This is a genomic window from Aeromonas sp. 25-248 (assembly GCF_053005425.1).
Genome location: NZ_JBRKTB010000004.1, coordinates 113,313 through 166,057, shown reverse-complemented (window position 1 = coordinate 166,057; position 52,745 = coordinate 113,313). Strand labels below are relative to the sequence as shown.

Sequence of the window (52,745 nt, the reverse complement as noted above, 5' to 3'; positions counted from 1 at the left end):
ATGTCAAAACCTACTAGCGATACCGACACGCCTGTGTATGCGCTAACAGCATATGTCGCTCTGAGGAAACGCACCGAGCGCCCCCCCATAAGTGGAAGATTGCTAAACGTCTTACCGTCGTAGGCTGAGATATCGCCATAGGGATTGATTAACCCTGGCAAGGAACCGCGCATGGTGTCTCCTCCTTCTAGTACCATGGTTGGCTCTTTGGCCAGATAAAAACCGTTGTCTGCAGGATTTGGGACAGCGAGGCCCGCTCCCATTCTTGCGAACAGCCCAACCGTCACCCAGGATATGGCCCCGAATAACTGGCTATGAGCACGCGCCAGCACACGGCTGTTAGTTGAGGAGTGAATGATGAAATCGTTGTGGATATTACTGGGTGAGTAACTTTGGGGGGCAGCCCAACTGTACCCATTCGTTGCACCGATATTGTTTGGGATACCCCCCAACACCGCATGATAGCGGTCCCCGGCCCTGACCGAGTTGATGTACCCAACTGGAATACATGAGCGAGCATTGCGAGCAGCATACGCCGGGATGAAATAGAAAAGCAGCTTATCCCCAATCAGATCCCAGCGGCCATCGGAGTACCGTTTGGTGGCAGGCCACGCCTGCGTACTAATCAAGGTGTAGGTGGTCAGATCCTGCACATCCTCCACCATGCTGACTTTGGCAAAATAGTAGTTGAGGGTGCCATTTGTCCACCCGCTGAATGCCGTGTTGTCGATGTGGTAGCACACCGGGTACTGCTCCACCGACTCCGGGCTGCGGATGATCATGGTCTGTCCATCAGCGCTTTCCGCCAGCAGCGTCCATCCCAACCCCGGGATCTTGATGCTGATGGGGCCGGTGGCGCTGCTGCCCGGGTTGCCGCCGTCCAGCTCAAACCACACCTTGGTCGCATTCACCTGTTTGACCCGATGCTCGCCGTTGTAGGCGGCCGGGCTGGCGCCACTGATAGCGATCACCGATTCAGGCAGGTAGCTGTGACCGTTGTCGATGGTGGCCACTGCGCACCCCATGGCGGCATCCCATGCCAGGCTGCTGACCGTCAGGTTGCCAAACCCCGTGATCAAACACGCCTTGAGCAGAGCGGCCAAGGCGCCGGGAGCGGTATCCCCCAGACTCGGGGCACCCTGCATTGCATTGCTGTACCATTTCACCGGAAACGCCATGATGATCTCCTATGGGGTGGGGCAGATTGCCCCACCTGGTTGGTCCCTTATGGGGTGTTGATGTTGCCGCGCAGGGCCAGCTCGAACTTGTCGGTATCCTGTGACGCCACCGACTGCAACACGGTACGGATCGGCCAGAAGGGGGCGCCGGCTGCCTCGGTGGTGAAACGCAGCACGTTGCCACTCGCCCATCCTGCCCCCCAGCCCCTCGCGTCCAACCGGAAATAGGGCTGGCCGTTGTTGGGGTTGATGGGCGCCAGGTCGGTGTTCACGTCCCCCACCGCGATCTGGCCCACATGCTCCCCAACCAGCACAAAGTTGGTGCTGGAGGTGAAGATCACCGCCCAGCGCTCCTGCAGGGCGCCCCGGTTGGTGACCTGAAGCGGGTAAACCGTGTCGTTGTATTGCGCCGTGGACTGGTCGCCGATGAGGTAATCAGACCAGACATTGGTCCACGCCTTCTGATCGAACAGGTTGGTATACCTAGCCCACAGGTCGCCGATGATGAGGGCGCTGGAGACATAGGTGTCTGCCGGGTCATAGGCATGGGACAGCGCCTTGGTCAGCAGCAGGCGGCCCGAGATCTCCACGTCGCTGACCAGGCTCATGTCCTCGATGCGATGCACGGCATAGAGGGGTTCGACATAGCCGGTCAGGTCTAATGGGGAGCCGAGCGTCACCACGCCGCTATCCAGGTTGACGCTGTAGAGGGTGGTCGCCAGCGCCTTGCCGTTCTTGTCCTCCACATGGGCATGCGCCAGGCGGGTGCGGCCGGTGCTGAGCTGCTGCCCGGCACTGACCCCCAGCGGGAACGCCGACTTGCGGGTGCTGTGAACCACCACAGTGGTCCCCTTGCGGATGAAGGGCACCCTGCCATCGGACGGCAACCGCACCGGGTCCAGCCCGATGATATCGGCATCCAGCGGCAGATAGCTGAACACCACACAGTTGAACAGGATGGTGTCGGCCACCACGCTGATGGGCCGCCAGATCTTGCCGTCCAGCCCCACCTGGTCAACGTCATACCAGGGCTGGCTTTCGTTGCCCGCAGCGGTGACGAACCGACCAAATCGCACCGTCACCACCCCGGTCTGGTAGTTCACCCGGCCATCCATGTCGGTGGTGGTGAAATAGCCGTCCCCGTCCGCCGTGGCCTCAATGCGCCGCCCGCTCGCAGTGTTGGCACTGATGTAGAGGCTACCCGGCGCCACCGGGGCGCCCGGGGTGCGGAAGGTCACCTCATCCACCGACTGGGCGCTGAACGAGGTGGCCAGGGACTGCAGCGACGGCTGCGCCGTCTGCCCGGCCGCCCAGTCAGACAGCACCGCCAAGCCGTTCGAGTAGTCGATGGTGCCTGCCTGGATACCGGATCCCGTTTCCGGGTCCGGGTTGCGGTAGAGCAGGCCCTGCCGATCCACGTAGGTGCTCCCCCCCAGGGTGAAGCGCAGCGACCCTTCCAGAATGGCCTCCGCAAACCCGGGGGTGACATCAATGCGCAGCGCCTGGGCGGTCAGGGTGGCGTTTTGCGCCAGGGCACTGTTGTTGTTGCGGTAGGTCACTTCGACCCAGCCCCCCTCGCCATCGGGGAAGGTGTACGCCGTGTTGTGGTACTCGATGCCGGTCATGGTCCAGCGCTGCACCGCCACCTGGTTGTTGCCCACCCATTTGGTGCCCACGGTCACCCAGGCATAAGTCGGCTTGGGCAAGGGGGCACTGCCATCCGGCATGAAATGCAGGGTGCCGGCGGCGTAGTTGATGGCCCCCAGGGTGTTGCCGCTGGCGTCCTTGAGGTTGCCCTGGCCGTCATCCAGCAGGGTGATCACCGGGTCGCGGGTCTGGATCACCAGCTCCTGATCGTCCACATCGAACTTGTGATAGAGCGCGTTGAATTTGACATGCACCGACCCGGGGGTCAGGTTGGTGGCCCCGCCGCCTGCGCCGTCCAGGGTGATGGAGAGGTGCCCCACCTGGCCGGGGGTACTCAGGCGCCCCGGTTCAACGTGGCGCTCGGTCACCGGCTCACCGTACTGGTACTGGGCGATGTACTCCTGGCCCAGCGCCGGCAGGGTGATGTGATCGAGAATGATCACCCCCTCGGCATAGTTGATGGTGCCGGTGATGTTACCGCGCAGGCGCCCATCCCCCACCGCATCGTTGGCCGTTTGGCCGCTGCCCCAGGTCAGGATCACGCTCTTGGGGGTGATCCCGGTGTGGGGCAGTTGCCATGCCGACTTGCTGATGCTGATGGGCTGGTTGCTGCGGTTGGTGTAGTTGACCGGGGTCGCCCAGCTGAACAGGATCGCGGTGTCCACGTCCGGCAGGGCCCCCAGGGTCAGCATGACCGACCCGGTGGCCAGGTTGACGATCCCGGTGCCGAACGAGCGATCCGCGCCGAACAGCTCGCCGCGCCCGTTGTCCTTCAAGTCGTACCATTTCCCCTGCGCCATAAACGACACCGTGAGGGTGCCCGGTGCCGGGGTCGGCAGCAGGGTGATGGTGTAGGCATAGCCCCGATTGTTGGCCTTGATGTCGATCCTGGCCGTGTCAGCGATACGGGACGGGCGAGACGCTGGCCAGAAGCTGATGGTTTTGCTGGCGGCCCCGTAGTTCGGGCACTGGGCATTGAACTCCAGCTGACCCCGGCCATAGTCGATGGCACCCACCACGGACCCGGCGACAACCAGCTCGCCCCCCTTGTCGGTGATGACGGCTGCACCGATGGTGATGGTCAGGGTGCCGGGTTTCACGCCTGTGCCGAGGAACAGGCCCCGGCTGGGGGCAATGCTGACCACGGTCGAGAAGCTGACCAGGCCCTTGCCCGAATCCACCAGGCTGGCCATTTCGCCAGCCGCTGTCAGATCCACCGCTGGGGTCTCGGTGCGGGCAGACGGCACGATCTGGGTAAAGATCGTCTTGGCCCGCACCTGCATGGCGCCCAGGTTCACCGCCTCCGCCAGCTTGGTGGTGGCGAAGTAGTTGGCGGCATCGGCCACCACGGTTTCCCGCAGGGCGGTTTTGACGTTGGTCACCACATCATAGGGGGTCGGCTGCTCCCCCTCGAAGGTGTAACGTAGCGGGTCCGCCAGCTTGCAGGTCACAACGTTGCGCGTGAACTCGGGCACGTTGGGCACCTGGAACTTGGCCAGCTGCTGGGTGACTTCCAGCACCCGCACGTACTGCTCGAACTCCCCCGCCTTGCCCTCGTTGCCGACCAGCACCAGAGTCTCCCCCACTTCCGGCAGGCGCACTTCGACGCGCTGGAAGAAGCGGATCGCCCGCTGGCCTTCGAGCTGGGTGTCGTACAGGAAGCCGCGCCACTTGGGACCACGGGCCAGATAGCGCTCCAGCACGTCGCGGGCATTGGCGCGGGTGTCGTGATGATCCCGGGTGTTGATGAGGCATAGCCCCACGTTCGGGTCAGCCGGGGGCACCTGCACGATGATATGGGCACCCCGATAGGTGTCCGTGTCATCCGTCTGCACCGCCAGAAACGCCTTGCGCATGCTGACCACCCCGTAAGTGCGGTCGAGATCGCTGATGTCCTGAAACAGGCCATTGTGCTCGCCGCTCACGATCTCCTGACCGGTGATGCGGCCGCCGCCGTCCGTGGTGTCAGTCAACCGCTGACTGGCCATCAGTTTGATGTCGCCGGAATGAATGGTCATCGGATCACCTCGGTGAAGTTAAGAGTCAGGGCATAGGGCTCACCCGCTTCGGGGTCGGCCATCTCGATCACGGGGGTGGCCACGACACCGGGCCGCCGCCAGACCACCTCCCGCTGCTGCCCATCGAGCAAAGTGAGGGTCATCAGCTGGGCCACCTGCGCCTCCAGCGCTTTAAGCAAGAGCACCGTGGCGCGGGGGGCATGGCCCACCAGGGTGATGGGGCGTCCCTCCGGCGTGGCCGTTTCCTCGACCAGGAGAGCGCCAGAGAGCGTCGGTGTGACAACCTGCTCGACGGGCGCCCAATCGAACTCGTCGCGCCAAACGAGATCATCGGGCAGGAGCAGCCCGTTTAAGGTGACGTTCATGAGCGCAATCCTTGCTGTTTAAGGAGGTTGATAAGGGCGGCAGCATTGGCCTCATCGGCCTGAACTTCGGCCCGGGCGGAGCCTGATCTCAGCTCGATGATGATCCGCTGGGGCTGCCCCTGGGTGAACGAGGTTTGGGAAGATGGCCCGGCTTGACTGGTGGCCGAGGTGGTGGTCTGCGCCTTCTCTGCTTCCTTGGCCTGGGCTTTGCTCAGTTCCTGCTGGAGCTTGGTGCGCATGGCCTCCATCTCCTTCTGGAACTTCTCTGCGTACCACTTGCTCCACTCGCTATAGGCAGGGATGTCCCTGACCTTCTGGCTGTAGCGGGCCAGCTCCTCTTCCACGCCTGCGAGGGTGTTGGCCAGGGCATCGGCATTGCCACGCAGGTTGTTGATGTCCACGGTCTTGTAGAAGAACGAGCCGGCGCCTACGGTACGGGTGACGTCCCCCCGGCCCCCACCGGCACCGCCCCCACCACCAGCCGAGGCCACGGCATTACCGGTCTGCTCTGCCTCTTTCTGCACGCCGCGAAGGCCGGAGCGCATGGCATCGGTGGCACTCTTGGCCTTGGCGGCTGCCGTGTCGAAGCCATCGCCGATCGCCGCCACCGCCTGTTTGGCATCGCCGCTGCCGCCCTTGACCTTGCTCATGGCGTCGGCAGCGATGGCCATCGAGCGGGTGATGCCATCCCCGGTGAGCTGGCCCTGCTTGGCCATCGCCTGCATACGCTCGATCACCGCATCGATCTCGGCCTTGTTCTTCGCCTGGTTGAATGCGGCCGCCAGGTACTCCTCACAGGCCGCCGAACTGGAGCCACTGTGCTGCACCAGGGTATCCAGGGCGCCGAGGGTCTCCTTGAAGCTCTCGCCGATGCGGCCATTGGCCCGCTCGAAGTCCAGCCCCAGGGTCTGGGCTGCCTTGCCCAGCGTGGCGGGGAGCTCTGCCGCCGTTTTCCTGGCGACGGCGTTGATCTCATCCAGGTAGTCGCGGGTCTGCTTGGCCTCGGTACCGAGCGCCTGGACGGCGGCGGCCCCCGCTCGCCAACTGCCGGTCGCCTCGTCGTAATGCACCTTGCCCTCGGCGACCAGGCGATCGAGGTCTGCCATGCTGGTGATGGCCAACCCCAGCTCGGCAGAGAGGGCCGCCAACTGGCCATTGAGCTGGGCCTGGGTTTGCGAGCGCTGGGCCTGCGCCTCTCGCAGCGCCAGCTCGGCCTGCACCAGCTGGCGCAATGCGTTGGCGAACTGGGTAATCTGGATGATGGATTCCACCGTCACGGCAGCCAGCACAGCCCTGATGGCCATGCCCAGCGCCCGCACACCGATGGCAGCACCAGCGGCTACCGTCCCTGCCGTGGTCATGCCGCCGGCGGCGGTCGCCGTAGCCACTGGCAGCGCGACAAACTGGCCATAAAGGCCGCGCAGATCGGCAATCCAGCCCGCGATTTTCAGGCCATACCAGGCCTGTGCCATCACCAGCAGAGCATCCCGCCAGGCATAGACGGTCTGGATGAAACTCTTGATGGACTCCCCAAGCCCGACGATGCCGTCGGAGAGACGCTGGGCCCACGCCTGCAGACGGCCATCCTGAGCCATCTGGTCGAATTCACGGTTGAGGCTGGCCAGCTGGTTCTTGAGCCAGGTCAGCGCCCCGTTCTCTGCCACCATGCGGTAGAACTTGGCCAGGTTGTCCTGGGCGTTGGAGATAAGCCCCGAGAGCAGGCTCATGTTGTTGGCCGCTGCCCCGCTCGACTGGGCTGCGATCTCGTTCATCAGGGCCTGGATGGTGTCCCGGCCGAGTTTTCCCGCTTCCGAGAGCTTCTGCAGTTCGGCGGTATTCTTGCCGGTGACCTGCTCCAGCAGTTGCCACACCGGCACCCCACGCTCGATAAGCTGCAGGATCTCCTCCCCCTGCAGCTTCTGCTTGGCCCAGGCTTGGCCCAGCGCCAGGGAGATACCCTGCACCTCCTCAAAGCCGCCGCCGAGCTTGTAGGCCTGATCGACGATGCCCTGCATGGCGCCGTTCATGGGGTCGATGCCAAAGGCTTTGAGGCGCACGAAGACCTGGGTCACCTCGTCGAGCTGCAGCGGGGTGTTCTTGGCGAAGTCCTGGATCCAGGCAGACGCCTCTTTGCCGCCGGCAATCGACCCCATCACCGCCTTGAGCTGCACACTGAGCCGCTCGGCCTGATCGCCGGTTTGGAACATGGCCATCAGTTGGGTGGTGAGGGTCTGGATACCGAACCAGGTACCGGCCATGGCCACCAGGCGGCCGGTCAGGCTACCGATGGCTCCCTGGAAGCCGCCAGCGCCTTGCGCTCCCTGCACCAGGGAACGCCCCAGCCGTTCGGTCTGGGCCGCGCTGCCCCGCAGCTCCCGCTGCAGTCTGTTTTGTTCTTGGGCAAGGTTGCGGGTATCGAGCCCGGCTTGGGAGAGACCGGCATGCAGGCGGCTATGGCTGGCAGCCTGGGCGACAAGTTGGCGCTCCAGTTGCTTGACCTCGGAGGCCAGCAGCCGTTCCTGGTCGGTGAGCTGGCGAGCGCTACCTGCCGCCCCCTGCTGCTCGCGGCGCAGTTCGGCCAAGCGGTCCCGGGAGAGCACGGTGGCCAGTTCGAGCTGGGTCAGGGCGCGGCCGCTGGCCTCGAACTGATTGATCAGCTCCTGCTGCTGAGTCAGGGTTTCCAGGGTTTGCGCCAGCCGTTCGGTCTCGGCGGCGGTCTCGTCAGATATAGGCCCCAGCTCCTGCACCTCTCCTGCCAACGCGGCCAGGTCATCGCGGCCGGTGACCTTGGCCGCCAGCTCCAGGGCGAGTTTCAGGGTGGAAGAGGTAGACATAGGGCATTCCGATCAGATTCAGATATGCCCGATGATAAAGGGGTGGCAAAATAGGTGGGTTTATGGCGAGTTACTGAGAATTACCATGAAGACAATAATTAAAACTTTTGTAATAATATGCGTTGTTATCATTAGCAGCTTCCCACTATTCCTTTATTTAATTAAATTCGGTATAAATCCTGATTCCAGCCTGAACTTTACCTTCACCGATAAGATAGATGAATGGGGAGCTTTCGGTGGTTTTATTGGCGGAACAATTGGACCGATAATTTCCTGCATAGCTTTTCTTGGTATTTGGAAAACATATCAGCTGCAAAGCAAACAATTACAGCAGGCTAACAATCAGAGAAAATCAGAGGATGTTCAACGCCTAATATTTATAGTCGCGGAACGAATAGATCTCAGACTAAAAAAACAAGTAGATATACTTTCAGTCATGAATGGCTCCAACCACACAGAAAGTAAATTTGACTTGGAAACGGCGATCGCATTCATTCGTGGCGTTAAAACACAACCAGAGCATAACCTTGAAAATTCTGCACCCAAACTAGTTCAACATATTTCTCTAGAGCTAACACAACTTAAAATTGATGTTGAAAATCTCTCTTGGCTATTACAGCACCAAGAATCTATTTTCAATGAAACGACTATTATCGAGTTCTACTCTTACCGTTACAGACCAATATTGAAAACAATGTGCCTAATAGGAATAAATTTGCTTCCAATTACATTAGACGTTTTTGAGTTGAACGAAAGAATGATGGCAGAATAAATCTGCCATCATTCTTTGAGTCACATTATCTCCGGCCGGTCCACATAGAAAGGCGCATCCTCGCCATCCAGGGCCAGCAGCTCCCCTTCCAGTTCGATCTCGATGGGCTTGTCGCTCAGGAAGTCCACCGCCTTCTTGGGGGCCAGGCTGGCGCGGGGTACCGTAAGCAGGATAGCCTCCCCACTGATGACACTGCGCCCATCCAGGGTCAGCTTCGCCTTCACCTCCGGCTGCACGTTGCCGGCGATGCGGGTGCCGGTGATGGCGTTATAGCTGGCGCTGACGGTCACCGGGCCGCCATCTGCCACCGCCCCCGCCTTGGTGGCCCGCAGCAGCCCCAGGGCATAGTTGATCTCAAAATCGGTACCGAGCACCAAGGCGGTGGCCCCCTCCTTCACCACCAGGCCGGTGGCCGAGAGATTGGTCTTGCCCAGGCTTACCCACTTGGGGTGCGCCGGCAGAGTCACCGGCAGTTCAGTGAGCGTCCCTGCTCCCTGGTTGATCGGGCTCTCCAGCCCCATAAAGGCGGCAGCCAGCAGCACCGGCGGGATCTCGCTGGTCTTGATATTGACCGTGGCGGGCTTGGGCACGAAGTAGCTTTCCCGCGCCTGGCCCAGCTTGTGCTTGCGCTTGCTCGGGATGCTGATCTTCTCGCTGTCCGGTTTGACTTCCAGGCTGTTGACGTCCACCGGGCCAATCACCCCATTCGAGACGTTGTTGGTAAAGGTCTCGATATAGAGATCCCCTTCCAGGTGCAGTGTTTCGCTCATGACCGTTCTCCCTTGAATTTCACTGTCGTCTTGAAGGCAAGGGGCAGATAGACCACCCCACCCTTGTAACTCGGCTTGACCGGTGCGCTTTCACGCCGAAAGGTACTGTCACCGCAGGCCCGACCGGCCACGGCCTGCAACATGCGCCCCAACCACACCCCGGCGCTGACCTCCTTGGGGGTGGCTCTATGCACCAATACCAGCAGCCAAACCTGATCGAACGCGCTTTGCCGCCCGCTTTGGCTGCTCTCGCTCTCTCGCTCTCCCTGGTAAATCACATGGATGGCCGGGGTGTGCTGCCCCAGGTTGGCCACCGCCTCCAGGTCGGTGGCCACAAACACCTCCTTGAGCCCTTGCCCTTTCAAGGGCAGCAGCAGCTCGCGCAGCCGCTCCCCCGCCGCCAGGTAATCGAGCTCAGAGGTGGTCGAGGCGGGGCCGCTCATAGGAAGCCCCCAGTTCCCCGGCCAAAGACCCGACCATCGGACTGCAGCTGGGCCAGATTCTGGCTCTCCACCTGCTCGCCGTCTGCCGCGAGGCCCAGCGCCAGCTCCCCCTTGCCCACCGACTTGAGGAAGGCCAGGGCCGCCTCATTGCGCTTGGCTATCTGCTCCGGCGCCTGCTCGCCATAGAGGCGGTGGCGGGCAATGTCGGCGCAGATGGGCACCAGGGCGCTCGGGACATGGGCCAGCGGCAGCGGGTAACGTCCCGCCAGGTAGCCGTCGATCAAGGCGCCGGCGTCCTGCAAAGCGATGGTGATGGCCGCGCTATCCAGCTCGCCGGCCGGGGTCATGGCCAGGCGCAACAGCTCCGCCTCGCCAAAGCGGGTCACCATGTCATTGACGCTGGCGTACATATCAGGCGCCCTCGGCCACGGGGTCGGCAGGCGGCTCAGTGGTGGCGCCAGCCTCGTCCTTGACCGGGTATTGCACCTCGGTCGCCGCAATGGCAGCCACCAGCTCGGCCTTCTTCATGCCGGCGGCCCCCGGGATCGCCATCTCCACGGCCAGTTCGCGCAGCTCATCGACCTTCATCTCGGCCAACGGGGTGACCTTGCCATCCAGCGTGGCGACGCCCGCCAGATAGCCCGAGCCGGTCAGGCCGCCCACTGCTGCGTCCAGCTCCCGGCCCGTCTGCGGTGCATCAGCCGTCGCAGGGGCGACGTCTTGACCCAGGCGGGTGACCACCAGGCGCGGATCGGCCTCCAGGGTCTCGCACTGCACAGGCGACACAGCCAGCTCAGACTTGCCAGGTGCAATCGCCAGGCCCGCGCGAAAATAGATCTGACGAACCGTTGATGTGATGCCAACGCGAATAGCCTGTTCCATCTCGTGTTCCATCTCATGTTTCCCTCTGTCTCGTTCAATCCAGGATCCGGTTTAAACGGGGGTTAAACGCCCACACTGCGCTCGCTTCACCCCGCCGTTAAACAGCTCGGTGTCGCTTACAGGTAGTCAGCCACCACCAGTTCCAGCTTGCCCTTGAGCTCGTTGCTGGAGCTGCTTTCCAGCTCGCGCTCCAGCATCTTGGTCGCCAACTTCTCCAGGGCGGGCGGCACCACCAGCAGGGTCGGCTTGATGCCGAGCTTGCGGCCACCGTCCGCCTGGAACTCCCGCATCCGGCTGTAGGCATCCCACAGGTTGTCGGGGGTCAGCGCCCGCTTGTTGGCGAACGCCAGCTGCCAGAAGCCAAAGCCGGCGGCGTCGCGGCAGTCCACCCCGTAGCGGAACTCCTTGCGAGTGAACACCGCCTCGTCGTCGATCTTGGTCATGGCGATGAGCTCGGGGGACTTGCGATCCTGGAAGATGATCGGCTTGAGGGCGCGGCTGGTATCAAGCAGATACCAGGGCTCGCCGGTATAGGCGCCATCCACCACCAGGTTGGCCACCAGCGCCGGGGTGCCGGTGCCATCGACCTTGGGATAGACCGGGTGATCGGTATCGAAGAAATACTGGGCGTCGTAGCAGGGTGTGGTGAAACCGGCGCCCAGGAGGCCGAAGCAGAGCTCGTCGGGATGTACCCCGGCCGAGCGCCCCATCTCGGCGAACAGCGGGGCATAGATGCCCAGCTCGTCGTCCGCGATATCGTTGCGATCGACGGCCACGGTGGCTTCGAAGTCTTCGTTGACGATCTGGTAACCGTGGGTCTTCATCGACTCGATCACCCGCTCCCCAACCCACTTGCGCAAGCTCGGGAACTTGCCGAGCCAGCCATAGGTGTTGGACTTGGTGGTCGATTTGATCACGGTGGCGATCTTGGTGTACTGGGTCGGCGCCTCGCTCTTGGCGTCTTCAAAGTTCTTCTTGAAGCCGGTGAAGAGGGACTGCAGCAGCGCGGGTGTAATCATGGCCATGGTCTATTCCTTCTCTGGTTAAACGGAACTGCCTTCGCGTGAAACGGGGCTTGCTCAGGCCTTGGCCTTGGCAAAGTCCTCGTGACTGATGCCGAGCTGGTCGGCGGCGTACTTGTCCTCGGCCGAGAGCACGGCCTCGCCTGATCGAGCCGGCAGGGTGACGGCAGCAGTCTGGCTCGCCGTGAGCGCGGCGATGGCCGGGCGCGGCTCCAGCAGCGCCTTGAGGGCGGCCACCCCCTTCTGGGCGGCGTAGGCGGTCAGGTACTCCTCTTCGGCCGCCACCACCTTGCCTTCGGTGCGGGCCTCCTTGATGAGGGTCGCGGCGTCGGTGGTGTCCACCTGGGCGGTCAATGCCGCCACCTGGGTGACCAGGGCGTTATAGGTCGCCACCGGCACGAATTGCGCCAGGTCAACCTGGCCACCCGGCTGCGCCTTGAGCGCGGCCAGAGCGGTCTTCTCGGCCGAGAGCGCGGCCTCCAGCTCCGGCGCCTTCTTGGCGCTGGCCTGCAGGGTATCGAGGGCCGCCAGCGCAGCTGTGCCCTGCTCAGTAGTCATCTGACCGTCGGCCCCCAGTTGGATACCGAGTTTGCCGAGCAGCGCGATCAAGTGTTCGTTCATGGGTCTCTCCTTTTGTGCCACAGGGGCGGGGGTGGCCGGCAGGCCGGGTTGAACAGGTAGGGCGCTCAAGGCCGCCAGCGCCTGCATGCCCACCACCCCGGGATCGTTGGTGATGGCGGTCATGCGCAGCTCCAGGGGGCGGCCCTGGGCGTCATAGGGGAATACTGCGGACAGGAAGCGATACTCTTTGGCGGCGACCAGGGCGGCGGCCCGCTCGGTCCAGCGAGGCTTGATAAAGAGGCCCTGTCCCTCGCGCCACTCGATTTCGTCACCGTTGTACCAACCGGCCGCCGGAGCTGGCTGGCCGTTCTGATCCACCTTGAGGGTCTGGTGGTCATAGTCGATGAGGATGTCTTGACCAAGCGCCTTGGCCCGGTTGATCAGGGTGGTGGCAATGGTCTTGTCGAGCAGCCAATGGCCACCAGGCACATCGAAGGGGCGGCCATCCCTGGCCTTGAACGGACCCACCGGCAGCAGCTGGTGCCAGCCATCGCCTTGGGGAGTGAGTTGCGCATCGAGTACCGCCAACCGCTCCCCGCTGAGGGGGTTGGCATGGAGGATGGCCACGAGGGGCGCTGAGTATGGGGTCTTGAATATGTTCATGCCGCCATAGTGCGGTGGCATGAAAAAGAGCGGGGTTTATGGTGGATTAGAGATATGAATGGATGACGATCAGAGAAGATGGGTATTTGTGCATGATTCTTCCTTCATAGCACTGCTTGAATAGTAAAGTCAGTTCCAGTACCCAACGAGCAAAAACAAAAGACCCAAATAAAGCCTTGTCAGATTGAATAAAAAGGGGCCTTATGGCCCCATTTTATGATTAGCAACATTTACCACAGATGCAGCAAGTTACGCCCAGCCAGCGCTCCCCATGCCACCAGATTTATCATCAAGGTGATGAAGACGGCAGCCGAGCCGAGATCCTTGGCCCGGCCGGAAAGTTCATGATGTTCGTGGCCTATTCGATCCACCACTGCCTCGATGGCAGAATTGAGGATCTCTATCACCACCACGAGCCAGGCCAGTACAAGCAAAAACAGCGTCTGTAGCAGCTCTTTGCCCACGATAAAGGCCAGCGGCGTCAGCACGATGATCAGCAGCAACTCTTGACGAAATGCGGCCTCATGCCGCCAAGCTGAGTTCAACCCTTTCATGCTGTAGCCCGTAGCGTGGATCACCCGGATTAATCCGGTTGCTCCTGGTTTAGCCATTCACGACCCCCTATCAACCTATATGTTATTGTGTTGCCCTGCACGGTTGGAACATGTCCAACTGCGGGTTATAAACTTGACTGTTCACCCCCCATAACCCCAAAACAGAAGAGAAAAGGTTATCGTGGGAATAACGCTTGCTCTCCGCATTGGCACGCAAGCAAGCGATGTCCATCCCCTTCTCTTGTATAAAGCCGGGAGACATCCAGACCTGCATAGGAACGCGGGTCTGGTCATCCGGGGCGAACTTGTAGGGGGTCCCATGCAGATACAGCCCCATCGCACCGAGTGACTCGCCATGATCCGACAGGTAGATCAGAGCCGTGTTGTACCGCGACTCGTACTGCTTGAGACGTTCGATCAATTGGGCAATCACATGATCCGTGTAACGAATGGTGTTGTCATAGGTGTTTTCGAGCTCCTGATCGGTACAGTTTTCAATGTCACTGCGCGGGCAATCAGGCATGAAATGGCGGAAATTCTCAGGATAACGTTTGTAGTATGTAGGGCCATGGCTACCAATAAGGTGAAAAGCGACCAACTTATCGCCCTGCATACTGGCGACTTCCTCTTTCAGATTCTCCAGCACCACTTCGTCATGACAAGTTTCTTTGTCACACAAACTGGGGTAATCACTTGGGTTGATTTCAATGGTGGACACCCGGGAACAAACGTCCTTGCAACCCCCATCGTTTTCCTTCCATAGCACACTCACCTGAGTGTGTTGGAGCACATCCAGAAGATTTTCACTGTTACGCGCTTTGTTACCATCGAACTCATTACGCCCCATGTTAGAAAACATGCAAGGTACCGATACCGCAGTTGCGGTCCCGCAGGAACGTATGTCCTGGAACGATACCAACCCTTCTTCTTTTGCCGTGAAGGGATTGGTGTCCTTGTGGTAGCCGTTGAGGGAAAAGTTCTTGCCGCGGGCGGTTTCGCCGACCACTAAAAACATCAGTGTCGGCTTCCCCTGATGCGGTGCGCGTGTTGCATCAGCACCAAGTTGCTCAAAAGGGATCGGCGCTTGCAAATAGCGTTTGTACACGAATCTGGCGGTGGCATAGACGAAATTGGCCGGAACCACTTCTTTGTTTAGCGTAGGGTTGTTCCGACCCACCGAAGCGTAATCCTGATAGTAGAAAACAAGCACCAACCCGACGATAGCCAGAGAGGCCAACATCGAGGCAGCACGACCTAACAATCCCTTGTACCAACGCACGGGATATTCGATCTTGATAAAAAAGATCAGCACGGCGGGTAGAATTCCAAGCAGAATTACCCAGAGAATAGATGACGTGTTCAGATAAGAGCCTGCTTCGCCGCTATTGGTTTCCAGCACGTTCTGCACCATGTCGCGGTCGAAGATCACCCGATATTTCATCATGGCGTAACTCGCCATTGAGCCCACAATGAATAGGAAGGCGAAGAAGGGTTTGACGAAATAACGAATTGAGAACGGCATCAACACAAAATTCAGTGCAGCTACCAGCACAATGGGGATTGAGATTGCGAAACCAATTTTGAAGTGATCAAGCCCAAGCAAAATATTGGCAAAATGCAGTAACACCGGCCAGTTATGCAATATGGCAAAGCCAAACGCCATTAAAAAAACAAAGGGAACTATTCTTATTTTCATCTTTAAGATTACCCATTTATCCGTTAAAAAACATGACGCTATGGATGGATGAATAATATTCACAACCATAAATAACAAAACTGTCATTTTTACAGTTGTACTTCCCATCCTTCCGTTGTAGCCATGCTAGTAAGGTTTTCTTAAGGCAAACTTAAGACCAATGTCTGGTTATGCTGGTCAGCCTTGGAGGTTCAAGTGACGGACCACCACACCTAGCTGTAATGATGCAGCCAGAACCACTGTTAGTTGGGCCAGATTAGGAGCTGGGATGCTGTTTAATGGTGTTTAAACACCGTTTTGCTGGGCGAAGAACGGACGGGCCATGCCATCGCACCGGCCCTGTCCCCGCAAATGCACTCAGACGCTTAGGGCGCGTCCGCCGTCAGATAGCCTTCCAGCGTCTCCAGCACGCTCTGCTGATCTGCTTCCGACAGCCCCAGATAGGGGCGCTCGGGCAGGTTGATCTCGGGACGGCCGAACTGGTGAGCGGCGCCATATTCCAGCGGGGTGCCGAAGTAGAGGGCTTGGGGATCGGCCTGATAGTTGAGGGTGTCGCGCAGATCGTCGTTGAGGCGCAGCACCTCGTCGGCATGGCGTGGCTTGCGGGCGCGGTACTTGTCCGAGAGGGGGGTCCAGGGCTCCCCTTCCGGGGTCTCCTGCGCATCCCAGCGATCCCGGTGGGAGAGCGCCAGTCCTTCGCCGATATCCGCTAGGGGCTCGCTTAAGTCGCCGGTGCGTTGATAGAGCCGGGCCAGCAACTCATGGGCATCGGCCACCCCGTGGTGACTGATGGCGATAAAGCTGCCCGCCATCAGATCTCATCCTCGAAGGTGGTCATAAAGTGCAGGGCCTCCTCATCGGCCGACAACATAGCGGCCTCCCAGAGATCCCCCAACATATCCGCTTCTTCGCCCCGGGCTTGCTCGCACAAGGCATCCAGCGCCTTGGCCTGTGCCAGGGTAAAGGGGCCATCTTCTGCCAGCAGGGCGCTGGCTTGCTCCAACAGGGTCATCCTTTCTCTCCTTTGCGGCTGGCGGTCGTGGCCTGGGCCAGCATGGCCTCCACCCGTTTGGCCAGTTCGGGGAAATGCGCCACCATGGCATCCCTCGCCAAGATCCAGGCGGCAAACGCCTCGGCGGCGGCTTCCATCCTGGTCTTGCCGGCATACTCCGTCAGCAACCCCACTCCCGTCAGGTCAGGCTCCCCGGCCCAGAAGTGAACCTGGTGACCGAGTTCGTGCAACCAGGTTGAGAGCCGCTGGGCTGATTCTCCCTGCTTGCCGCCGACGTTGGCGGAGATGCTCCAGTGACGGCGCAAGGTCTCGCCGCTGGTATCCCTTGGGTGCCACTGACGGGGCCCGGTGTTGGCATGGGCATCGGTCACCACTTCGGCCGCCGCCGCTTGCACCGCCTGCATGTCCACTGCTTTGAGTGTATCACCCGCCTTCACTTTGATAACCAGATGGCCCCAGCTTTTGGCCGTAAAGCCGTTGGTCGCGCTGGCCCGGCGCGTGTAATAGAGGGAGCGAACCAGGTAAGGGTCTGTGCTCAGGTACTCGGCAATAGCCGGCGCAACCTTGAGCCCTGCCGCTCCCTTGCCCATCTCGGTCTGCTTGATAAACAGGGTCTTGATTGGGTGCGCCTTGAGGAAGGCCGCCAAGGGCTCACGCTGGGGTGCGGGTAGCTGGGCCAGCAGCTCGCTGACCCCCTGCGCCGTTACCCCCTTGGCCGTCGAAAAGGCGCTCTCCACCAACCGCTGCGGCAAGCGCTCGGCCAGCGCGGGTTTCGCCGCCTCCCGCTTGGCCATCGCCTCGGTCAGGGCGGCGGGCGTCTTTGGCCGGTAATCAAAACCCGGATCGATGCCACGAGGGATCCGGTGTATCTCCCCGGTGGCCTTGTCCACCCACTCATAATTGCCGTCATCCGGTGCCTGACCCACCGTCAACCCCCGACGCTTGAGATCCGCCTCGGAGAGCAGGAACTTCTTGCACTTGCAGCCATAGCCGTTGCTGGGGCTGTGAGTATCCCACCAGGGATGGTCCACCGGCAGCACCAGGTTGTTCCACTTGAGGTGCAGTTCCCTGGGGTGCTCGGAGTCGCCGTGGCGATAGAGCGCATAGGGGCGCTTGTGCTTGATGCGCTCAATCTGGTCATCACGCCCGGCGTTATAGCTCTGGCGCAGGTTGGTCTCGAAGATGACGCGAGAGCGCCAGGACGCCGGACCGGTATGCTCCCAACCGTGGAGAGCCACGATTTCCTTGAACGCTTTCTGGAACGAACCGAGGGATTGCCCTTCGCTTATCGCCTTGTCCACCGCCCCGCGCAGGTCCGCCAGCAAGTCCGTCTTGGTCGCCCCCGCCACCATAAAGGCGCGGTTATGGGCATCCCGCCACACATCGGCCCAACGCTCGCTCGGCATATTCAGCTTCTGGCGGAAGAAAGCGATCGCCTCGGCAAAAGGAAGAGAACCATATCGCACTGCCATTATATTGCTGCCTCATCGGAGCTTTTCATAAGTGCGAGAATGATTGGCAGATATTCATCACCACCCTGCTCTATGATGAGTATGTTCTCAGTGCTGGTCGGCTTTCTCTTTTCATGATTCCAGTTTTCTGGGTGATATGGGGTCACCCACGGTGACTGGCCGAACCAGCCGCAGCTCTGAAAAGGGGAATTAGCGCTATGGCTAAAACCAAAGAAGGCAAAAAGAAAGTTCACGTACCCGAACACACCAAAATTGTGAACGGTAAGAAGCAAAAAGTACGTGAGCACTATCGTTCCACTCCGAATTAATCGGACCTTCTCCAGCACTGAGAACATCATTATTTCCCCTCCTCCATCTCCAGCATGCCGAGCAGTTCGCTGGCGGCGATGGCCTGGGCCAGCAGGGCCCCCAGTTCGTCATGACTGAGGTTGGGCTCCAGCGCCAGCAAGCCATCCCGGATCTCCTCCAGGGTGGTGGCCTGCATCACCAGTGCCTGGACGGCGTCGGTCATGCCGGCGAGCAAAGGGGCCACCTCGGCTTGCAGGCGGGCAAGCTGGGCGTCATTGTTATCACCCTGAGCAGGATTCTTTGCCGCCAAGGCCGCCAACCCTTGCGCCCTGAGAGCCGCCTCCCCGGCCCCTGCCTGCTTATCGACGATGACCAGCACCTCTTCCCCTTCCTTGGGCGCCGGGATCTGCAGTTTGTCGCGCACCCACTGCGCCGGGATCTGCATCCCCATGCCCACCAGGGCCCGCAGTGGATTGGCCAGATCGCGCATGTCCTCCGGCTCGGTCACGTCGAATTCCAGGCGCGGGCAGCGGCGCGGCCCCTGGAAGCTCTTGCCGTTCAGGGCAAACAGCGGATAGACCAGATCCCGGGTCAGGGTGGCGGCGAGTTGGCGAAGGTCTGCATCCCGCACCTCCTGGCGCACCTCGTTGTGGACGTTGCCGAGCGCATTGGTCGAGCTCTTGCCGTCTGCCTGACTGGTCAAGGTGCCCCCCAGGATGGCCTTGCTCATGGAGCGTTCGCACCAGTCCATCATCACCCCGAAGGGATCGGCCTGACCGCTCGCCGCATTCTGGAACTCGATCTCCATCCCCCGGGGGATGATGCCGCCAGCGTTATGGCCGATGGAGAGCACCGCCTGCAGCAAGGTGGATTTCTCCTTCTCGGTGGCCCCTTCCGGGTATTTGCCCAGGCGCACCGGCAGGCCGTAGATCTCCAGAAACTCGGCGAGATCCCGCACGCTGTAGTTCTTGAACAGGAAGGGCCAGACCAGGGTGCGGATAAGGCCGGTGCGGGCGAGATACCCCGACTTCGACTTGGCCTTGTGCATGATCCAGCCGAACGGGTTGAGGGCCGCCCCCTCCTTGCTGCCGTCCCGCAGCCGCAACTGGTTCCAGTCATCCGGGTGGGTCTGGAACCAGGCGGGATCGCGCCAGACGATGCCCTTGGGGAGCTGCAACCCCTCCACGAGCTCCCAGCCGCTGAACTCCTGGGCACTAAACCCCTTGAGCACCGCATCGGTAGCATCGAAGATGGCATCATCCAACCAGGTGAAGTCCTCCAGCAGCTCGCGGATCATCTCGCAGTCGCGCTGCTCGGCGGGGGTGGCATTGCGGGGCGGCTCTATGGTCCAGCTCACCCCGAGCAGGGACCGGCGCCGTTTGCCGAGCTCGCTCTGCAGGTGGGCGTCCTTCTCCTCCATGTCTTCGGCCAGCTCGCACTGGGCGATGAGGCTCCCCTCCTCCGCCTCTTTCAGCGCTGCTGCAGCCTTGCCCGGGGTGAGCCCCACCGTGGGGTGTTCGCTGTAGTGACGGCGCAGCTGTGCCAGCTTGGCATCGTTCTCGGTTTGCGGCTCCTTCTGCAGGCGCAGCGAGTTGCCATGAATGTCGATGAGTCCGGCCATTACCAACCCCCTCTCTCATATCGGTGATAATCGTCGTTGCGCTCTGAATCGCGTTTACCTGGTAAGGGGGTGAACTCGATGGCGCCCCCCTCCATCCAGCTGGCTCGCACGGCCATGGCCAGCGCCACCGCAAAGTCGCCGTGGCGCTGCTGGCCGCCCTGGCCGGTGTTCTTGCCCTTGTCGATCTTGGGAATACCGTTGATGACCTGGATTTTGCCGAGGTCGTCCTGCACGTCTGCATGGCGCGGGATGATGAGGTTGCCATCCTCGAATTCCGCCTTGAGCTTGGGCATCCACTCCCGGTACCAGGGGTCATTGAGCATCACGCACTCGATCATGCTGGCGCCCCAGCGCAGCCGAGCAGCTTCTGCCAGATAACCGCCGTTACCGGTGGCATCGAAGGCGGCTGCCGTGAAGCGGTGTAGCCCCTGCAGCAGGTAGAACAGGATCTGGCGCTGGGTCTCATAGGGAGCTTTGACCAGTTCCACCACGAAGGGCACGGTCTTGCGCAGGCTGGTCGCGATGGATAGCGGAACAAACACCGAGAGATCCCCCTTGCGGGCGAAGTCCTCCCCCAGTACATGACGGCAATTGCGATCGAGCGCTTCCAGGCAGGGCTTGAGGTTCTCCTCACACCAGATCTCCGCCACCGCCTTGCGGGTCTCCTCGCTCTGCAGCTCGAAGTCCGCAGGGGAAGTGAAGCGCAGGATGGGGATATCCGGCTGCATGGCCCGCTCGATCAGGGTGCGCTTGATATAGACGCCGCTACTCTGCTTGGGCACGCAGAAATACTCCTCAAGGGCATCCTCTTCGGTGGCGGTAGCCTTGAGCAGCCCTGCCTTCCAGCTCTCCTCGGCCTCCGGTGTCCAAGGCGTGCCCTTGACCTGGCAGATGCGACGATAGAGCCCCTGACGGCAGGCGTCGTCCAGGCTGATGGTGTGAATGGAATAGTCTTTACGACCCGCCCGGCTGTCATTTATCAGCTGGTTGAACAGGTTATCGACGCCGTTGTGGGTGCTGATCAGCCGCACCTTGGCGCCCCACATGGTCAGCGCCATGGCAGCCTTGAGCACCTCGGCCAACCGGTCGTGGAAGGCGGCCTCGTCGATGGTCACATTGCCCTGCATCCCCCGCAGGTTGGAGGGGTTGCTGGAGAGCGCCTGCACCTTGAAGCCCGAGGCGAAATAGACCACGAAGGTGAGGATCGCTTTGTCCTCGTCGTCGGTGAACACCTCCTCCTGGATCTCACCGGCCGCTTTGTTGTACGCCTTAGCCCACATGGCCACGGCGTCGATAAACTCGCGGGCCATCTCCTTGTTGCTGCCCACATAGAAGTGATGGCAGCCGCCGGCCACCTTGGCTTTGGAAGCCGTCAGGGCCGCGTCGGCCGCCTCCGCCCAAGTGATACCGGTGCGGCGGCTCTTCTCGGCGATCTTGAGCGGGCTCTCGTCGGCAATCCAGATGCGCTGGTAGGGCAGCAGCACCTCATCGGGGTTGTATTCGGTACCGAGGATCAGGGCCAACTGCTGGGCGATAGGGGTCTGAGCAATGGTGGTCATCAGGCAATCCCCAGGATTTCGCGACGAATGGCGGCGGCGGCTTCACCGCTCAGACCCGCCTGGGTGACGATGGCCTCGGTCTTGGCTGCCACCTCCTCGGCAAAGGCCTGGCGGATCTCTTTCTCACGCTTGTGGCTCTGCATGGCGGTGGATTCGAGGCGCTGAGCCGCCAACATGGCGTTTTTCAGCATGTCAATATCCACCGCCTCCTCCGGGTTCTGCACCTGGGCCAGCATCGCCTTGAACAGCTGGGAACGGCCGAGCTCCAGGATGAGCTTGGTGGTCTCCCCCATCGGCTTGTCACCGAGCTGGGAGGTCAGTGCCGCCGTGGTCTCCCGCAAGTCGCGCAGGTGCTGGCCTACCTGCTCCACCTGGCTGGCGTGGCGGCTGAGCCCTGAGCGGGAGAGCTTGAGATCATCGGGCAGCCCAGCATCCTCGATAAGGCCATTGATCTCGTCCAAGATGGCGGCCTGGCTGTTGGCCTTGTCGCGCAACATCTCGTTGAGGGCGTTGCGGATAGCTTCGGGCAGCAGCCACACCTTGCTGGCCCTGCCCCGGGTCGGTTTCTCGGCCATGGTCATCCTCCCTCAATCTTCGGCACGGGGCTTCTTGACGCCAGGCACGCTGGATCGCCCTTCGGCCACGTCCTGGCCCCGGCCGGTCAGGTGGGCCACCTGCACCTGGGCCAATTTCTCGATGCGCACCAGCCCCTGCTCATCCAGCCAGGCCAGCAGGGTCTTGACCCGATCCCGGGACACCCGGCCGGTACCCAGCTGGTCGAGGCAATCGTTCAAGATCGACTCGTTGGCCGCCCCGCCGATATCGAGCAAGGATCGCAAGATCACCAGGCGTTGCTGGGCGTCCAATATTCCTTGAATGCTCATGGTCTCTCCTTGAGTTCATTTTCCAGCAGCAGGTCTGCCAGGCGGCGAGCCTGGCGCAGTTCCGGCGCCAGTGCCCGCAGCTCGCCACGCAATTCGCTTATCTCCAGTTGCAGGGTGTGCAACTCCTTCTCGGTCGGCAGATCCGAGAGTTGCTGCTCGACCCTGGCCACTCTGGCGGCCAGGCCGGTGACATCCTCTCGCTTGGCGTAGGTCTTGGAGAGCAGGATGATGACGATCAACCCCACCAGACTGGCCAGGGCGTACAGGGGCCCCCAGTTCTTAACGATGAAATCCCACACGGATTGCCTCCTTGCGCTCGAATAGGGTCTGGCACTCGATGCAGCGCGGCGCATCGGGTTCGGCATGCAGCCGCGCAATTGGGATGGGCTCATCACAATCGCAACAGATGCCATCGCCACGGGGTTTGGGCCTTGCCCGGTGGGCGTCAATAAGTCGCCCGGTTCGCTCGGCGTCGAGCTGCTGGGCGCGGTCTATGGGGTCGCTCAAGGGTGTCTCCTGCCCTGCTTGATGGCTAATTTGATGACGTGGGTCGCCTTAAGGCGCCCCCAGATGGCCAGCAGGCCGCCGATGGCACTGGCCAGATCCACGGCGGTGGAGACTAGGCTGGCTTGGGTACCGGCATCGACCGGTACGCCGAACAGGCCGGCGATACCGGCCCCCACGGCGATGACGCCCCCGATGACGGCGCGGCTCCTGAGCGCAGGCTTTGCTTGGGGTAACAGGGAATCAGGCATGATGGGCATCCTTATGTTCGGTTTGGGTAAGACGGGCACGGGCCCGCAGGCGATCCAGCTCACCCACCGACCGCCAGCCCTGGGCAAACAGGGACTGTCGAGTGGGGTGATGGCTGTAGAGCGGGATCGTCTCCAGGTCCGTGGGGGCGGGTGCGGCCAGATAGGCCTTCAGATGGGCGCGGCGCCCATCCTTGAAGCAGGCGAGGTAACGGGGGTTCTTGAGTTCGGGGATGCCGAAATAGCCAGCGGCCTGGATCCCCTGCAACGCCTTGCGGCGCTTGTTGATGAGGCTGGGTTTGCTCATGCCGCCCCCTCCCCGAACCGGGTAGAAAGCAGGTAGCTCTGAAGGCGCAGCAGGCGGTTGATCCAGCCATGGGCATTGGCCCACTGGCTCGGGTCTTTGCGCACGATGCCGAGCATGAAGCCGGCGCGGATCTCAAGCAGCGCGAGCAGCAGGGCCCGACCACCGTCCCGCCCCGTCTTGGCGGCCAGCACCCGCAAGGTTTGCGAGCCCAGCATCCCATCGACCATGACACCGAGCGCCTGCTGCAACTGGCGTATTGAGCGGGGTGGGCCGTGATGCACGGCGCCGTCGAACAGGGCGATGGCAATCAGCGGGCAGACGCTATCAACCCGATCGCAACGGGCGGGCAGCCAGTAGTTCGCTCGGTAAAACAACTCTGCATGGGCAGGGGTCGCATCCCCGACGGCAATATCCGGCCGACCATCCCGATCGAGATCGAGCATGCCGTCTTTCTTGCCGTCGGCGGCATCGGCCATGCCGAACTTGGTGTGGCCGCCACGGTCGGCCGGGTGGTTGACCTCGCCCCCTTCCACATCGGGACGGAGCAACCAAGCAAGCGCTATGGGATAGGTATCAGGCAACATAAAAGGCCCCTCGATTAACTGCGTTATCGCAGCGTACCGAGGGGCCTTAATGGGGCGGGTTTATGGTGGGTTACTTGAATGCAGCTATCTCAAAACTACCCTTTCGATCTGTGATGTTCTGACGTTGTACCAACATTGGTAATACATCTCCTTCCAGGCACCGAATCCATTTTGGGCCTTCAAAGCCGAACCGTAGTACACGACAACGTTAGGAGGGATCCCCCACATGTAGTCAAATTCAAAAAGCGGTTTGCCAAATAGGCTGTCCGTCCATTCATAATCGTACCGAGCCCTGCTTTCAATACTATGTTTGCAAGGAATCAGAGCATCAGACCTAGCTTTGTCAGCAAAGCACTTTACATCCTCACTACCACAACCAGACACGGGGGACAATGTGTTGGCAGGCGCATTCATAACCGGCTCAGGTTCAGAGGCTCTAGCTGAGTATTCATCCTTCATTGCTTGAATGGCGTTGCTATGCTCGACCTGCTCTTTGTCACATGGCCAATAGTCCACCCATTCCCCATCACATTTATACTTTATGGCTCCCTCCGCAAGACCAGCCACAAATATTGACGACATAGCCAACGCCAACAACTTCACTTGAACCTCCTTGTATAAAAACAATACTCAGCGGTTAATCAAAGCCCAGCATCATTCTGAGCCTTAATTTCCTGCTCACATTCCGTCTCGTTAGAAAAACTATACTCAATCGCCAAATAACCTGAATTTGTATCTTTTGCTGTAGCAAGAAGAGCTACTGAAGAAATATCATTCGGTAAGGGTTTTTCTGCCCCCTTCCAAGAGGTAAATAAATAACGTTCTTTTTTATGCAAAGCCCTCATCCAATCCTCTGGCTCCTTCCAGATGGAACCAACCGTTAAAAAATCTGTTCGTTTATGCTTCCCATAGCGCTGATCCAATTTTTCTTCAAAATCATCAAACTCTGTTTGCAACTGATGACCATGGGGATTGGTTGTTATATCCTTCCCTATCGCTTTAATCCAACAAAGACCAGATTTATCAGATATTTGCACCGCGTACCTCACAAAGTCTGGATGTGGTTTAGGTGGATTATCAAAGAGGTACGTGCCATTGCCGATCGGTGTAATATGGCCTTTAAACATCTCTTTGGTCATCCCCATCGCAACACCAAATGGGCCATCAGCAGCCAACATAACATGTGGTTCTTCAATAGGTGTTGGTGCTTCCTTGGTTTCATTGGGTGCAGTCGCTTTAACATTGCTTTCTGTTTTAGGTGTGGACAATGCTGATGAGCTGAGTGTTAATGGCAAGCCATATTTTGAGACTAGATACTGCTGCTCCAGCATTGCAAGTGTCTGCTCTTGAGTTGCTACGGTTGATTGGCTAACGACGGCAATTAGACCACCACTATATTGAGCCGCTTTAGCTTTAGCCTCAACTAAGTGCTGCTTTGCTATTTCGATATCATTCTGCAAAGCTTGAGCTCGTTCAGGATCCGGCTGGCTAGTTGGCACGACAATAGTCACCTTGGCACCTGTTTCGATTGCTTGGATGCGCTGAGTTAATATATCTCGACTTAGTTTCAACGTTTCTTCGCGAACTTGTTTAATGGCTTTTATCAACCCACCATTATATTGAGCAATCTCAGCAGAGACAGTATCTATATCCTGACCAAGTTTATCGCGCTCTTGCTTGAGCTGTCCCACCAGCTCTTGTTCCTGTGGTGTCAGTGTCCTTTGCTCATTACACGCTGAAAGAACAAAAATAGAACAAACCAAAAATGCAATCTGTGTTTTTTTAAACATCACGATCGACCTCCTATCCTCAGTCAAAAAACTCAATCCAGAATCGCTATCTCGCTCAACAACTCCCGCATGATGAGCTGCAACCCCAACAATTCGGACTTGCAATACCGAATAGTCAGCCATAAAAAGAAACCCCATTACATGGGGTTCTTTTGTATCTGTGAAGATGTACGCATTTTGATGCATTTTTTCTCAATTACTTGAAAAGGTCATGCTGCATGCGACATTTCATCAACTGTCGCTGCTCCGCCACCACAGCATAGGTTTGGGGCACCGAGAGCCCATGCTTGCGGGCAAGCTGGTCGATATTGCGGCCATTGAACTCATCCCAGATCGCGCGGTCCCGCAACGCAGCCTTGAGATGATCGCCGGTTGGGATGTAGTAGGCGCGGCCCCCCATATAGTGGGCCTGCACCAATGCCAGCTTGCGGGCCTGGGCCAAGGCCTTATCCGCCGCCATTCCGCCGCGCCCCAGCTCACAGGCTAGCACATCGACCAGCTCGGCCAGTGCCTTGGGCCACTTGGCGGTCAGCTCGGCCGCCGGGATCTGATCCAGCCGGTCCACCAACTGCCCCAGGGATTCATGGTCATCGGCGAACAGGTCCAGATTCTCTTGGCTGCTATCCATGTTGCACCTCCGCCTGCATCTGCTCGAAGGCCGCCACAACGGCCTGGTAGCCCGCTACCCGTCCGGTTATCTCATTGATGGGGATAGTTTTATTAGCCGCCAGCAATGCCTTGACCATCTCCCGCTTATGCCAGTGCTTGAGGGATTCCAGCACCGAGTAAGCCAACTCACCATCAAGCCAAGCCACCCTGGTCACCCCGACCCCCTTGTTGAGCCATACCGTCTGGCGCTCCACATAGTGATCAAGTGCCGTCTCGCTGCCATCTCGCAGCAGGCCATGTTTGGCCATGGTGATCCAGATAGCCCGGATCACCCCTATCTCAGCCGTCCGAACCGGGGAACCGCTGACCGGGCTTAAACGCTTCTGCTTGCCTCCTTTTACGCCACGTTTAACAGTCGGTTTAAACCCTGCCCCCTTCATGGCCAGCAGCACCTTGCCCAACTCCTGGAGCGTCAGTTCTGCCGCCGAGCGCTTGCCACTCTGCTGGGCCAGCAGCTCTCGATAGGTTTCCTCATCCAGCCCCAGGGAGCGGCGGCCCACCTGTACCAACCGGATCAAGCGGGTACGCTCATTGTTTGCTGTCATGATTTCTCCCCCACTTTTGCCACCCAGATCTGGCCGACGGCCACGTCGCACCCACTGCGCCATTGCGGACAATGACGATCAAGCCACTGCTCGGCACCTTGCTGGTTCAAGGGGCCAAACTTCAGCACGTAGGCCAGCAGAGCCTGCCAATTAGACGCCGCCATGACTAACCTCTGCTGCTCTGGCTTGCTGCAGTTCCGCTACCAGTTGCCAGCGCATCTGGCTGGCCTCCCCTGCCAGGGCAAACAGCCCTTGGGCACGAGCCTCTCTATCAAACTGCTTGAGCTGTCTGCACACAGCCCGTTTATCAGGGGTCGCCTGTGCAATGGCGGCCGCGCTGAATATCTTGGTAAGCCGAATATCCATCTCTGTTTTGGTCATCGCCGTGCTCCTTGTTCGAGGCGGTGAAGACCTGGGCCCAGGTCGGCTGCTCATCAGTGCCTGGCCACCACGCCAGGCAGACAGGGCGGCATGGCCACCCTGTTTCGCACTGTCACTGCTCAAACTGCAGCGGCATCAGCCCCTGATATTCCTCTGCATTGAGGGGGGCCGGGCCCAGCCCCAGCACCCATAACAACGCGGCCTTGATACCATCCTCATAGGTGTCGTCGGGGTAGCAGGTGCCCTCGGTTTCGCCTATCTGCTCGCACAACCGCAGTTGCTCTTCGGCCTGTTCTACGTTGATTTCCATCGCGCACGCCTCCCTTACAGCTTTGCCAGATCCAGGCTCATCTGGACGTAACGCCCCTGGGCGTCACGCTCGTAGAGCCGCAGATATTGGCTGGTGCCGGTCACCTGGATGGCATCGGCGATCGCCTGCATGGCCTGCTCCCAGTCGGCGTCGTCGATGTTGAGCTGACGCAGCGAGAGCACCTGGTTGACGTCGATATGACCGGCTTTGGAGACCCGAAAGGCATGGTCCACCAGGGCCCGCAGCTTAGGACTGGCGCCGTCGCTCCAGCGCTCGATGCAACCATCGATCAGCACCTTGGCCGCCTGGATCCGTTCATCAAATTTGCGGTGTTCCCCCACGGCCCGGATCAGCTTGTAGCGACCGTCGAAACTGAGCATGGTCACATTGCCCTTGGTGCCCCCCCAGGCCACCCCGTATCGCTCGGCCGAGAGGTCCACAAAATCGGCGATCTGCTGCATGGCGCCGATCTTGAAGGCCGCCAGTTGTGACCTCTGTTCACGGGCCGCTGCGATGATGGCCATCACCACCTCATCACGCAGCTTGTCGGCCGGGGCGATCAGATTCTCCGGTACCCAGTGCCCCTGGGCGTTCTGCCGCATCGGGGTCGTCTCTTTGGTCTGTGCTTCTTGCATAAGGCTCTCCTTGATTTATCCCGTTGTTGTTCGGCGGTCGCTTACTGGCGCCAGTGCAAGACACAGCCGCCAAAGCGCACCATGGCCACCTCACTGACCACGCCAGCCAGGTACTCGCGCCCTCACACCGCCCGCCGGGTCATCTCCGGCGGCAAGGGGCCGGTCACCATCAGCATCGGGGTATCGCGCACCTGGCTGGTGCGCACCTTGCAACCGTTCGCCGTCAACCAGAGGCGCAGCTGGTCGGCTGTGTTTTGCAGATTTCTGTTCATCCCGTTCTCCTTGTGATGTCTCACTGGGCCCACCGCACACCCCGAGCCCGCTGGTTTACTGGCCGTGCTTCTCAACCTTGTCGAGCAGCCGGTTGTATTTGATGCCCAGGATCTTGAGCTCTTCGGCCAGCAGCTCTGCCAGAATGCGCAGGCTGCTGCTGGCGTTCTCACCGTCGCTTTTTGCCTGGCGGCGCAACCGAGAAAGGGTGGCATCAGCGTCATAACGGACGCTTTTGTCCCCTCCTCTGCTGCCCTGCTCGACGGCAAGGCGCATTGGCCGGCGCAGTTGCTGATCCTCGCTGAGCTGGCTATGGGGGCAGCCGCTGTGACAGGCCTTCCAGAGCTTGATGTCCATCGGTCTGGTCCCGACCTCATCCGCCCGTCGGCGCTGATGGGCCAGGCACTGATGCACCGGGATCTCCCCCAGAATGGGGCAGGTCACCTTGTGGCCCATCAGGTTGCCCTCCACCAGCTTCTGCACCCGTGCCAGATCTCCCGGGTACTTCTGGTTACAGACCTGGCTGATCGTGGTGCGGGACAGACCCAGTTTTTCAGCCACCACGGACAACGAACTGGCCCCGACCTCGGCTTGCAGAACCTCAAGCCACGTGTCCATGTTTCTCCTCCTCAACCAGGAACGGATAGAGCCGCTGTTGGTTTTGATCCCAGCAGCCGTTTTTGCGAACAATGGGGGCAAAGCGACCTGTATCTCTCAGCAACTGGTACTTGGCGACCTCTCCACGATGTGGCATGGCTTTGGCCTGGACTTTTACGTAACCAGCCTTGGCCAACGCCTTTGCATAAACGCCTGCATGGTTACTGGTTGAATTCGAGGTCATCGCCAATTCCGTCAACGTGAACACCCGACTGATTTTCATGGTGTTCCACATCTTTTGTTGGCTGGTCTTGCGCCTGCTTTTCCGCTTTTTCCGAGAGATGCAATTTCCTTGATTGGTGCCAAATTTGGGTGGTTCATTCACATTCGAAACTTGATACCGGTTACAGCCAAACACCTCTCTCTGACGCAATGCACCTTCAACAACGCAACAGAGGTGGCCGCTCGCTAACCAACGACGCATCAGCGCATATAAATTTGCTTGCTTAACGTCTGTCGCTGCGAGCAACTCACTCATATCGAACGAGTCCTGTTTGCACATCCACAGCCAAGCCTCTTCCGTCTTGGACTTATCGTTGATATCAACCACTGGTATCCCTCCCGTGCTTTGTTGTTATTTGCTGGGCTACCGGCTGCGGCGCACGTCATGCAGCAATTCGCTGGCGTCCACGTCCTCCAGCCGGATAATCCGGGCATCAGAGGCCATGGCCATCTTCTCGATCTTGTCCAGGGCCGAGACGATGGTGCGCACCACCCCGTTGGAGCGTTTACGAATGAGGTCCAGCAGGGCATCGTCGATCTCCACGTCCACCTCCAGCATTTCGCTGGCAATGAGGGAGACGTCTTCCAGGTCGGCGGGTTTGAACTCGATCCACTGAGAGATGCGGTTGAACAGCTGCTTGCGCTGACTGATGCGACGGGCAATCTCCTCCATCCCCACCAGGATCAGCGGCTGTTCGGTGGCGTCATAGATATCGCGCAGGGTCTCCATGATGCGGGCATTCCCGACCACGTAATCCGCCTCGTCCACGAAGATGGCCAGCTCCTCGGCCCGCACCGCTTCGACGATGCTATCGACCTGGGCCCGCAGGTTGTGGCGCTGGGGAATGCCGATCTCCTTGGCGATCTGCTCCAGCAAGCTGGTCACGGTGTCGGCTTTGTAGCAGCGCACATAGATGCCGTTCACCTCGTCCTGGTTGAACAGCCACTCCACGGCGGTGGTCTTGCCAAAGCCCGAGGGACCATGGATCAGGCCGATGCCCGGCACAATGCTGGAACGGTTGAGCAGGTTGTCGAGCAACTGCTCGGTCTTGATCATGTTTTTGACTTCGACGATCTTGTGTTTCATAGTCTTTTTGTCCTTATGAGGTTGTTTTACAGGGCCGCTTGCTAACCTTTTGCATGGGCGTTGCGAGTGGCCCTGATACTTTCCAGATGGCGGATAATCCGTTTCGCCATCAGCTTGTGGCTGTAGAGGTACTTGGTCAGCCACTCCTTCTCCCGCTCGCCGAGCGGGGTATCCAACTCCTTCTCGGCCAGATACATGGCCTGTTCGTACTCGGTCTTGAGCGCCCTGGATTCCTGCCCGGCCGTCGCCTGGGCACGGGCCGTTTTTTCTTCGCGGCGTGCTTCTATCGCAGCCAGCTCTGCCGCGCTGAATTGGGCCGGTTCACTGGGTGAGGCAATGCCTGAGAGCGCCGCCAATGCCGGGTTATCGAGCCCGAGATCACCGCGCTGGAACTGGGCCACATCACGGGCCTGGTCAACGAAGTGACGCACCACATCCTGATGCAGCTCGTTGACGCCGAAGGTCTTGGCGAGACTGCGCATCTCACGGCGAAAGCTGGCCAGCGCCTTGGCATCTGCACGCTTGGCCGCACGGAAGGCATCCGGGCTGACGCCATTGCCCAGCAGGTCGAGGTTCACGGCCTCGATCCGCTCGTTCCAGTCGCCAGTGCGGTACAAGATGGCGCGACCCACGTCGCTCGGGTCGAGGAACACGCTGACCCGCTGGCTCTTCCAACTGTTCTCCAGTAACTCCGGGGCGCTGTACTTGAGGCCACCGGCCTTGATAAAGCCCTTGGAAACGGTGGCCTCACCGATATGGTTGAGCAGCAGATCCAGCGCCGACTCATCGACAATGGCGCGGCGTTGGTAGCGGGCGCTTTGGTACTTCTCGTTGGGAGTCATCCCGAGTGAGCTGTGTTTGCGGTTGTGGTAACGGGCATCGAGCCAGTCATCGAGCAAGATCTGCAGCTCGGCCGCCGTCATGGCCAGCTCGTAGATCTCCTTCTCTGCATTGGGCTTGCGCTTCTCCTCCAGCCGTTCGGCAAAGCTCTTGCGAGCTTCGATCACCTGACGGTCGGCCACGCAGTGCCCGACAAAGGCAGGCAGCAACTCGATCAGGCCGTGAGAGAGAGTGCGGAAGAAGCGTTCGATATGCGGCTTCTCCCATCCTGAATAGGCGTTGGATCGGCTGACGTTCATACCGAGCAGGGTGCAGATGGACATGACTCGCTGGCTCACGTAATCGGAGCCGTTGTCGGTACGCATCACCCCGTTGTCGTTGAGGGTGCCCCAGGCCAGCAGGGTCTTACGCAGCAGCAGGCAGATCCCCTCGCTCGACGAGGTTTTGGCCACCAACAACCGCACCCGACGGGTGAACACATCGATCACCGCGATGATGCTGTGGCGGCCATCCACCAACATGGCATCGACAGGGGTACTGTCGAACTCCCAGACGTCGTTGGGCTGGCCCATCCAGGGGTACATCTCTTCGATGGCAGTGCGGTACTTGTTGTTGTAAGCGTCGGGGTTGGTGGCATAGGTAAAGGCCACCTTGTTCTCTGCCAACCACTTGACCAACCAGCGACGCAAAGAGGACTGGCTGGGGATCTGCCAGCCAAGCTGGTTCATCTCGCTGTACTGGGTCGCCAACTCATGCAGCGCCCCCCACTTGTTGGCCAAGTGCGGTTTGGCGGTGATCAATGCCGTGAGGAATCGGGCCAGATCCGGGCTTTGCTCAACGCTGGATGGCCGCTCCCGCTGGTAATTGCCCGCCAGCGCAGCTGGACCGGCATCCGCCAGGGTGCCTTGCCAGCGCCGCAAGGTGATCAGGCTGAACGGCTTTTGCTGCTCATAGACGCTCGCAGGGAGTGACAGGCTGCGGGTGCGGTATGCCTCGATAAAGGCGCGGCGCCCCACCTCCCCTTGCTGACATGCTTGATAAGGAGCCAGGAAGAGATCGGCGGCCTGCAGGATCAACAGCCGGGCATCTACCTTCTTGCGGGCGGCGGCGCCCAGGGTCAGCAATCTGCGGCCCGCATCCGGCTTCACTGGCACTTCACGAGCAAGCAGCTTGGCCATTGCCTTGCCGCCGGCCGCATGATCGGTCACCGTTTGTCCCTGCAGGGCAACAGCCTGCTCTGCCAGGTAGCGCCGGGTTTCTGCGGGTAATGAGCTGATGTGGTATTCAACGCCCTTGCCTTTCTCGCGCTTGCGACTTTGCCACTCTTCACGCTCCGCCTTTTTGCGCACACCATCGGGATAGGCTGGCATGCCAATCAATCCGGCCAACCCTTGGGCGGTGAACCAGGTACTCATTGGCTACCTCCCAGCAAGTCGATGCCCAGCGAGTCGGAAAGCTGCGCCATGATGGAACGACTTTCCCTGCGCTTGGGGCTGACGCCCATGGAGGGGGCATATTGTTTGATGCAGCGCTGCACTGCTCTGGGATGCAACCCTTTGGCGCGGGCCCAAGCAGCCTGGGAATATCCGCGTTTTATGAGCTCAGCCCTGATCCACTCTGGTGTTTTCCCTGACATACTCACCCCGTTTCGGTATCATCAAGTGTCGCGATGCGTATCTTTATCATTCATAAAAGAATGATTTTATGTCGCAATGCGTCACATATGAATGATTGATCACCCCAAAAAGATTGACAAGCCTTTTTGTGCGGAATTTTTTGTCTATCGACTCACCAGCAATAGCCACTAGCCGAGAATTCCTTGTATGTCAGAGCGTTATGAAGAAAAACCACAATCAGCACAAAAAGACGGTGAGGTATCTTTTCTGACGGTTGGAATGGATACTCTGAGTGACCGCCTGGACGAGCTACGTGGGAGTCTGAGCTACAAGGCATTTGCCGAATTGGTGGGGATGAGTGAGTCGGGGATGCGCAAATACTTCCCCCCGTTCAATTCGCTGCCCACCATCGACAAGGCGCTGCGCATTGCGCGAACGTGCAATGTGAATCTGGAGTGGCTGGCCACGGGTCAGGGCCCGAAACATCCCGATGGAGTTGCCGAGCAAGCGGTGCGTCGTGATGAGTTTGATGAGGAGTACGCGCTGATCGATGGCTACCATGTCACCGTCAGTACCGGCCATGGCGCGTTTAATGATGATCATGAGGTTAAACGCAAGCTGGCATTTCGCCGCAAGTGGCTTACGTTTCGCAAGTTGAGCCCGGATAACCTGGTGGTGGTCTTCGCCAAAGGCGACAGCATGGAACCCACCATTCACTCTGGCGACTCCATCCTGGTCGATATCAGCAAGAATCAGATCGAAGACGGATCCATCTTCGTGTTGCGGCTTGGAGAGGAACTCTATGCCAAGCGCTTGCAGAAGAACTTCGATGGCGGGATCACCATCATCAGCGATAACCGTGTTGATTACCCCCTGCAGGTCGTTCCAGCCAACCAGTTGGAGAGCTTGGCCGTGATCGGCAAGGTAGTCTGGGCCGGGCACGACTTTTTTTAGTTTCGTGAGTCCGAAAATCGGACTTAAATAGCAATTTAAACTTGGAACACCATCTTAATCGGCCCTCATCTAGGTTTTCATTTTTGCCGCATTCACCCCAAGTGTCGTGCGCCGTCTTTCATTTTGGCGGCGCCCGCGACTAGAACCTCCCGCTCCCCCTCTAAGCCTTATCAGCCTTGAGTTTGTCCCACGAGATCCCACTTGTTTTCGGCTGCTCCCGGTTTTCTCACTCTTGGTGACTGGTTACACGTCACCGACAAGATCCTGGGCCAGATTGGCGTGGTGGGCCGGCTTGCCGCCCTCTTGGCCGAGCACGGCATCGACGCAGTGGTGTTCGACGAGACCAGACCCAATCCCACCGTGGCCAACGTCGAGGCGGGTCTTGCGATGATCCGGGCCCACGGCTGCGACTGCGTCATTTCGCTCGGCGGCGGCTCACCCCACGACTGCGCCAAGGGCATCGCCCTGGTGGCCGCCAATGGGGGCAGCATCAAGGATTACGAGGGGGTGGATCGCTCCGCCAAGCCGCAGTTGCCGCTCATCGCCATCAATACCACGGCCGGCACCGCCTCCGAGATGACCCGTTTTTGCATCATTACCGACGAATCCCGTCAGGTGAAAATGGCCATCATCGACAAGCACGTCACGCCGCTGATGTCGGTCAACGACCCGGAACTGATGCTGGCCAAGCCCGCCGGCCTCACCGCCGCCACCGGCATGGATGCCCTGACCCACGCCATCGAGGCCTATGTCTCCACCGCCGCCACCCCGGTCACCGATGCCAGCGCCGTGATGGCCATCGCACTGATTGCCGAACACCTTCGCACCGCCGTGCATCAGGGGGAGGATCTCCATGCCCGTGGGCAGATGGCCTATGCCCAGTTCCTGGCCGGCATGGCCTTCAACAACGCAAGCCTGGGCTATGTGCACGCCATGGCTCACCAGCTCGGCGGCTTCTACGACCTGCCCCACGGGGTGTGCAATGCGGTGCTGCTGCCCCATGTCCAGGCCTACAACGCCCGGGTGTGCGCCGGTCGGCTCAAGGATGTGGCCCGTCATATGAGGGTGGATGTGAGCGCCATGAGCGATGAGCAGGGTGCGGCGGCAGCCATTGATGCCATCCGGCAACTGGCTCGCGACGTCAAGATCCCCACCGGTCTGGAGCAGCTCGGGGTCAGGGCCGACGACCTCGACGTGCTGGCCACCAATGCGCTCAAGGATGCCTGTGGTCTCACCAACCCCAGGCAGGCGACTCACGCGGAGATCGTCGCCATCTTCCGCGCCGCCATGTAAGGGGGCAAGATCAGCCAGGGCCGCCACGCGGCCCTTTTTATTGGCTGATGGATCAATGGCTTTTTACTTCCGCACGGGGAGTGGGTATGATTTGCCGAGCTAAAAAGACTGTATGGATGATCTGAACCCGATATGCGGATGAAACACCTGATTGCCGCGGCCCTGACCGCCCTCACCCTGTCCGGTTGCAGCCTGGTCTATCGCATCGATATTCCCCAGGGCAACTATGTGGAACAAAAGCAGGTCGACAAGCTGCGCCAGGGCATGACCCGCGAACAGGTCGAGTTCGTGCTGGGTTCTCCCATGTTGCGCGACAGCTTTGACCCCAACACCTGGTACTACCTCTATGAGTTCCAGCCCGGTCGGGGCGACAAGGAGCGCAAGGAGCTGACCCTCAACTTCGTGGGTGACAGACTGGCCACCGTGACCGGTGATTTCCCTCTCCCTGCCGCCTTCACCACACCGCTCTAGATGACATCACAAAACCGGCTTCTGCCGGTTTTGTTCTCTCTGGCCCCGGTGATGTCGCCGGGCCACACTCTGGATGCCTCATTGCCCCGAGGAGATCATCATGAGTCGATTCCTGATTGCCGGCGCCACCGGTCTGATTGGCAAAGCCTTGCTGCACGAGCTGGGGACGGAGCACGACCTCCTCCTGCTCTGCCGCAAACCGGGCGACCCCGCTCCGGGACGCACCTGGCTGCCCACCTCGTTCGACGCGCTGGACAGATTGACGCTGCCCTCCCCTGTGGACATTGCCTTCTGCTGCCTTGGCACCACCCGCAAGGATGCCGGCTCGGCCGAGGCCTTTCGCCGGGTCGATCTCGACTATGTGCTGGCCTTTGCCGCGCTCGCCCGTCGCCACGGCTGCCGCCGCCTGCTGGTGGTCTCCAGTCTGGGCGCCAACCCGGGTTCCCCTGCCCTCTATCCCCGCACCAAAGGCGAGATGGAGCAGGCCCTGCTGGCCCAGGAGTGGCAGCGGCTCGTCATCCTGCGCCCGGCCATGCTGCTCGGCCATCGCGAACCTGCGCGCCGTTCGGAGCAGATCATCCAGGCCATCTATCCGCTGGTAAAGCCCCTGCTGCGCGGGTCGCTGCGCCGCTGGCGTGCCATCGAGGCCAGTCAGGTGGCGCACGCCATGGCGCGCCTTGCCATCCAGGAGAGCGGGATAGAGACGGTGGAAAACGAGCGCCTGCTCACCCTGTGATGCCCCGTGCCGGGCGAGACGATCACAAAGGGGCGCCACGGCGCCCCTTGTCACAGCACATCACCCGTCAGGTGCCGGCATCGTCTCGCTTGCGGTGCACATCGGGTCGCCCGCCGGTGACCACATCGGCGCGCCCCTCTTCCTTGGCTTTCTCCGCCCGCTTCTTGCGCATCTCCTTGGGGTCGGCGATGAGAGGGCGGTAGATCTCGATGCGATCCCCCTCCTGCACCGACTCTGTGCCCTTGACCGGACGGCTGTAGATACCGAACTTGTTGACCGACAGGTCGATCTCCGGGTGCTTTTGCAGGATGCCGGACTGTTCGATGGCCGCCAGCACGCTGGTCTCGGGCGCGACCCGGATGCACAGCACCGTCTGCCGCTCGGGCAGGGCATAGGCCACTTCGATATTGAGGAGCTCAGACACCGTAAACCACCTTGGCACGATTGGAGAAGGCAAGCACCATGGAGCTCACCAGCTCGCGGAAGATCTGGCCAAAGGCCAGCTCAATGAGCTTGGAGGTGAACTCGAAGTCGAGATCGAACTCCACCTTGCAGGCATCCACGTCCAGGGGTGTGAAGGTCCACCAACCCGCCAGCTTGCTGAAAGGCCCCTCCACCAGCTCCATCTTGATGGTGCGATTGGCATCAAGCTGGTTGCGCGTGGTAAAGGTCTTGGCGATACCTGCCTTGGCCACATCGACCGAGGCCATCATGTAGTCTTCACCTGACTCATGAACACGGCTGCCGACACAGCCGGGCAGGAACTCAGGATAGGCATCAACATCATTGACCAGCCGGAACATCTGTTCCGCGCTGAACATCACCAGGGCACTGCGAGTAATACGGGGCATGGGTTTTCCTCATCCAATCGGCCCGATTTTATCACCTTGTCAGCCAAAATCACCGCCGAAACTGTTCGCGGGTCACCAAGCACGGCAATCGCACACTTTCCGGCCAGTGTGGCCTGCTCTCGCCCCGCCCTTCCCTCAAAATCGTCATCGAACTGCTCACAAAGCCGCCACTCGGAGCGCTGTGCGTTTTACAGCCGCCGCCACCCACGTATAATGCGCCTTCCTAAACATTGCCTAAGGCCCCCGTCATGAGCAAAAAGAACAGTAAAAACAAAGCCGGGTCCAGCACCATTGCACTCAACAGAACCGCCCGTCACGAGTACTTCATCGAAGAACGCGTGGAAGCAGGTCTGTCCCTGCAAGGGTGGGAAGTGAAGTCCCTGCGGGCGGGCAAGGCCAACATCAGCGAAGCCTATGTCATCTTCATGCAGGGGGAAGCCTTCCTGTTCGGCTCCAGCTTCCTGCCGCTGAACGCCGCCTCCAGCCACGTGGTATGCGATCCGACCCGCACCCGCAAATTGCTGCTCAGTCGCCGTGAACTCGACAAGCTCGAGAGCCTGACCGCTCGTCAGGGCTACACCATAGTGCCGCTGGCCCTCTACTGGAAAGCATGCTGGGTCAAGGTCGAGATCGGCCTGGTGAAAGGCAAGAAAGAGCACGACAAGCGGGAAGACACCAAGGCACGGGAATGGGACCGTGAGAAGGCCCGCATCATGAAGAACAAGCACCGCGGTTGATCGTGCGCCGCCGGCCCCCATGCGGCGACCAATAAACCAGCAATCGACCGGCCAAGGCCGGTCGATTGCCATCAACGCCTTGCCATGACAGGATTTTTGCGTACAATCCCTTTTGACAACTTGGGGCTGATTCTGGATTCGACAAGATTCACGAAACCCAAGGTGCATGCCGAGGTGCGGTAGGCCTCGTTAATAAACCGCAAAAAAATAGTCGCAAACGACGAAAACTACGCACTCGCAGCTTAATAACCTGCGCTGAGCCCTTCTCCCCTAGCTTGCCTGTGTCCTAGGGAAATGGAAGGTCATCCTTCACAGGATCGTGTGGAAGTCCTGCTCGGGGCGGAAGCATTAAAACCAATCGAGCTAGTCAATGCGTGGCGTGTCTCTCCGCAGCGTGTTGGCGAATGTAAAGAGTGACTAAGCATGTAGTACCGAGGATGTAGTAATTTTGGACGGGGGTTCAAATCCCCCCAGCTCCACCAAACGTTTGGAAAGGGCCACTTCGCAAGAAGTGGCCCTTTTTGTATCCTTTTTCTCACCTTGAGAGGATGTATCCGCCCCACGAGCGCAGCACATCTCCAGATCAGGCCAAAGGCTCTGCGAGGGGTGGCTGCATTTGACATGGGCCAGCTCCAGGTGGCGTCGCCAGCAAAAACCGGCGAGTGGAGCAGCAATTTGCCCGGGAGCTGTGGGCCACGCCATCAGCCCAGCGCCTCCATGGGGTTGAAACAACCTCGAGGGTTCGCCCCCGAGAATCTTCCACTAGCCGTTGGCAGTGGAAGGCTGGGTCAGATGAACGACGGGATTTTCGGAGAAGAGGTAGCGGTCATCCTCCATTTCGTCATCGAAGATGGTGGCCTGGAAGAGCATCTGCTTGGTGTTCTCCAGGTGCTGCCACATGGCCAGCTTGGCCGCCTGCGGATCCTTGCGCATCAGGGCCTTGAGGATCTGGTCGTGATCGTCGCACCAGCTGGAGATGGCCTTGTCGTCGATATGCTCGTGGAGCTTGCGCCAGTAGGGGTTGCGCTCGCAATGCAGCCAGGGAGCCAGGGCTTCGGGGTGGGCGAGATCGTCGTCAAGCGCGGCTCTGAGGTTGCCTGGTGGTCACGGCAACGCAGCGGATCGAAATCGCCGCCCTGCGGTTGTCCGCCAAACAGGTGATCGACACCACGGCGGCGGGCAACTCCTTCAGCGCCGGTTATCTCGCCGCACGCCTGCAAGGGGCCGACGTCACCCCCGCCGCCGCAGAGGCCATCCGCCAGATGCGCGCGGCCTACCCGGATCTGCTGATCGGGGCCGGCACCGTGCTCAACCGCGAGCAGGTGGATGCGGCCGTTGCGGCGGGTGCCGACTTCATCGTCAGCCCCGGCTTCAACCCGACCACGGTGCAGTACTGCCTGGACAAGGACGTCACCATCATCCCCGGGGTCAACAACCCCAGCCTGGTGGAGCAAGCCATGAAGATGGGGCTTCGCCACCTCAAGTTCTTCCCGGCAGAGCAGTCAGGCGGCACCGCCATGCTCAAGGCCCTGGGCGCCGTCTATCCGGTGCGCTTCATGCCCACCGGCGGCGTGACGCCGGCCAATCTGAAGGAGTATCTGGGGCTGAATGCCGTGATCGCCTGCGGCGGCACCTGGATGGTGCCGGCCAAGCTCATCGACGAGGGCATGTGGGAAGAGCTGGCCGCCCTGGTAAGAGAGGCCGTGGCGGCCCTGTGATCATCGGTTGAGCGAGGGAAGGTCTGCCCTCCCCCGGATGTGTTGAAGAGCCACTTCCCGCGAAGTGGCTTTTTTATGCCCTGCCAGGGCTGGAGATCAATGTGCGGTGCGGTTGCCGCAGTCTGCCAGCGGCTTATTCCCCTGCGGCATCGGGCGTCAACACCAGCCTGCGCCAGGGGCCCGTGATGTCGCAATGACCCGTCTCTTCGGTGTTCTCCCAGCCCAGGCGATGATAGAAAGCCATCGCCGTGGTGTTGCGCATGGCCACCTTGAGGGAGGCCGGGGAAGGGTATCCGGCCAAGCCGGCGGCAAGCAAGGCCCGCCCCATGCCCTGCCCGTGCCAGTCCGCCACCACGTAGAGATGATGCACGAAGCTCTCGGCCCCCCAGATGGAGACGAATCCGCACGGGCTGCCCCCTTTCTCCGCCACCCAGATCTCCTCGCCCCGGGTCTGCTCGGCAAAATCCTCGAGCCGGAACAGGGCGGGATCAACCCAATGGAAGGCCTGGCGCCTTCCCTTGAGGAAGAGCTGCGCCAGCATGGGCTCGTCAGCTTCCGTCATCATTCTGATCATGACACCATCCTTGCGTTGCGTGCTTGTCGCTTCCCACTCTCGATGGATCCCGCCGCGCTGTCAAATCGGCAATGTGGACCCTCTTGAATACGTAACCGTGTGACACAGGGCTGCCTATTTTATCGCCTCAGGGGCTATACTGCCGAGGTCCCGTCCATGACTGGTTTGAGGTTCACTGATTTATGGATAACAAGCAAATTGAAGGCAGTATTCTGGTACCCGCCCACATTGACGATGTCTGGCGGGCCTGGACCACGGAGAGCGGGCTGCGCAGTTTTCTGGCGCCGGAGTGCCTCATGGTCCCGGAACCCAACGGACCGTTCGAGATCTATTTCAGACCCGATGCTCCCCTCGGCGAGCGTGGCAGCGAAGGGTGCCGGGTGATGGCGGTCATGCCCCATGATCTGCTCAGCTTCAGCTGGAATTTCCCTCCCCAGTTTCCCCACATTCGTCAGCAGAAGACCCAGGTCAGCCTGCGCTTCGTGCCGGAGGGCCAGGGCACCCGGCTCCACTTCCTGCAGACCGGCTGGGCGCAGGATCCGGACTGGGACCAGGGCTATGCCTACTTTCGGGAGGAGTGGCTGGAACTGAGTCTGCCGAGGCTTCAGTACCGTTTCACCCACGGCCCCATCGACTGGAACAACCCGCCGGGCAAGCAGCAGCTGAAATCCCTGGCCCAGTGACGTCCATTCAAGCGATAGGCATGGCATGAAAAAGGACCCGCTCAGGGTCCTTCTTCATGGATGGGCAGGCGGTCACTCCACCGGCTCTTCATCGAACAGGGGGTGATAGAGCACCTCGCCCCTTACCCCGTCGAGCCCGCCGGGTTGCAACTCCATCGCCATGAAACACTCCGTCGGCACCTCGTAGATGCAGTGCAGGCCGAAGTCGCTGGCAGGCCGAAAGCCGAAACGGGCGTAGTAGGCGGGATCCCCTAGCACCACCACCGCCTTCCAGTCCATCTCCAGTGCCGTGTCCAGCCCTTCCCGCACCAGATCCGAGCCAATGCCCTGCCCCTGCCAGTCGGGATGCACGGCCACGGGTGCCAGTCCCAGCCAGGGCCCTTCCTGTCCCTCAATGGTGATCGGGCTCAGCATCAGGTGCCCCATGAACTCGTACTCTTCCTCCTCGACCATGGTGACCACGGCGGCCCCACATTCTCGCAGGCGGTTGACCAGTTCGGCCTCGTCGGGACGACCAAAGGCGGCACTCACCAGCTCATAGACTGGCAGCATGTCGCCGGGACGCTCGGTTCTCAACATACAGCGTTACTCCTCGTACAGCAGGGCGGCCATTATTCCACATAAGTGGGGCGCCTCTTCACTGCCTTTGTCTGAAAATGGGAGGGCGGACTCAGGAAAACACCTGACAGACCCCGCACCAGGCTTCGCGATGAGCTCCCTTGCGCAAGCCATCAGCGTCCGTCGTCAGGCTGTCGCAATCGCCGCAGATAGGCGAGGCCCAGATCCCCGCACTCCTTGAGGAGGGCGCCACCACCATGGGCCTGCACCCCGGGAGCCTCTGGCGCCAGCATGGCCTGGGGATAGCGCCGCACCGTCAGCCCGCTGAGTGTCTGCTCGCCCCCTGTCGCCTCCCCCGCCATGAAGAGCGCCACCCCCTCACCGTGCAGTATGGCCACGACCACCTCCTCGTCATCCAGCCAGGGGGCCAGCGCCTCTTTGCGTGCATCCGTCAGGCGCGCCGGGCGATCCAGCCGCCAGTGATCGAGCATGAGGGCGCCATCGGCCGGATCTGACCGATGCCCGTCATGGTGCATGCCAATCTTTTCCATCACCCGGCCTGAGGCGAGGTTGCCCGGCATGTGGCGGGCGGTGAGGGCAGGCAGGTGCCACTGCTCGAAGGCAAACACCCTGACCAGGCTCGCGGCCCGGGTGGCCAGCCCTCTGTTCTGCCAGGGCACGCCGACCCACCATGCCAGCTCCCCGTGCCAGTGCAGGGAGAGGGTACCGACCAGGGGAGCGGGCTCGTCTTCACGCCCCTGGGGCAGAGTCAGGGCCCAGGTGCATCCCAGCCCGAGAGCAGCCTTGCGCCCGCTCAGGGCAAGCCAGTCCCGCGCCGCCTCCGGCGAATAGGGGTGGGGGATGTTGAGGGTATAGCGGGCGAGCGCCGCATCCGAACAATAACGCAGGATGGCGCTCTCATCGCCGGGCAGCAGGGGGCGCAGCACCAGCGCGTCCTGCCCGCCAGGCTCGCGCAGCACCGGGGTCATCAGGCGGCGGGCAAGCAGGCGTTGCAGGGCAACCCCGAGGTCGTCATCGGCACCGAGGCGATGATCCGCCCCCGCGGGCCCCAGGGTGAGCAGGCCGCTCTCTCTGGCCAGGGTCAGCAGGGAGCCGGAGGCAGCGATCAGGATCTGCCGGTCCGGCTGTGTCGCCATCAGCGGGGAGGCGGCCTCCCCCAGCCAGGCGGCAAGCAGGTCGCGGGCAAGGAGAATGCCATCTGGCGGGCTGACCGACCAGGGTGCCATCTCCCTCGTCTCCCCTTTGCCAAGCAGCAGCCACCAGCGGTTTCCCTGGTGCTGCCAGGCCTGCAACGCCGCTTGCCAGGAGGGGCGCCAGAGCGCCCCCTCGATCAACAGATCCATTCCTTCCCCCACATCCCCCCCCGGATCAGGCACCGGGTGCCCGGGCGGCACCACACTCCTGTCTGAGGCAGCATAAGCAGCTACCAATGAGTTGTTAAACCATATGTTTACCATGGTTAAACGGCATACCCCATGAAAAAATGCCATATGGCTGACTTGATGGCGGTCACATTCCTTCCCCTCCTCGCTTCCTATCATGCCCCCATCATGGCGTGACCAAAGACGCCCATGAAGGACAACGGATAACAAGAGACACACTATGCAGCCAACCAGCCCACTCAAAACGGTAGTAGTCAGTACCCTGGCGACCGCCCTGCTGATCTTCGTGGCCCAATCCCTCATCGGGAAGCAGGAGATCAGACTCGGCATCGCCATCATCCCCATCCTGCCCATGCTCTTTGCCGTCATCATCGGCATGATCGTCTCCGCCAAGCCCGTCAAGGATCGCATTCCCGGCTGGAAGAGGCTCTTCACCGAGCGAGAAGAGGGCTTCTGCGGCAAGATGGTGGGTTTCAGCCTGCTGATCCTCGGGACCCAGTATGCGGGGATGATCATCCCCAACCTCAAGATGATCCTGAGCGTCGGCGTACCGCTCTTCCTGCAAGAGATAGGCAACCTCCTGCCCATCCTCATCGCCATTCCGCTGGCGGTGAAGTTCGGCTTTGGCCGCCGCGCCATCGGGGCCTGCTCCTCCATCAGCCGTGAACCCTCGGTCGCGGTGATCCAGGGCAAGTTCGGCACCGGCTCCCAGGAGTACATCGGCGTGCTCGCCATCTACCTGTGCGGCTCCGTCATCGGCACCCTCTGGTTCAGCGTGCTCGGCAGCATCGCCCCCCTCACGGGGCTGCACCCCCTGGCCCTGGCCGCCGGTTCCGGCGTGGGATCCGGCTCCATGCTGAGCGCCGCCTCCGGTGCCCTCATCAACGGCCTGGACGAGGCGATGGCCCAGCAGGTGCTCAGCATCGCCGCCGCGTCGAACCTGCTCTCGTCGGCCCTGGGGGCGCTCTCCCTCACCTATCTGGGTCTGCCGCTCGCTGAAAAAATCTATGCCCTGACCGCCAAAGGAGAGAAAGCATGAAAAGCATCGTGATGGATATGCGCTTCGTCTTCCTGGCGATCCTGCTGGCCATGTTCACCCAGACCCTGACCTCGGGCCTGCCGCTGTGGCAGATGGGGGACAGCTTCATCGCCATGTCCCTGGTGGTGTTCGCCTCCCTGGTGGCCAAGCGCTACCTGCCCTCCTCCCTGCCGGCCTTTGCCTATGCCACCATCATCGGCATTCTCATCTGCCTGCCCGAGACCCCGGTGCGCGGCATCTTCATCGATGCCGTGGCCAAGATCTCCTTCCTCTCCTGCTGCGTGCCGCTCCTGGCCTTCGCCGGCCTCTCGGTGGGCGGTCAGCTGGAGGAGCTCAAGAAGATGTCGTGGAAGGTGATCCTCATCTTCATGATCGTCTCCACCTGCTGCTTCTTTGGCGCCTCCCTGGTTGCCCAGCTCGGTTTCTCCATTCAAGGGATCATCTGATGAACCACTACCATATCGAACCTGACCTGTTGGCCCTGCGCGACTTCAGCTACGAAGTGCGCCACCACCTGCACCGCATCCCGGAATACTCCGGGGCCGAGTTCAAGACCTCTGCCTACTGCCGTGGGTTGATGGAAGAGTTCGGCTACAGGATCACCCTGTATCCCGGCTTCACCGGTTTTCACGGGGATCTGCACATAGACCCCAGCCTGCCCACCATTGCCTTTCGTGCCGACATGGATGGCCTGGAGATGCACGACATGAGCGAGGTGGCGTTCAAATCCACCCATGAGGGGATGGCCCACAACTGCGGCCACGACTCCCACATGGCGATCGCTCTGACCGCCGCCAGGTTTCTGGCCGCCAACCGCGATCGCCTGCGGTACAACGTCCGCTTCATCTTCCAGATGGCGGAAGAGGACATGCGCGTCCCCGGTGCCGAAAAGATGGTGGAGCTTGGCTGCATGAAGGGGGTGGACGAGGTCTATGCACTGCACAACGACGGCGCCATGGAGACGGGCACCATCAAGTTCAACCAGGGGGTCATGTCCTCCTGGGGGTCTGCCTGGACGCTCGATGTGCACGGCATCTCCGCCCACGGCTCCACCCCCCACAAGGGGCTGGATGCCATCCGGGAGGCGGTGCGGATCATCGAGGACATGGACTACATCGTCGCCAAGCGCACCAGCCCGTTCAGCCCGGCGGTCTTTGGTTGCGGCATGATCAACGGCGGCACCATTCCCAACGCCATCGCCGATCATGTGCAGGCCCGTGGCACCATCCGCGCCATGGATGCCGAAACCGACCAGATCCTGAAAAACAGCTTCAGGGACATCATCGCCCAGAGCGAGCTGCGCGGCTTCAAAACCACCATGGTCCATGCCGGCTACCCGGCAGTGGAGAACCACCCCCAGGCCTGCGAGCGCCTGCAACAAGCCGCCTCGGATGTGTTGTCCAGCGACGGGATCAACGCAAAGGGCCAGCCCATGACCGGCAGCGAGGACTTCAGCTACATGATCAACGCCACGCCAAGCCGCATGGGGGCCATGTTCTTCCTCGGCAGCGGCAATCAGGCCAAGGGGATCTGCAACTACCTGCACGCGAACCCCTATTACCTGGACGACGACTGCCTGCTGGTGGGAGCCCAGATCTTCGTCAATCTGGCGACCCGAGCCGCCTGAGGGGTCAGTACAAGGGGATAGCAATGCAAAGAGAGGCCGACGACCTCTCTTTTTTATGTCTCGGCGTCAGAGCCAGGGCAGGGTCGCAGACGGAGCGGGCGTTCCCTGGTTGAGCAGCGCCAGCTGCACCGTCTCCCGGCTCACATGGGGGGCATAGAGGTGGATGAAGTCGTACATGTAGTCCCGCAGGTGGGCGTGCCTGCGCAGGCACACATGGGCCACGCTCGAGGCGATCAGATGATCGATGTTGAGGCAGACCAGGCTCTCCCTGTCCCCTTCGTCGAACGCCGAGGTGGCGATCACCCCGACTCCCATCCCCAGGCGCACATAGTGCTTGATGATGTCGCTGTCGGTGGCCGTCAGCACGATGCGGGGGCTGAGACCATGGCGACCGAACGCCTTGTCCATCTTGGAGCGGCCGGTGAAACCGAACACATAGGTGATGAGGGGATACCGGGCCAGATCCGCCATGGCCAGCGGCTGGCAGTCCAGCAGCGGATGGCCGTGGGGCACCACCACGCTGCGCCCCCAGCGATAGCAGGGCACGGTCGCCAGCTCGTCGAACAGGTGCATGGACTCGGTGGCGATGGCCATCTCCACATCCCCGTTTTGCGCCATCTGCGCCAGTTGGGCAGGGGCTCCCTGATGCAGCTGGATGCTCACCTCGGGGTAGCGGCGGGAGAATTCGGTAATGACCGCCGGCAGCTTGTAGCGGGCCATGGTGTGGGTAGTGGCGATGCGCAGCACCCCGCTGGTGGCCAGCTGATCCCCGAGGGAAAGCTGACCAATCTGCTCCACCTGGGCCACCACTCCCCTGGCCAGCTCCATTACCTGCTCCCCCATGGGGGTCAGGCCCGCCAGGTTCTTGCCCTTGCGGGTAAACAGCGCCAGCCCCAGCTCCTCTTCCAGCATCTTCATCTGCTTGCTGAGGGTCGGCTGGGAGGTATAGAGCTTCTCCGCCGTCGCCGAGATGTTGAAGTTGTTCTTCACTATCTCGGTGAAGTTCTTGAGCCTGGCGATGTTCATCAGGGCGCCAGGCGCTCGATGTGCCAGCCGTCCCCCTCGCGGGTGTAATAGAAGCGATCGTGCAGACGATGCTCCCCGCCCTGCCAGAACTCGACGGTGTCGATGCGCACCCGGAAACCACCCCAGAAGCTCGGCAGCGGCACTTCGCCATTGGCAAACTTCTGCTTGAGTTCGAGGAACTTGGCCTCCAGCACGCCACGGGCCGAGATGCGGGTCGACTGTTTGGAGACCCAGGCGGCGATCTGGCTGTCCTTGGGTCGGCTGTGGAAATACTTCATCACCTCGAAGGTGCTCATCTTCTCCACCCGGCCGGTCACGTGCACCTGTCTGTCCAGGGTGTGCCAGGGGAAGAGCAGGCTGATACGGGGGTTGCCCTCCAGCTGATGCGCCTTGCGGCTGCCCATGTTGGTGTAGAACACCATGCCTTCGGCATCGTAGTGCTTGAGCAGCACGGTGCGCTGCCAGGGCTGGCCATCAGCATCCACGGTGCCCACCACCATGGCGGTGGGATCGGTCAGTCTGGCCTCGCACGCCTGGGCCAGCCACTTCTCGAACAGGGCGAGGGGCTCGGCCGGCAGATCGGCCCGGTGCAGTCCACCTCTGGTGTATTCGCGACGCAGATCAGCCACATCCATCATCTTGATTTTCCTTCTCTCTTTCTCTGCCGCCCGTGCGGCGATGGGTGCAGGCATTGTGCGACGAGCGCGCCATGGGTACAAGCCTCGGGGCGGCCAAATGGCGGAGCAAAAAGAGAGGGAGGCTCATGCCTCCCTCTTTATGCCGATGACCGTCAGCCTACTGCTTGCCGTCAACCGGCGGGCAATGGGCCAGCATGCGCCGGTTGTAGTCCGCCGCATAGGCGCTCAGCCTGGCATGGGCCTCCTTCTGATCCGGCTTGATGACATCCCCGAATCCGTCGAGATAGCGCACGCCGCAGCGCGCCTTGGCCGCCGCCTGCTGATCCGCCGCGATCCCGGGCGCCACCTCGCCGCGCCCGGCCCGCACGATCAGCCGGTAATCCTGCCTGGCGAGGCTGGCGCTGACCGCCTGATCCAGGGTGTCTGCATCGGCCTGACAACCGCCGAGCAGGGTGAGCAGCAGCACCCCTGCCAGTCTCATGCCCGCCTCCGCTGCCAGCCCAGCAACGCCAGGGCCAGGGTCCAGAAGCCGAGGGCACCACCGCCACCGCTTCCCCCCTCTTCACCGCGCTGGGTGACCGAGAGCTTGAGGGGACTGATGGCGAAGAAGATGTTGTCGCTGCACGCCACCTTCAAGCGGGCAGTGCCGTCCTGGCCCGCCGGGATGGTGACGCTCGCCGAGCCCGAGTTGGGTTTGCCGCTGGCAAGGGGAGTCCAGTTTGCCCCCTCGTCCCGGGTCATGAAGAGATCCACCTTGCTGCAGTTGATGGGGGCGGCATTGGTGCCGGCCACTTCCCAACTGATGGTCTGCGTCTTGCCCGCCCCCAGGGGGGTCACCACCGGGCTGGTCAGGGCGAAGGCCTTGCCGGTGTTGACCACCTGGATCTTCATGTCATCGCTGGCGACACCGCCCTTGCCGTCCCGCGCCGTGAGGCGGAAGTTCAGGTCCCGGTTGGTGGCAGGCCAGGCCTCCCCTATCGCCAGGGTGTTGGTGAGCAGGGAGGTGAGACTCGGCAGGGTGCGCTCCGGCAAGCTGGTCGGCGCCACGAAACGGAACAGCGGGCGGCTGCCGTCGTCCACCATGGTGGCCGGGCTGCTCGACTCCGTCCCCAGATCGATCTGCTCCCAGGTGTAATTCAGCGGATCGCCGTCAAGATCGGCCCCCGCCCCCTTGAGCACGAAGGGGGTGTTGGCGGGGATGACGTAGTCATTGCCTGCCGCCACCTGGGGCGCATTGTTGACCAGCGCCAACGGGGTGCCGCAATTTGGCACCGTGGCCATGTGGGCCCGCATCTGCTCGATGGACTTGCTGTGGAAATAGGGCTCGCTGTGGGGCTGCAGATCTTCGTCTCCGCAGATCCCCGCATAGGCCATGATGGAGCTGCCGCTGCCCGGCTCCCAGGCCTGGCTTGGTTCCCGGTTGCCGCCGCCACAACTGCCTGTGGTGCCGTTGAAGGTGTGGTCTGCCCCGAACTGGTGACCAATCTCATGGGCCACGTAGTCGATGAAGAAGGCATCCCCCACCGGCTCGGAGGAGCCCGTCATCCCCGCCGATTTTTCGTCGGTACAGAGTACGCCCAGTCCCGCCAGGCCACCGCCACCGGTATTGACCACATGGCCGATGTCGAAGGCCCCCAGCCCCTTGGTCAGGGCATCGGCCTGCACCTGCATGTTGGCATCGATATCGCCGTCATCATTGTTGAAGGGATCGTTCGCCACGTCGGTGAAGATGATGGTGTCGTTGCCGCTGGCGAGCTGGAATTCGGCCGCCACGTCACGCTGGTAGACCTCGTTGACCCGGTTGAGCAGGGTGGTGATGGCGCCAAGACCCGCCTCCACGGTGCCGCCGTGATACTGGGTGTACTCCCCCGCCGCCGAGATGGCGATGACATAGCGCTTGCGCTCGTTGCCATCCACCAGCACCTGGCGGGCCAGCTTTTTGGCCTCGCCCCCGATCACCTTGTCCGCCTCCTCTTCCAGCCGGCTGTGGGCATCCTGCTGGTAATAGACGGCATAGCCTTCCCCATTGCGAAGGGGATCGACAAACACCATTTTCCCTTCATGGCTGAACATGGCGTGGAATCCCTGGGGACCGAGATCGAAGCGCCCGGTCTCGCCCAGCGCCGCTTCGTTATGCCCCTTGAAGGCCAGGATATCGGGATATTTGGCGGCCAGATCCGCTGGCAGCAGATCATAGGGTTGCAGGCTGAAGGTCACCTCCTTGCCATCCGGCAGAGGCAGGGTCAGGCGGCGCTCGCCCCCCTTCAGGGCAGCCAGGTAATCGGTGGAGACGGTGACGATGCGATACTGGCTGGCCCTCACCTCGTACCCATCGGCGGCGGTGGCCCGCGCCGTGACCGTATGCCACTCGCCGGCCATCAGGTTGCCGGACGTCATCAGACCCGCCACCAGCACCGCCAGCGGAGAATATTTCATCAACTGCATCTTTTTAATTCCTTTTTAAACGGATTCACCTGAACTGCCACGGCATCATTTGCCCGCTGGTCCGATTAGTCCAGCAACATCCTCTGTACATTCCCCGAATGGGGAAGGTTGCACCAATGCAGACTAGCCCCTATCATGGCGCGGATTTGTCCGTTCCAGAACCCCTCTTCGACGGGGCCGGTTCACTCTTTCTTTGGCCAAGGTTAATCTCATGCTCAAGTCCCCACTGTTGCCCCGTTTCGGGGATCTGGTCGTTGCCATCGTTGACGATGTGCTGGGTCAGGGTCTTACCCTCGACCGCGCCTATGCCCGTCACTTCTCCGGCATCGAACTCAAACCGCAAGAACAGGCAAGGATTGCCCTGGTCACCGGCGATCTGCTGCGCCGCCTCAGCCTCTACTGCTTCCTCACCGGCATCCAGGTCCGTCAAGCGGAGAAGAATGTCTGGCCGCTGCTGCACAGCTGGCACGCCTTCCACAAGATAGATCAGCCCAACCACCCGACCCTGGATCGCTTCAACGAGGAGGCGTTCCGCCGCCGCCTGACCGAGGCCAAGAAGAACCCGGTGCTGATGGACGGCTGCCCTGCCTGGCTGGAAAAACTCGGCAGCGAGCAACTGGGCGACGCCTGGCCGGCCGAGCGTGCCGCCCTGGCCTGGATGCCCAAGCGTTACCTGCGGGTCAACACCCTCAAGTGCACCCGGGACGAGCTGCAAGCCATGCTGGCCAAAGAGCATGTCACCACAGTGCCCGTCGACGGAGTGGAGACCGCCTTGCAAGTGACCTCGGACGCCGCCCTATTCCGTACCCAGGCCTTTGCCGATGGCTGCTTCGAGCAGCAGGATGCCGGCTCCCAGCTGGTGGCCGCGGCCCTCGACGTCAAGCCCGGCATGCGGGTCATCGACGCCTGTGCCGGTGCCGGCGGCAAGACCCTGCACCTGGCCGCCATGATGCAGGGCAAGGGCCGTCTGCTGGCCATGGACGTGGAAGAGTGGAAACTGGAGAACCTCAAGCAGCGCGCCCGCCGCGCCGGTGCCCACAACGTGGAGACCCGGGTCATCACCAGCAGCAAGACCGTCAAGCGCCTTAAAGAAAGCGCCGATCGCGTGCTGCTGGACGTCCCCTGCTCCGGCCTTGGCGTGCTCAAGCGCAACCCGGATGCCAAGTGGCGCGACACCGCCGAGCGCCTGCCGGTGCTGGTCGCCCTGCAAGAGGAGATCCTGCAGCGCTACAGCCAGATGGTGAAGGTGGGCGGCCTGCTGGTCTACGCCACCTGCTCCATCCTGCCCGAGGAGAACCGCCAGCAGGTGGACAAGTTCCTCGCCGCCAACGAGCACTTCCGCCTGATCGGCGATCACAACGTCAGCCCGGCAGAGACCGGCTTCGACGGCTTCTACATGGCGCGCCTCGAACGCATCGCCTGATGTCTGTCGTGGGCACAAAGAAAAGGGGAGCCACTGGCTCCCCTTTTTGCATGGTATGGATGCGGCCTTATTCGGCGGCAGCGTCATCCTGCTTGTGCTTGGCGGCAGTTTCCTTGATCAGGGTCTGCAGCTCGCCGGCCTGGAACATCTCGATCATGATGTCGCAACCACCGACCAGCTCACCCTCGACCCACAGTTGCGGGAAGGTGGGCCAGTTGGCGAATTTCGGCAGCTCGGCGCGGATGTCCGGGTTCTGCAGGATGTCGACATAGGCGAAAGGCTCGCCGCAGGACATCAGGGCCTGGGAGGCCTGAGCAGAGAAACCGCAGCTGGGCAGCTTGGGGGATCCCTTCATGTAGAGGATGATGGGATTCTCAGCCAACTGCTGTTTGATCTTTTCAATAGTTTCCATAAATGCCTCACTGGAGCGATTTCAGCGGCCATTCTACTGCAATCCGGGCAGACCACAAACTGGCAAACCGTTGCGAATGAAAGAAGTCATGCATCAATACGCCGCAGCTTGATCCGGATCATGGCAAGAATCAAGGGTTGTTCGCCCATCTTTGATACTGCTACAATCGACGGGCTTTGGGCCGTCTGGCCCCCTCATTTCAAGAACAATTCTTTTCAAGATAGAAAAGAGTACGCAATGTCTTGCAACCGTCGCCTTCGCACGGACCAGCCAATGGAGAGTAGAAAATGGCTTTCGAACTTCCCGCTCTGCCCTATGCAATCAATGCTCTGGAACCGCACATCTCCCAGGAAACCCTGGAATACCACCATGGCAAGCACCACAACACCTACGTGGTCAACCTGAACAACCTGGTGCCGGGTACCGAGTTTGAAGGCAAGTCTCTGGAAGAGATCATCAAGACCTCCACTGGTGGCGTCTTCAACAACGCTGCCCAGATCTGGAACCACACCTTCTACTGGCACTGCCTCTCCCCGAACGGCGGTGGCGAGCCCACTGGCGCTCTGGCCGATGCCATCACCAAGGCCTTCGGCTCCTTCGCCGAGTTCAAGGATGCGTTCACCAAGTCTGCCATCGGCAACTTCGGCTCCAGCTGGACCTGGCTGGTGAAAAAGGCTGACGGCTCCCTGGCCATCGTCAACACCTCCAACGCCGGTTGCCCGCTGACCGAAGCCGGTACCACCCCGCTGCTGACCGTCGACCTGTGGGAACACGCCTACTACATCGATTTCCGCAACCTGCGTCCGAAGTACATGGAAACCTTCTGGGCCCTGGTCAACTGGGAATTCGTGGCCAAGAACCTGGCTGCCTGATAAGCCTTTCTTGCCAAAACGCCCCGCACTTGCGGGGCGTTTTTTTATGGTCGAATACCTGCCATCGACAACAAAGGCGCCCGCAGGCGCCTTGTGGAAGATGACCGTGCTTACTGGTCTATCTCGTCCATGTAATCGTCGAGGTTGCCATCATCCGCCGCCTCTGGCTTCTGCTCCTGGAGCTCGGGTTTGCGGCCCGTCACCTTGCCATCGTTGTACTGCAAGTAGAAGTCCTTGGTCAGGGCGTAAGGATCCAGCGCGTTGTCGATGATGCGCTCCTGATCGATCAGCTTGGAGCGTGTACCGAGGCCATCCAGCGCCCAGTGCACTACCTTCAGCGGGAAGGTCAGCAGGGCATAGGGGAAGTAGATGGTATCGA

General features: G+C 60.8%; 63 protein-coding genes and 2 other RNA genes (2 of these 65 cut by a window edge). 14 read left to right on the top strand and 51 right to left on the bottom strand.

Annotated elements, in window-relative coordinates; all coding sequences use genetic code 11:
• The 4 genes in view from ACVDHI_RS08835 to ACVDHI_RS08820 are tightly spaced (at most 47 nt apart) and all read right to left on the bottom strand, a layout consistent with a single transcriptional unit that may run on beyond the window.
• A protein-coding gene (locus ACVDHI_RS08835; RefSeq protein WP_447211991.1) for a hypothetical protein crosses the window boundary here: on the bottom strand, positions 1–1,178 show its 5' portion. It extends 19 nt beyond the left edge of the window; the window shows 1,178 of its 1,197 coding nt (coding positions 1–1,178); the start codon lies at positions 1,176–1,178; its stop codon lies beyond the left edge, outside the window.
• Between the two features lie 47 nt (positions 1,179–1,225).
• Positions 1,226–4,843 (bottom strand): curculin (mannose-binding) lectin protein, encoded by a 3,618-nt coding sequence (locus tag ACVDHI_RS08830; protein ID WP_447211990.1) that lies wholly within the window; start codon positions 4,841–4,843, stop codon positions 1,226–1,228.
• The gene (locus ACVDHI_RS08825; RefSeq protein WP_447211989.1) at positions 4,840–5,208 is read right to left on the bottom strand and encodes a hypothetical protein; all 369 of its coding nucleotides are present in this window, start codon (positions 5,206–5,208) and stop codon (positions 4,840–4,842) included. Before ACVDHI_RS08825 ends, ACVDHI_RS08830 begins: the two co-directional genes overlap by 4 nt.
• The gene (locus ACVDHI_RS08820) at positions 5,205–8,042 is read right to left on the bottom strand and encodes a tape measure protein (RefSeq protein WP_447211988.1); all 2,838 of its coding nucleotides are present in this window, start codon (positions 8,040–8,042) and stop codon (positions 5,205–5,207) included. Before ACVDHI_RS08820 ends, ACVDHI_RS08825 begins: the two co-directional genes overlap by 4 nt.
• Positions 8,043–8,127: 85 nt before the next feature.
• Between ACVDHI_RS08820 and ACVDHI_RS08815 the strand changes: the two genes are divergently transcribed.
• Complete coding sequence (locus ACVDHI_RS08815; RefSeq protein ID WP_447211987.1) at positions 8,128–8,814, top strand: hypothetical protein; 687 nt, start codon at positions 8,128–8,130, stop codon at positions 8,812–8,814.
• A 20-nt stretch (positions 8,815–8,834) separates the two neighbouring features.
• On the opposite strand, the gene ACVDHI_RS08810 is transcribed toward ACVDHI_RS08815, so the two are convergent.
• From ACVDHI_RS08810 to ACVDHI_RS08640, 35 genes are all read right to left on the bottom strand, one after another.
• Positions 8,835–9,584: a phage tail tube protein gene (locus ACVDHI_RS08810; protein WP_408812015.1), complete on the bottom strand. Its 750-nt coding sequence runs from the start codon at positions 9,582–9,584 to the stop codon at positions 8,835–8,837.
• Positions 9,581–10,027 (bottom strand): phage tail terminator protein, encoded by a 447-nt coding sequence (locus tag ACVDHI_RS08805; RefSeq protein ID WP_202014444.1) that lies wholly within the window; start codon positions 10,025–10,027, stop codon positions 9,581–9,583. The genes ACVDHI_RS08810 and ACVDHI_RS08805 overlap by 4 nt, the downstream gene beginning before the upstream one ends.
• Positions 10,024–10,437, bottom strand: coding sequence for a gp436 family protein (locus tag ACVDHI_RS08800; RefSeq protein WP_202014442.1), 414 nt, complete (start codon positions 10,435–10,437; stop codon positions 10,024–10,026). Before ACVDHI_RS08800 ends, ACVDHI_RS08805 begins: the two co-directional genes overlap by 4 nt.
• Position 10,438: 1 nt before the next feature.
• The gene (locus tag ACVDHI_RS08795; RefSeq protein WP_447212016.1) at positions 10,439–10,909 is read right to left on the bottom strand and encodes a Rho termination factor N-terminal domain-containing protein; all 471 of its coding nucleotides are present in this window, start codon (positions 10,907–10,909) and stop codon (positions 10,439–10,441) included.
• 116 nt (positions 10,910–11,025) lie between these two features.
• Positions 11,026–11,934 carry a Mu-like prophage major head subunit gpT family protein gene (locus tag ACVDHI_RS08790; RefSeq protein ID WP_447211986.1) on the bottom strand — a complete coding sequence of 303 codons (909 nt, stop codon included), beginning with the start codon at positions 11,932–11,934 and terminating at the stop codon, positions 11,026–11,028.
• A 54-nt stretch (positions 11,935–11,988) separates the two neighbouring features.
• A complete protein-coding gene (locus ACVDHI_RS08785; protein ID WP_447211985.1) occupies positions 11,989–13,176 on the bottom strand; it encodes a phage protease in 1,188 nt (395 codons plus the stop codon).
• A 209-nt stretch (positions 13,177–13,385) separates the two neighbouring features.
• Positions 13,386–13,766: a diacylglycerol kinase gene (locus tag ACVDHI_RS08780; RefSeq protein WP_324040887.1), complete on the bottom strand. Its 381-nt coding sequence runs from the start codon at positions 13,764–13,766 to the stop codon at positions 13,386–13,388.
• Between the two features lie 25 nt (positions 13,767–13,791).
• Positions 13,792–15,405, bottom strand: coding sequence for a phosphoethanolamine transferase (locus ACVDHI_RS08775; protein ID WP_447211984.1), 1,614 nt, complete (start codon positions 15,403–15,405; stop codon positions 13,792–13,794).
• A gap of 365 nt (positions 15,406–15,770) precedes the next feature.
• A complete protein-coding gene (locus tag ACVDHI_RS08770; RefSeq protein ID WP_447211983.1) occupies positions 15,771–16,217 on the bottom strand; it encodes a phage virion morphogenesis protein in 447 nt (148 codons plus the stop codon).
• Positions 16,217–16,417 carry a hypothetical protein gene (locus ACVDHI_RS08765; RefSeq protein WP_069652681.1) on the bottom strand — a complete coding sequence of 67 codons (201 nt, stop codon included), beginning with the start codon at positions 16,415–16,417 and terminating at the stop codon, positions 16,217–16,219. The genes ACVDHI_RS08770 and ACVDHI_RS08765 overlap by 1 nt, the downstream gene beginning before the upstream one ends.
• Positions 16,414–17,889, bottom strand: a complete 1,476-nt coding sequence (locus ACVDHI_RS08760; RefSeq protein ID WP_447211982.1) for a phage head morphogenesis protein — start codon at positions 17,887–17,889, stop codon at positions 16,414–16,416. The genes ACVDHI_RS08765 and ACVDHI_RS08760 overlap by 4 nt, the downstream gene beginning before the upstream one ends.
• A complete protein-coding gene (locus ACVDHI_RS08755; RefSeq protein WP_180344782.1) occupies positions 17,889–18,227 on the bottom strand; it encodes a hypothetical protein in 339 nt (112 codons plus the stop codon). The genes ACVDHI_RS08760 and ACVDHI_RS08755 overlap by 1 nt, the downstream gene beginning before the upstream one ends.
• Entirely contained in the window at positions 18,227–19,798 is a 1,572-nt protein-coding gene (locus ACVDHI_RS08750; RefSeq protein ID WP_447211981.1) for a DUF935 domain-containing protein, read from the bottom strand. Before ACVDHI_RS08750 ends, ACVDHI_RS08755 begins: the two co-directional genes overlap by 1 nt.
• A complete protein-coding gene (locus tag ACVDHI_RS08745; protein WP_447211980.1) occupies positions 19,798–21,357 on the bottom strand; it encodes a terminase large subunit domain-containing protein in 1,560 nt (519 codons plus the stop codon). The genes ACVDHI_RS08750 and ACVDHI_RS08745 overlap by 1 nt, the downstream gene beginning before the upstream one ends.
• Complete coding sequence (locus tag ACVDHI_RS08740; RefSeq protein ID WP_447211979.1) at positions 21,357–21,932, bottom strand: DUF3486 family protein; 576 nt, start codon at positions 21,930–21,932, stop codon at positions 21,357–21,359. Before ACVDHI_RS08740 ends, ACVDHI_RS08745 begins: the two co-directional genes overlap by 1 nt.
• 12 nt (positions 21,933–21,944) lie before the next feature.
• The gene (locus tag ACVDHI_RS08735) at positions 21,945–22,241 is read right to left on the bottom strand and encodes a VpaChn25_0724 family phage protein (RefSeq protein WP_010674005.1); all 297 of its coding nucleotides are present in this window, start codon (positions 22,239–22,241) and stop codon (positions 21,945–21,947) included.
• Complete coding sequence (locus ACVDHI_RS08730; RefSeq protein WP_081332095.1) at positions 22,238–22,540, bottom strand: DUF2730 family protein; 303 nt, start codon at positions 22,538–22,540, stop codon at positions 22,238–22,240. Before ACVDHI_RS08730 ends, ACVDHI_RS08735 begins: the two co-directional genes overlap by 4 nt.
• A complete protein-coding gene (locus ACVDHI_RS08725; protein ID WP_042074576.1) occupies positions 22,521–22,748 on the bottom strand; it encodes a TraR/DksA C4-type zinc finger protein in 228 nt (75 codons plus the stop codon). The genes ACVDHI_RS08730 and ACVDHI_RS08725 overlap by 20 nt, the downstream gene beginning before the upstream one ends.
• Positions 22,745–22,996, bottom strand: a complete 252-nt coding sequence (locus ACVDHI_RS08720) for a hypothetical protein (protein ID WP_447211978.1) — start codon at positions 22,994–22,996, stop codon at positions 22,745–22,747. The genes ACVDHI_RS08725 and ACVDHI_RS08720 overlap by 4 nt, the downstream gene beginning before the upstream one ends.
• Positions 22,989–23,300 carry a hypothetical protein gene (locus ACVDHI_RS08715; protein ID WP_447211977.1) on the bottom strand — a complete coding sequence of 104 codons (312 nt, stop codon included), beginning with the start codon at positions 23,298–23,300 and terminating at the stop codon, positions 22,989–22,991. Before ACVDHI_RS08715 ends, ACVDHI_RS08720 begins: the two co-directional genes overlap by 8 nt.
• Positions 23,297–23,884 (bottom strand): glycoside hydrolase family 108 protein, encoded by a 588-nt coding sequence (locus ACVDHI_RS08710; protein ID WP_447211976.1) that lies wholly within the window; start codon positions 23,882–23,884, stop codon positions 23,297–23,299. Before ACVDHI_RS08710 ends, ACVDHI_RS08715 begins: the two co-directional genes overlap by 4 nt.
• An 84-nt stretch (positions 23,885–23,968) precedes the next feature.
• The gene (locus tag ACVDHI_RS08705) at positions 23,969–24,487 is read right to left on the bottom strand and encodes a hypothetical protein (RefSeq protein ID WP_447211975.1); all 519 of its coding nucleotides are present in this window, start codon (positions 24,485–24,487) and stop codon (positions 23,969–23,971) included.
• A gap of 38 nt (positions 24,488–24,525) precedes the next feature.
• The gene (locus ACVDHI_RS08700) at positions 24,526–25,860 is read right to left on the bottom strand and encodes a hypothetical protein (protein ID WP_447211974.1); all 1,335 of its coding nucleotides are present in this window, start codon (positions 25,858–25,860) and stop codon (positions 24,526–24,528) included.
• A 10-nt stretch (positions 25,861–25,870) separates the two neighbouring features.
• The gene (locus ACVDHI_RS08695) at positions 25,871–26,302 is read right to left on the bottom strand and encodes a Mor transcription activator family protein (RefSeq protein WP_447211973.1); all 432 of its coding nucleotides are present in this window, start codon (positions 26,300–26,302) and stop codon (positions 25,871–25,873) included.
• Complete coding sequence (locus ACVDHI_RS08690) at positions 26,295–26,888, bottom strand: gp16 family protein (protein WP_447211972.1); 594 nt, start codon at positions 26,886–26,888, stop codon at positions 26,295–26,297. Before ACVDHI_RS08690 ends, ACVDHI_RS08695 begins: the two co-directional genes overlap by 8 nt.
• Positions 26,885–27,052, bottom strand: coding sequence for a hypothetical protein (locus tag ACVDHI_RS08685; protein WP_447211971.1), 168 nt, complete (start codon positions 27,050–27,052; stop codon positions 26,885–26,887). The genes ACVDHI_RS08690 and ACVDHI_RS08685 overlap by 4 nt, the downstream gene beginning before the upstream one ends.
• Complete coding sequence (locus ACVDHI_RS08680; protein WP_042074588.1) at positions 27,039–27,269, bottom strand: hypothetical protein; 231 nt, start codon at positions 27,267–27,269, stop codon at positions 27,039–27,041. Before ACVDHI_RS08680 ends, ACVDHI_RS08685 begins: the two co-directional genes overlap by 14 nt.
• 40 nt (positions 27,270–27,309) lie before the next feature.
• Positions 27,310–27,379, bottom strand: an RNA gene (locus ACVDHI_RS08675) — hammerhead ribozyme type II.
• Between the two features lie 2 nt (positions 27,380–27,381).
• A complete protein-coding gene (locus tag ACVDHI_RS08670; RefSeq protein WP_447211970.1) occupies positions 27,382–27,579 on the bottom strand; it encodes a hypothetical protein in 198 nt (65 codons plus the stop codon).
• Between the two features lie 14 nt (positions 27,580–27,593).
• Positions 27,594–28,214: a DUF3164 family protein gene (locus ACVDHI_RS08665; RefSeq protein WP_447211969.1), complete on the bottom strand. Its 621-nt coding sequence runs from the start codon at positions 28,212–28,214 to the stop codon at positions 27,594–27,596.
• 122 nt (positions 28,215–28,336) lie between these two features.
• Entirely contained in the window at positions 28,337–28,486 is a 150-nt protein-coding gene (locus ACVDHI_RS08660; protein WP_447211968.1) for a hypothetical protein, read from the bottom strand.
• 55 nt (positions 28,487–28,541) lie between these two features.
• A complete protein-coding gene (locus ACVDHI_RS08655; protein WP_319899963.1) occupies positions 28,542–29,102 on the bottom strand; it encodes a transcriptional regulator in 561 nt (186 codons plus the stop codon).
• Positions 29,086–29,691, bottom strand: coding sequence for a hypothetical protein (locus tag ACVDHI_RS08650; RefSeq protein WP_447211967.1), 606 nt, complete (start codon positions 29,689–29,691; stop codon positions 29,086–29,088). The genes ACVDHI_RS08655 and ACVDHI_RS08650 overlap by 17 nt, the downstream gene beginning before the upstream one ends.
• A 36-nt stretch (positions 29,692–29,727) precedes the next feature.
• Complete coding sequence (locus ACVDHI_RS08645) at positions 29,728–30,450, bottom strand: AAA family ATPase (protein WP_115545113.1); 723 nt, start codon at positions 30,448–30,450, stop codon at positions 29,728–29,730.
• A 41-nt stretch (positions 30,451–30,491) separates the two neighbouring features.
• On the bottom strand, positions 30,492–32,705 hold the full coding sequence (locus tag ACVDHI_RS08640; RefSeq protein ID WP_447211966.1) for a DNA-binding protein: 2,214 nt from the start codon (positions 32,703–32,705) through the stop codon (positions 30,492–30,494).
• Between the two features lie 408 nt (positions 32,706–33,113).
• On the opposite strand from ACVDHI_RS08640, the gene ACVDHI_RS08635 reads away from it, so the two are divergent.
• From ACVDHI_RS08635 to ACVDHI_RS08620, 4 genes are all read left to right on the top strand, one after another.
• The gene (locus ACVDHI_RS08635; protein ID WP_180898599.1) at positions 33,114–33,860 is read left to right on the top strand and encodes a LexA family transcriptional regulator; all 747 of its coding nucleotides are present in this window, start codon (positions 33,114–33,116) and stop codon (positions 33,858–33,860) included.
• Between the two features lie 201 nt (positions 33,861–34,061).
• Complete coding sequence (gene yiaY, locus ACVDHI_RS08630) at positions 34,062–35,153, top strand: L-threonine dehydrogenase (RefSeq protein ID WP_447211965.1); 1,092 nt, start codon at positions 34,062–34,064, stop codon at positions 35,151–35,153.
• A 132-nt stretch (positions 35,154–35,285) separates the two neighbouring features.
• The gene (locus tag ACVDHI_RS08625) at positions 35,286–35,624 is read left to right on the top strand and encodes an outer membrane protein assembly factor BamE (protein WP_029314185.1); all 339 of its coding nucleotides are present in this window, start codon (positions 35,286–35,288) and stop codon (positions 35,622–35,624) included.
• 100 nt (positions 35,625–35,724) lie between these two features.
• Entirely contained in the window at positions 35,725–36,360 is a 636-nt protein-coding gene (locus tag ACVDHI_RS08620) for an NAD-dependent epimerase/dehydratase family protein (RefSeq protein ID WP_042878055.1), read from the top strand.
• Positions 36,361–36,427: 67 nt separating this feature from the next.
• Here the strand turns inward: ACVDHI_RS08620 and ACVDHI_RS08615 are convergent, their stop codons facing one another.
• Both ACVDHI_RS08615 and ACVDHI_RS08610 read right to left on the bottom strand, forming a co-directional pair.
• Complete coding sequence (locus ACVDHI_RS08615; RefSeq protein WP_039039886.1) at positions 36,428–36,784, bottom strand: RnfH family protein; 357 nt, start codon at positions 36,782–36,784, stop codon at positions 36,428–36,430.
• A complete protein-coding gene (locus ACVDHI_RS08610; protein WP_010673974.1) occupies positions 36,777–37,211 on the bottom strand; it encodes an SRPBCC family protein in 435 nt (144 codons plus the stop codon). The genes ACVDHI_RS08615 and ACVDHI_RS08610 overlap by 8 nt, the downstream gene beginning before the upstream one ends.
• A 248-nt stretch (positions 37,212–37,459) precedes the next feature.
• Between ACVDHI_RS08610 and smpB the strand changes: the two genes are divergently transcribed.
• Together smpB and ssrA are read left to right on the top strand one after the other, a co-directional pair.
• Positions 37,460–37,948: an SsrA-binding protein SmpB gene (gene smpB / locus ACVDHI_RS08605; RefSeq protein ID WP_010673973.1), complete on the top strand. Its 489-nt coding sequence runs from the start codon at positions 37,460–37,462 to the stop codon at positions 37,946–37,948.
• Positions 37,949–38,070: 122 nt separating this feature from the next.
• Positions 38,071–38,430, top strand: a transfer-messenger RNA (tmRNA) gene (ssrA, locus tag ACVDHI_RS08600).
• 280 nt (positions 38,431–38,710) lie between these two features.
• Here ssrA and ACVDHI_RS08595 read toward each other — a convergent pair.
• A complete protein-coding gene (locus ACVDHI_RS08595; protein WP_010673970.1) occupies positions 38,711–38,881 on the bottom strand; it encodes a hypothetical protein in 171 nt (56 codons plus the stop codon).
• Positions 38,882–39,048: 167 nt separating this feature from the next.
• On the opposite strand from ACVDHI_RS08595, the gene eda reads away from it, so the two are divergent.
• Positions 39,049–39,666, top strand: coding sequence for a bifunctional 4-hydroxy-2-oxoglutarate aldolase/2-dehydro-3-deoxy-phosphogluconate aldolase (eda, locus tag ACVDHI_RS08590; protein ID WP_447211964.1), 618 nt, complete (start codon positions 39,049–39,051; stop codon positions 39,664–39,666).
• Positions 39,667–39,799: 133 nt separating this feature from the next.
• Here the strand turns inward: eda and ACVDHI_RS08585 are convergent, their stop codons facing one another.
• A complete protein-coding gene (locus tag ACVDHI_RS08585; RefSeq protein ID WP_042880882.1) occupies positions 39,800–40,240 on the bottom strand; it encodes a GNAT family N-acetyltransferase in 441 nt (146 codons plus the stop codon).
• A 182-nt stretch (positions 40,241–40,422) separates the two neighbouring features.
• Between ACVDHI_RS08585 and ACVDHI_RS08580 the strand changes: the two genes are divergently transcribed.
• Positions 40,423–40,923 carry an SRPBCC family protein gene (locus ACVDHI_RS08580; RefSeq protein ID WP_010673967.1) on the top strand — a complete coding sequence of 167 codons (501 nt, stop codon included), beginning with the start codon at positions 40,423–40,425 and terminating at the stop codon, positions 40,921–40,923.
• Between the two features lie 72 nt (positions 40,924–40,995).
• Here ACVDHI_RS08580 and ACVDHI_RS08575 read toward each other — a convergent pair whose 3' ends face one another.
• Together ACVDHI_RS08575 and ACVDHI_RS08570 are read right to left on the bottom strand one after the other, a co-directional pair.
• Positions 40,996–41,502, bottom strand: coding sequence for a GNAT family N-acetyltransferase (locus tag ACVDHI_RS08575; RefSeq protein WP_010673966.1), 507 nt, complete (start codon positions 41,500–41,502; stop codon positions 40,996–40,998).
• Between the two features lie 152 nt (positions 41,503–41,654).
• Positions 41,655–42,845: a GNAT family N-acetyltransferase gene (locus ACVDHI_RS08570; protein ID WP_447211963.1), complete on the bottom strand. Its 1,191-nt coding sequence runs from the start codon at positions 42,843–42,845 to the stop codon at positions 41,655–41,657.
• 259 nt (positions 42,846–43,104) lie between these two features.
• On the opposite strand from ACVDHI_RS08570, the gene ACVDHI_RS08565 reads away from it, so the two are divergent.
• Genes ACVDHI_RS08565 through ACVDHI_RS08555 form a run of 3 tightly spaced genes read left to right on the top strand, consistent with a single transcriptional unit; the run spans position 43,105 to position 45,550 of the window.
• Complete coding sequence (locus ACVDHI_RS08565) at positions 43,105–43,923, top strand: DUF3100 domain-containing protein (protein ID WP_010673963.1); 819 nt, start codon at positions 43,105–43,107, stop codon at positions 43,921–43,923.
• Complete coding sequence (locus tag ACVDHI_RS08560; RefSeq protein ID WP_447211962.1) at positions 43,920–44,369, top strand: hypothetical protein; 450 nt, start codon at positions 43,920–43,922, stop codon at positions 44,367–44,369. Before ACVDHI_RS08565 ends, ACVDHI_RS08560 begins: the two co-directional genes overlap by 4 nt.
• Positions 44,369–45,550: a M20 metallopeptidase family protein gene (locus tag ACVDHI_RS08555; protein WP_447211961.1), complete on the top strand. Its 1,182-nt coding sequence runs from the start codon at positions 44,369–44,371 to the stop codon at positions 45,548–45,550. Before ACVDHI_RS08560 ends, ACVDHI_RS08555 begins: the two co-directional genes overlap by 1 nt.
• Before the next feature lie 66 nt (positions 45,551–45,616).
• On the opposite strand, the gene ACVDHI_RS08550 is transcribed toward ACVDHI_RS08555, so the two are convergent.
• The 4 genes from ACVDHI_RS08550 to ACVDHI_RS08535 form a co-directional block, all read right to left on the bottom strand.
• Complete coding sequence (locus ACVDHI_RS08550) at positions 45,617–46,576, bottom strand: LysR substrate-binding domain-containing protein (protein WP_010673960.1); 960 nt, start codon at positions 46,574–46,576, stop codon at positions 45,617–45,619.
• Entirely contained in the window at positions 46,576–47,214 is a 639-nt protein-coding gene (gene pdxH / locus ACVDHI_RS08545; RefSeq protein WP_134996668.1) for a pyridoxamine 5'-phosphate oxidase, read from the bottom strand. The genes ACVDHI_RS08550 and pdxH overlap by 1 nt, the downstream gene beginning before the upstream one ends.
• 157 nt (positions 47,215–47,371) lie before the next feature.
• A complete protein-coding gene (locus ACVDHI_RS08540; protein WP_039039894.1) occupies positions 47,372–47,695 on the bottom strand; it encodes a hypothetical protein in 324 nt (107 codons plus the stop codon).
• Positions 47,692–49,659, bottom strand: a complete 1,968-nt coding sequence (locus ACVDHI_RS08535) for a reprolysin-like metallopeptidase (RefSeq protein WP_447211960.1) — start codon at positions 49,657–49,659, stop codon at positions 47,692–47,694. The genes ACVDHI_RS08540 and ACVDHI_RS08535 overlap by 4 nt, the downstream gene beginning before the upstream one ends.
• Before the next feature lie 211 nt (positions 49,660–49,870).
• On the opposite strand from ACVDHI_RS08535, the gene ACVDHI_RS08530 reads away from it, so the two are divergent.
• Positions 49,871–51,082: an RsmB/NOP family class I SAM-dependent RNA methyltransferase gene (locus tag ACVDHI_RS08530; protein WP_010673956.1), complete on the top strand. Its 1,212-nt coding sequence runs from the start codon at positions 49,871–49,873 to the stop codon at positions 51,080–51,082.
• A gap of 67 nt (positions 51,083–51,149) precedes the next feature.
• Here the strand turns inward: ACVDHI_RS08530 and ACVDHI_RS08525 are convergent, their stop codons facing one another.
• Positions 51,150–51,494, bottom strand: a complete 345-nt coding sequence (locus ACVDHI_RS08525) for a Grx4 family monothiol glutaredoxin (RefSeq protein ID WP_010673955.1) — start codon at positions 51,492–51,494, stop codon at positions 51,150–51,152.
• Between the two features lie 287 nt (positions 51,495–51,781).
• On the opposite strand from ACVDHI_RS08525, the gene sodB reads away from it, so the two are divergent.
• Positions 51,782–52,366 carry a superoxide dismutase [Fe] gene (sodB, locus tag ACVDHI_RS08520; protein WP_010673954.1) on the top strand — a complete coding sequence of 195 codons (585 nt, stop codon included), beginning with the start codon at positions 51,782–51,784 and terminating at the stop codon, positions 52,364–52,366.
• A gap of 110 nt (positions 52,367–52,476) precedes the next feature.
• On the opposite strand, the gene ACVDHI_RS08515 is transcribed toward sodB, so the two are convergent.
• Positions 52,477–52,745, bottom strand: the 3' end of a protein-coding gene (locus tag ACVDHI_RS08515) for an MlaA family lipoprotein (protein ID WP_029314176.1). The gene runs 544 nt beyond the window's last position; only the last 269 of its 813 coding nucleotides appear in the window; its start codon lies beyond the right edge, outside the window; its stop codon occupies positions 52,477–52,479.

What these genes read in the sequence shown, in the direction of transcription:
- ACVDHI_RS08810 (WP_408812015.1), bottom strand. Translation starts at nt 9,584, where the DNA reads ATGAGCGAAACACTGCACCTGGAAGGGGATCTCTATATCGAGACCTTT.
- ACVDHI_RS08540 (WP_039039894.1), bottom strand. Translation starts at nt 47,695, where the DNA reads ATGAGACTGGCAGGGGTGCTGCTGCTCACCCTGCTCGGCGGTTGTCAG.
- ACVDHI_RS08735 (WP_010674005.1), bottom strand. Translation starts at nt 22,241, where the DNA reads ATGAGCATTCAAGGAATATTGGACGCCCAGCAACGCCTGGTGATCTTG.
- ACVDHI_RS08720 (WP_447211978.1), bottom strand. Translation starts at nt 22,996, where the DNA reads ATGCCTGATTCCCTGTTACCCCAAGCAAAGCCTGCGCTCAGGAGCCGC.
- ACVDHI_RS08665 (WP_447211969.1), bottom strand. Translation starts at nt 28,214, where the DNA reads ATGCAAGAAGCACAGACCAAAGAGACGACCCCGATGCGGCAGAACGCC.
- ACVDHI_RS08745 (WP_447211980.1), bottom strand. Translation starts at nt 21,357, where the DNA reads ATGACCACCATTGCTCAGACCCCTATCGCCCAGCAGTTGGCCCTGATC.
- ACVDHI_RS08625 (WP_029314185.1), top strand. Translation starts at nt 35,286, where the DNA reads ATGCGGATGAAACACCTGATTGCCGCGGCCCTGACCGCCCTCACCCTG.
- ACVDHI_RS08670 (WP_447211970.1), bottom strand. Translation starts at nt 27,579, where the DNA reads ATGGAAATCAACGTAGAACAGGCCGAAGAGCAACTGCGGTTGTGCGAG.
- ACVDHI_RS08740 (WP_447211979.1), bottom strand. Translation starts at nt 21,932, where the DNA reads ATGGCCGAGAAACCGACCCGGGGCAGGGCCAGCAAGGTGTGGCTGCTG.
- ACVDHI_RS08550 (WP_010673960.1), bottom strand. Translation starts at nt 46,576, where the DNA reads ATGAACATCGCCAGGCTCAAGAACTTCACCGAGATAGTGAAGAACAAC.
- ACVDHI_RS08655 (WP_319899963.1), bottom strand. Translation starts at nt 29,102, where the DNA reads ATGGACACGTGGCTTGAGGTTCTGCAAGCCGAGGTCGGGGCCAGTTCG.
- ACVDHI_RS08580 (WP_010673967.1), top strand. Translation starts at nt 40,423, where the DNA reads ATGGATAACAAGCAAATTGAAGGCAGTATTCTGGTACCCGCCCACATT.
- ACVDHI_RS08555 (WP_447211961.1), top strand. Translation starts at nt 44,369, where the DNA reads ATGAACCACTACCATATCGAACCTGACCTGTTGGCCCTGCGCGACTTC.
- ACVDHI_RS08800 (WP_202014442.1), bottom strand. Translation starts at nt 10,437, where the DNA reads ATGTACGCCAGCGTCAATGACATGGTGACCCGCTTTGGCGAGGCGGAG.
- ACVDHI_RS08820 (WP_447211988.1), bottom strand. Translation starts at nt 8,042, where the DNA reads ATGTCTACCTCTTCCACCCTGAAACTCGCCCTGGAGCTGGCGGCCAAG.
- ACVDHI_RS08660 (WP_447211968.1), bottom strand. Translation starts at nt 28,486, where the DNA reads ATGAACAGAAATCTGCAAAACACAGCCGACCAGCTGCGCCTCTGGTTG.
- ACVDHI_RS08750 (WP_447211981.1), bottom strand. Translation starts at nt 19,798, where the DNA reads ATGGCCGGACTCATCGACATTCATGGCAACTCGCTGCGCCTGCAGAAG.
- ACVDHI_RS08570 (WP_447211963.1), bottom strand. Translation starts at nt 42,845, where the DNA reads ATGGATCTGTTGATCGAGGGGGCGCTCTGGCGCCCCTCCTGGCAAGCG.
- ACVDHI_RS08690 (WP_447211972.1), bottom strand. Translation starts at nt 26,888, where the DNA reads ATGACAGCAAACAATGAGCGTACCCGCTTGATCCGGTTGGTACAGGTG.
- ACVDHI_RS08825 (WP_447211989.1), bottom strand. Translation starts at nt 5,208, where the DNA reads ATGAACGTCACCTTAAACGGGCTGCTCCTGCCCGATGATCTCGTTTGG.
- ACVDHI_RS08685 (WP_447211971.1), bottom strand. Translation starts at nt 27,052, where the DNA reads ATGGCGGCGTCTAATTGGCAGGCTCTGCTGGCCTACGTGCTGAAGTTT.
- ACVDHI_RS08775 (WP_447211984.1), bottom strand. Translation starts at nt 15,405, where the DNA reads ATGAAAATAAGAATAGTTCCCTTTGTTTTTTTAATGGCGTTTGGCTTT.
- ACVDHI_RS08635 (WP_180898599.1), top strand. Translation starts at nt 33,114, where the DNA reads ATGTCAGAGCGTTATGAAGAAAAACCACAATCAGCACAAAAAGACGGT.
- ACVDHI_RS08530 (WP_010673956.1), top strand. Translation starts at nt 49,871, where the DNA reads ATGCTCAAGTCCCCACTGTTGCCCCGTTTCGGGGATCTGGTCGTTGCC.
- ACVDHI_RS08525 (WP_010673955.1), bottom strand. Translation starts at nt 51,494, where the DNA reads ATGGAAACTATTGAAAAGATCAAACAGCAGTTGGCTGAGAATCCCATC.
- ACVDHI_RS08790 (WP_447211986.1), bottom strand. Translation starts at nt 11,934, where the DNA reads ATGGCCATGATTACACCCGCGCTGCTGCAGTCCCTCTTCACCGGCTTC.
- ACVDHI_RS08700 (WP_447211974.1), bottom strand. Translation starts at nt 25,860, where the DNA reads ATGCATCAAAATGCGTACATCTTCACAGATACAAAAGAACCCCATGTA.
- pdxH (WP_134996668.1), bottom strand. Translation starts at nt 47,214, where the DNA reads ATGATGGATGTGGCTGATCTGCGTCGCGAATACACCAGAGGTGGACTG.
- ACVDHI_RS08595 (WP_010673970.1), bottom strand. Translation starts at nt 38,881, where the DNA reads ATGCGCAAGGATCCGCAGGCGGCCAAGCTGGCCATGTGGCAGCACCTG.
- ACVDHI_RS08805 (WP_202014444.1), bottom strand. Translation starts at nt 10,027, where the DNA reads ATGAGCGGCCCCGCCTCGACCACCTCTGAGCTCGATTACCTGGCGGCG.
- ACVDHI_RS08695 (WP_447211973.1), bottom strand. Translation starts at nt 26,302, where the DNA reads ATGGATAGCAGCCAAGAGAATCTGGACCTGTTCGCCGATGACCATGAA.
- ACVDHI_RS08680 (WP_042074588.1), bottom strand. Translation starts at nt 27,269, where the DNA reads ATGACCAAAACAGAGATGGATATTCGGCTTACCAAGATATTCAGCGCG.
- ACVDHI_RS08640 (WP_447211966.1), bottom strand. Translation starts at nt 32,705, where the DNA reads ATGAGTACCTGGTTCACCGCCCAAGGGTTGGCCGGATTGATTGGCATG.
- ACVDHI_RS08620 (WP_042878055.1), top strand. Translation starts at nt 35,725, where the DNA reads ATGAGTCGATTCCTGATTGCCGGCGCCACCGGTCTGATTGGCAAAGCC.
- ACVDHI_RS08645 (WP_115545113.1), bottom strand. Translation starts at nt 30,450, where the DNA reads ATGAAACACAAGATCGTCGAAGTCAAAAACATGATCAAGACCGAGCAG.
- smpB (WP_010673973.1), top strand. Translation starts at nt 37,460, where the DNA reads ATGAGCAAAAAGAACAGTAAAAACAAAGCCGGGTCCAGCACCATTGCA.
- sodB (WP_010673954.1), top strand. Translation starts at nt 51,782, where the DNA reads ATGGCTTTCGAACTTCCCGCTCTGCCCTATGCAATCAATGCTCTGGAA.
- ACVDHI_RS08610 (WP_010673974.1), bottom strand. Translation starts at nt 37,211, where the DNA reads ATGCCCCGTATTACTCGCAGTGCCCTGGTGATGTTCAGCGCGGAACAG.
- ACVDHI_RS08755 (WP_180344782.1), bottom strand. Translation starts at nt 18,227, where the DNA reads ATGATGTTCTCAGTGCTGGAGAAGGTCCGATTAATTCGGAGTGGAACG.
- ACVDHI_RS08715 (WP_447211977.1), bottom strand. Translation starts at nt 23,300, where the DNA reads ATGAGCAAACCCAGCCTCATCAACAAGCGCCGCAAGGCGTTGCAGGGG.
- ACVDHI_RS08585 (WP_042880882.1), bottom strand. Translation starts at nt 40,240, where the DNA reads ATGATCAGAATGATGACGGAAGCTGACGAGCCCATGCTGGCGCAGCTC.
- ACVDHI_RS08795 (WP_447212016.1), bottom strand. Translation starts at nt 10,909, where the DNA reads ATGGAACAGGCTATTCGCGTTGGCATCACATCAACGGTTCGTCAGATC.
- ACVDHI_RS08710 (WP_447211976.1), bottom strand. Translation starts at nt 23,884, where the DNA reads ATGTTGCCTGATACCTATCCCATAGCGCTTGCTTGGTTGCTCCGTCCC.
- ACVDHI_RS08785 (WP_447211985.1), bottom strand. Translation starts at nt 13,176, where the DNA reads ATGCCACCGCACTATGGCGGCATGAACATATTCAAGACCCCATACTCA.
- ACVDHI_RS08780 (WP_324040887.1), bottom strand. Translation starts at nt 13,766, where the DNA reads ATGGCTAAACCAGGAGCAACCGGATTAATCCGGGTGATCCACGCTACG.
- ACVDHI_RS08535 (WP_447211960.1), bottom strand. Translation starts at nt 49,659, where the DNA reads ATGCAGTTGATGAAATATTCTCCGCTGGCGGTGCTGGTGGCGGGTCTG.
- ACVDHI_RS08815 (WP_447211987.1), top strand. Translation starts at nt 8,128, where the DNA reads ATGAAGACAATAATTAAAACTTTTGTAATAATATGCGTTGTTATCATT.
- ACVDHI_RS08830 (WP_447211990.1), bottom strand. Translation starts at nt 4,843, where the DNA reads ATGACCATTCATTCCGGCGACATCAAACTGATGGCCAGTCAGCGGTTG.
- ACVDHI_RS08575 (WP_010673966.1), bottom strand. Translation starts at nt 41,502, where the DNA reads ATGTTGAGAACCGAGCGTCCCGGCGACATGCTGCCAGTCTATGAGCTG.
- ACVDHI_RS08760 (WP_447211982.1), bottom strand. Translation starts at nt 17,889, where the DNA reads ATGGCAGTGCGATATGGTTCTCTTCCTTTTGCCGAGGCGATCGCTTTC.
- ACVDHI_RS08770 (WP_447211983.1), bottom strand. Translation starts at nt 16,217, where the DNA reads ATGGCGGGCAGCTTTATCGCCATCAGTCACCACGGGGTGGCCGATGCC.
- ACVDHI_RS08765 (WP_069652681.1), bottom strand. Translation starts at nt 16,417, where the DNA reads ATGACCCTGTTGGAGCAAGCCAGCGCCCTGCTGGCAGAAGATGGCCCC.
- ACVDHI_RS08565 (WP_010673963.1), top strand. Translation starts at nt 43,105, where the DNA reads ATGCAGCCAACCAGCCCACTCAAAACGGTAGTAGTCAGTACCCTGGCG.
- ACVDHI_RS08560 (WP_447211962.1), top strand. Translation starts at nt 43,920, where the DNA reads ATGAAAAGCATCGTGATGGATATGCGCTTCGTCTTCCTGGCGATCCTG.